Source organism: Pseudomonas sp., from assembly GCF_030690725.1.
GTDB lineage: Bacteria > Pseudomonadota > Gammaproteobacteria > Pseudomonadales > Pseudomonadaceae > Aquipseudomonas.
In genome coordinates, this window is the sequence record NZ_JAUYGD010000062.1 from 1 (window position 1) to 57671 (window position 57671).

General features: G+C 61.1%; 53 protein-coding genes, 1 tRNA gene and 2 riboswitches (1 of these 56 running past the window's edge). Of the genes, 48 read left to right on the plus strand and 6 right to left on the minus strand.

The genetic code is table 11. The annotated features are described in order from the left end of the window. Positions 1–25 precede the first annotated feature (25 nt). Both Q8O69_RS14810 and Q8O69_RS14815 read left to right on the plus strand, forming a co-directional pair. Positions 26–3118, plus strand: coding sequence for a tandem-95 repeat protein (locus tag Q8O69_RS14810; protein WP_305593058.1), 3093 nt, complete (start codon positions 26–28; stop codon positions 3116–3118). Positions 3119–3190: 72 nt separating this feature from the next. Beyond that, entirely contained in the window at positions 3191–3529 is a 339-nt protein-coding gene (locus Q8O69_RS14815; RefSeq protein ID WP_305593059.1) for a tryptophan synthase subunit beta, read from the plus strand. 81 nt (positions 3530–3610) lie between these two features. Here Q8O69_RS14815 and lapD read toward each other — a convergent pair whose 3' ends face one another. From lapD to Q8O69_RS14830, 3 genes are all read right to left on the minus strand, one after another. Next, a complete protein-coding gene (lapD, locus tag Q8O69_RS14820; RefSeq protein ID WP_305593060.1) occupies positions 3611–5545 on the minus strand; it encodes a cyclic di-GMP receptor LapD in 1935 nt (644 codons plus the stop codon). Between the two features lie 314 nt (positions 5546–5859). After that, the gene (locus Q8O69_RS14825) at positions 5860–6111 is read right to left on the minus strand and encodes a DUF1145 domain-containing protein (protein ID WP_305593061.1); all 252 of its coding nucleotides are present in this window, start codon (positions 6109–6111) and stop codon (positions 5860–5862) included. Between the two features lie 110 nt (positions 6112–6221). Continuing rightward, a complete protein-coding gene (locus tag Q8O69_RS14830; RefSeq protein WP_305593062.1) occupies positions 6222–8009 on the minus strand; it encodes an alkyl/aryl-sulfatase in 1788 nt (595 codons plus the stop codon). A 97-nt stretch (positions 8010–8106) separates the two neighbouring features. On the opposite strand from Q8O69_RS14830, the gene Q8O69_RS14835 reads away from it, so the two are divergent. Next, the gene (locus tag Q8O69_RS14835) at positions 8107–9030 is read left to right on the plus strand and encodes a LysR family transcriptional regulator (protein ID WP_305593063.1); all 924 of its coding nucleotides are present in this window, start codon (positions 8107–8109) and stop codon (positions 9028–9030) included. Between the two features lie 78 nt (positions 9031–9108). On the opposite strand, the gene Q8O69_RS14840 is transcribed toward Q8O69_RS14835, so the two are convergent. Next, complete coding sequence (locus Q8O69_RS14840) at positions 9109–9576, minus strand: hypothetical protein (protein ID WP_305593064.1); 468 nt, start codon at positions 9574–9576, stop codon at positions 9109–9111. Positions 9577–9826: 250 nt separating this feature from the next. Next, positions 9827–9951: riboswitch (guanidine-I (ykkC/yxkD leader) on the plus strand. A 54-nt stretch (positions 9952–10005) separates the two neighbouring features. Here Q8O69_RS14840 and Q8O69_RS14845 point away from each other — a divergent pair. From Q8O69_RS14845 to uca, 7 genes are all read left to right on the plus strand, one after another. Next, positions 10006–11082 carry a putative urea ABC transporter substrate-binding protein gene (locus tag Q8O69_RS14845; RefSeq protein WP_305593065.1) on the plus strand — a complete coding sequence of 359 codons (1077 nt, stop codon included), beginning with the start codon at positions 10006–10008 and terminating at the stop codon, positions 11080–11082. Between the two features lie 176 nt (positions 11083–11258). Further along, a riboswitch (guanidine-I (ykkC/yxkD leader) is annotated at positions 11259–11367 on the plus strand. 66 nt (positions 11368–11433) lie between these two features. After that, a complete protein-coding gene (locus tag Q8O69_RS14850; protein WP_305593066.1) occupies positions 11434–12501 on the plus strand; it encodes a putative urea ABC transporter substrate-binding protein in 1068 nt (355 codons plus the stop codon). A gap of 72 nt (positions 12502–12573) precedes the next feature. Continuing rightward, positions 12574–13389: an ABC transporter permease gene (locus Q8O69_RS14855; protein WP_305593067.1), complete on the plus strand. Its 816-nt coding sequence runs from the start codon at positions 12574–12576 to the stop codon at positions 13387–13389. Continuing rightward, complete coding sequence (locus Q8O69_RS14860; RefSeq protein ID WP_305593068.1) at positions 13386–14180, plus strand: ABC transporter ATP-binding protein; 795 nt, start codon at positions 13386–13388, stop codon at positions 14178–14180. The genes Q8O69_RS14855 and Q8O69_RS14860 overlap by 4 nt, the downstream gene beginning before the upstream one ends. 9 nt (positions 14181–14189) lie before the next feature. After that, complete coding sequence (locus Q8O69_RS14865) at positions 14190–14918, plus strand: urea amidolyase associated protein UAAP1 (RefSeq protein WP_305593069.1); 729 nt, start codon at positions 14190–14192, stop codon at positions 14916–14918. 11 nt (positions 14919–14929) lie between these two features. Next, positions 14930–15565: an urea amidolyase associated protein UAAP2 gene (locus tag Q8O69_RS14870; protein WP_170048079.1), complete on the plus strand. Its 636-nt coding sequence runs from the start codon at positions 14930–14932 to the stop codon at positions 15563–15565. A gap of 113 nt (positions 15566–15678) precedes the next feature. Beyond that, positions 15679–19302: an urea carboxylase gene (uca, locus tag Q8O69_RS14875; RefSeq protein WP_305593070.1), complete on the plus strand. Its 3624-nt coding sequence runs from the start codon at positions 15679–15681 to the stop codon at positions 19300–19302. A gap of 4 nt (positions 19303–19306) precedes the next feature. Here the strand turns inward: uca and Q8O69_RS14880 are convergent, their stop codons facing one another. Continuing rightward, on the minus strand, positions 19307–19969 hold the full coding sequence (locus Q8O69_RS14880) for a methyltransferase (protein ID WP_305593071.1): 663 nt from the start codon (positions 19967–19969) through the stop codon (positions 19307–19309). A gap of 231 nt (positions 19970–20200) precedes the next feature. Here Q8O69_RS14880 and Q8O69_RS14885 point away from each other — a divergent pair, with 231 nt between their 5' ends. The 16 genes from Q8O69_RS14885 to Q8O69_RS14960 all read left to right on the plus strand — a co-directional run bounded on the left by Q8O69_RS14885 (position 20201) and on the right by Q8O69_RS14960 (position 34623). Then, entirely contained in the window at positions 20201–21673 is a 1473-nt protein-coding gene (locus tag Q8O69_RS14885) for a sensor domain-containing diguanylate cyclase (protein ID WP_305593072.1), read from the plus strand. Beyond that, positions 21670–21885, plus strand: coding sequence for a cysteine-rich CWC family protein (locus tag Q8O69_RS14890; protein ID WP_305593073.1), 216 nt, complete (start codon positions 21670–21672; stop codon positions 21883–21885). The genes Q8O69_RS14885 and Q8O69_RS14890 overlap by 4 nt, the downstream gene beginning before the upstream one ends. A gap of 2 nt (positions 21886–21887) precedes the next feature. Then, a complete protein-coding gene (locus tag Q8O69_RS14895; protein ID WP_305593074.1) occupies positions 21888–22580 on the plus strand; it encodes a pseudouridine synthase in 693 nt (230 codons plus the stop codon). A gap of 401 nt (positions 22581–22981) precedes the next feature. After that, the gene (locus Q8O69_RS14900; protein ID WP_305593075.1) at positions 22982–23866 is read left to right on the plus strand and encodes an alpha/beta fold hydrolase; all 885 of its coding nucleotides are present in this window, start codon (positions 22982–22984) and stop codon (positions 23864–23866) included. 94 nt (positions 23867–23960) lie between these two features. Further along, positions 23961–24034 (plus strand) — tRNA-Gly (locus Q8O69_RS14905). Between the two features lie 240 nt (positions 24035–24274). Then, on the plus strand, positions 24275–26140 hold the full coding sequence (locus Q8O69_RS14910) for an integrase arm-type DNA-binding domain-containing protein (RefSeq protein WP_305593076.1): 1866 nt from the start codon (positions 24275–24277) through the stop codon (positions 26138–26140). A gap of 346 nt (positions 26141–26486) precedes the next feature. Next, positions 26487–27386, plus strand: a complete 900-nt coding sequence (locus tag Q8O69_RS14915) for a LysR family transcriptional regulator (protein WP_305593077.1) — start codon at positions 26487–26489, stop codon at positions 27384–27386. A gap of 485 nt (positions 27387–27871) precedes the next feature. Then, a complete protein-coding gene (locus Q8O69_RS14920; protein WP_305593078.1) occupies positions 27872–28081 on the plus strand; it encodes an AlpA family transcriptional regulator in 210 nt (69 codons plus the stop codon). 30 nt (positions 28082–28111) lie between these two features. Beyond that, positions 28112–28975, plus strand: a complete 864-nt coding sequence (locus Q8O69_RS14925; RefSeq protein ID WP_305593079.1) for a ParA family protein — start codon at positions 28112–28114, stop codon at positions 28973–28975. Beyond that, positions 28959–29195 (plus strand): type II toxin-antitoxin system HicA family toxin, encoded by a 237-nt coding sequence (locus Q8O69_RS14930; protein ID WP_305593080.1) that lies wholly within the window; start codon positions 28959–28961, stop codon positions 29193–29195. Before Q8O69_RS14925 ends, Q8O69_RS14930 begins: the two co-directional genes overlap by 17 nt. Further along, positions 29188–30864 carry a ParB family protein gene (locus Q8O69_RS14935; RefSeq protein WP_305593081.1) on the plus strand — a complete coding sequence of 559 codons (1677 nt, stop codon included), beginning with the start codon at positions 29188–29190 and terminating at the stop codon, positions 30862–30864. The genes Q8O69_RS14930 and Q8O69_RS14935 overlap by 8 nt, the downstream gene beginning before the upstream one ends. 18 nt (positions 30865–30882) lie before the next feature. Next, positions 30883–31443: a DUF2857 domain-containing protein gene (locus Q8O69_RS14940; protein ID WP_305593082.1), complete on the plus strand. Its 561-nt coding sequence runs from the start codon at positions 30883–30885 to the stop codon at positions 31441–31443. A gap of 3 nt (positions 31444–31446) precedes the next feature. Beyond that, entirely contained in the window at positions 31447–32616 is a 1170-nt protein-coding gene (locus Q8O69_RS14945; RefSeq protein ID WP_305593083.1) for an STY4528 family pathogenicity island replication protein, read from the plus strand. Between the two features lie 269 nt (positions 32617–32885). Next, positions 32886–33677 carry a PFL_4669 family integrating conjugative element protein gene (locus Q8O69_RS14950; protein WP_305593084.1) on the plus strand — a complete coding sequence of 264 codons (792 nt, stop codon included), beginning with the start codon at positions 32886–32888 and terminating at the stop codon, positions 33675–33677. Continuing rightward, on the plus strand, positions 33674–34231 hold the full coding sequence (locus tag Q8O69_RS14955) for a DUF3158 family protein (protein WP_305593085.1): 558 nt from the start codon (positions 33674–33676) through the stop codon (positions 34229–34231). The genes Q8O69_RS14950 and Q8O69_RS14955 overlap by 4 nt, the downstream gene beginning before the upstream one ends. Next, entirely contained in the window at positions 34228–34623 is a 396-nt protein-coding gene (locus Q8O69_RS14960; protein WP_305593086.1) for a single-stranded DNA-binding protein, read from the plus strand. Before Q8O69_RS14955 ends, Q8O69_RS14960 begins: the two co-directional genes overlap by 4 nt. Before the next feature lie 260 nt (positions 34624–34883). Here Q8O69_RS14960 and Q8O69_RS14965 read toward each other — a convergent pair whose 3' ends face one another. Beyond that, positions 34884–36269 carry a HEPN domain-containing protein gene (locus tag Q8O69_RS14965; RefSeq protein WP_305593087.1) on the minus strand — a complete coding sequence of 462 codons (1386 nt, stop codon included), beginning with the start codon at positions 36267–36269 and terminating at the stop codon, positions 34884–34886. 223 nt (positions 36270–36492) lie between these two features. On the opposite strand from Q8O69_RS14965, the gene Q8O69_RS14970 reads away from it, so the two are divergent. The 22 genes from Q8O69_RS14970 to Q8O69_RS15075 all read left to right on the plus strand — a co-directional run. Beyond that, a complete protein-coding gene (locus tag Q8O69_RS14970; RefSeq protein WP_305593088.1) occupies positions 36493–38502 on the plus strand; it encodes a DNA topoisomerase III in 2010 nt (669 codons plus the stop codon). Between the two features lie 526 nt (positions 38503–39028). Then, a complete protein-coding gene (locus Q8O69_RS14975; protein WP_305593089.1) occupies positions 39029–40510 on the plus strand; it encodes a DNA cytosine methyltransferase in 1482 nt (493 codons plus the stop codon). A gap of 284 nt (positions 40511–40794) precedes the next feature. Further along, positions 40795–42357, plus strand: coding sequence for an ATP-binding protein (locus tag Q8O69_RS14980; RefSeq protein WP_305593090.1), 1563 nt, complete (start codon positions 40795–40797; stop codon positions 42355–42357). 301 nt (positions 42358–42658) lie between these two features. Further along, positions 42659–42910: a hypothetical protein gene (locus Q8O69_RS14985; RefSeq protein WP_305593091.1), complete on the plus strand. Its 252-nt coding sequence runs from the start codon at positions 42659–42661 to the stop codon at positions 42908–42910. Between the two features lie 23 nt (positions 42911–42933). Then, positions 42934–43326, plus strand: a complete 393-nt coding sequence (locus Q8O69_RS14990) for a hypothetical protein (protein ID WP_305593092.1) — start codon at positions 42934–42936, stop codon at positions 43324–43326. Positions 43327–43418: 92 nt separating this feature from the next. Next, complete coding sequence (locus Q8O69_RS14995; protein ID WP_305593093.1) at positions 43419–44132, plus strand: ABC transporter substrate-binding protein; 714 nt, start codon at positions 43419–43421, stop codon at positions 44130–44132. A 314-nt stretch (positions 44133–44446) separates the two neighbouring features. Continuing rightward, the gene (locus tag Q8O69_RS15000; protein WP_124084261.1) at positions 44447–45244 is read left to right on the plus strand and encodes a GTPase; all 798 of its coding nucleotides are present in this window, start codon (positions 44447–44449) and stop codon (positions 45242–45244) included. 62 nt (positions 45245–45306) lie between these two features. Next, positions 45307–45672, plus strand: coding sequence for a DUF3085 domain-containing protein (locus Q8O69_RS15005; RefSeq protein WP_124084262.1), 366 nt, complete (start codon positions 45307–45309; stop codon positions 45670–45672). Between the two features lie 128 nt (positions 45673–45800). Then, positions 45801–46643, plus strand: coding sequence for a phosphoadenosine phosphosulfate reductase family protein (locus Q8O69_RS15010; RefSeq protein WP_305593094.1), 843 nt, complete (start codon positions 45801–45803; stop codon positions 46641–46643). Positions 46644–46939: 296 nt separating this feature from the next. Further along, positions 46940–47851: a DUF3577 domain-containing protein gene (locus Q8O69_RS15015; RefSeq protein WP_305593095.1), complete on the plus strand. Its 912-nt coding sequence runs from the start codon at positions 46940–46942 to the stop codon at positions 47849–47851. 99 nt (positions 47852–47950) lie between these two features. Further along, positions 47951–48592, plus strand: coding sequence for a DUF3275 family protein (locus Q8O69_RS15020; protein ID WP_305593096.1), 642 nt, complete (start codon positions 47951–47953; stop codon positions 48590–48592). A 91-nt stretch (positions 48593–48683) separates the two neighbouring features. Then, on the plus strand, positions 48684–49355 hold the full coding sequence (locus Q8O69_RS15025) for a hypothetical protein (protein WP_305593097.1): 672 nt from the start codon (positions 48684–48686) through the stop codon (positions 49353–49355). A 67-nt stretch (positions 49356–49422) separates the two neighbouring features. Then, complete coding sequence (locus Q8O69_RS15030; protein WP_305593098.1) at positions 49423–50532, plus strand: DUF6094 domain-containing protein; 1110 nt, start codon at positions 49423–49425, stop codon at positions 50530–50532. Between the two features lie 56 nt (positions 50533–50588). Further along, complete coding sequence (locus Q8O69_RS15035; RefSeq protein ID WP_305593099.1) at positions 50589–50909, plus strand: methyltransferase; 321 nt, start codon at positions 50589–50591, stop codon at positions 50907–50909. 86 nt (positions 50910–50995) lie between these two features. Then, entirely contained in the window at positions 50996–51301 is a 306-nt protein-coding gene (locus Q8O69_RS15040; protein ID WP_305593100.1) for a hypothetical protein, read from the plus strand. Positions 51302–51389: 88 nt separating this feature from the next. Then, complete coding sequence (locus tag Q8O69_RS15045; RefSeq protein WP_305593101.1) at positions 51390–53663, plus strand: helicase-related protein; 2274 nt, start codon at positions 51390–51392, stop codon at positions 53661–53663. 291 nt (positions 53664–53954) lie between these two features. Next, the gene (locus tag Q8O69_RS15050; protein ID WP_124084299.1) at positions 53955–54536 is read left to right on the plus strand and encodes a TetR/AcrR family transcriptional regulator; all 582 of its coding nucleotides are present in this window, start codon (positions 53955–53957) and stop codon (positions 54534–54536) included. Positions 54537–54939: 403 nt separating this feature from the next. Further along, positions 54940–55458: a PilL N-terminal domain-containing protein gene (locus Q8O69_RS15055; RefSeq protein ID WP_125874575.1), complete on the plus strand. Its 519-nt coding sequence runs from the start codon at positions 54940–54942 to the stop codon at positions 55456–55458. Next, entirely contained in the window at positions 55455–56108 is a 654-nt protein-coding gene (locus Q8O69_RS15060; protein ID WP_305593102.1) for a hypothetical protein, read from the plus strand. Before Q8O69_RS15055 ends, Q8O69_RS15060 begins: the two co-directional genes overlap by 4 nt. Before the next feature lie 9 nt (positions 56109–56117). Beyond that, the gene (locus tag Q8O69_RS15065; protein ID WP_305593103.1) at positions 56118–56843 is read left to right on the plus strand and encodes a TIGR03759 family integrating conjugative element protein; all 726 of its coding nucleotides are present in this window, start codon (positions 56118–56120) and stop codon (positions 56841–56843) included. Next, positions 56825–57406 carry a lytic transglycosylase domain-containing protein gene (locus Q8O69_RS15070; protein ID WP_371136151.1) on the plus strand — a complete coding sequence of 194 codons (582 nt, stop codon included), beginning with the start codon at positions 56825–56827 and terminating at the stop codon, positions 57404–57406. Before Q8O69_RS15065 ends, Q8O69_RS15070 begins: the two co-directional genes overlap by 19 nt. After that, positions 57403–57671, plus strand: partial view of an integrating conjugative element protein gene (locus Q8O69_RS15075; RefSeq protein WP_305593105.1) — the 5' portion only. The gene runs 259 nt beyond the window's last position; only the first 269 of its 528 coding nucleotides appear in the window; the start codon lies at positions 57403–57405; its stop codon lies beyond the right edge, outside the window. The genes Q8O69_RS15070 and Q8O69_RS15075 overlap by 4 nt, the downstream gene beginning before the upstream one ends.

The following is a 57671-nucleotide window of genomic DNA, read 5'->3' on the forward strand; positions in this document are numbered from 1 at the left end:
CAATGGCGTGGCCCAGGCCCCGATCGTGCTGACCCAGGCGCAGATCACCAATGGCGTGACCTTTGATGTGGCCCGTCCGGCCGATGGCCAGAGCGTCAGCGCCTCGGCCACCGTCACCGATGCCGCCGGCAACACCTCGGCACCGGGTGCTGACAGCGCGGTGGTCGGCGACACCACCGGCCCAAGCGTTGTCATCAGCACCACCGACAGCAACCTGTCAGTCGGAGAAGCCACGACACTGACCTTCACTTTCAGCGAGTCAGTCACCGAATTTACTGCAAACGACATCGTTCCAACGGGCGGCACGATCAGCAATCTGGTGCAGTCGGCAGGTAACCCAGCGGTCTGGACAGCTACCTTCACCTCAACGGGTGGTGGCTCACCGAGCGTCAGCCTGCCTGCAGGTAGCTATACCGACCTGGCCGGCAACGCAGGCAGTGCGGGCAGCTTGAACCTCAACAGCGACCCAATCGCCACTAATGACAGCTACCTGATTTCCGGGCTGGTTGGTCAGTACTTTGGCTACAGCGAAGGAGTCAATGGTGCCAATCTGACCAACCTCGGCCAGGTAGAAACCTTTATCAATGGCCGTGCTCCCACGGCAACCTTCACAGCCACAAGTTTGAACTATGGCCCTATTGGTAATGGAGGTTTGGGCAATGGCACGAACCTGCAGACTTTCCTGGGTGGTGATGCCTCAAGCCTTTCGAGCGACCCAGCGAATACCTCTGACGCCATTCTCAAACTCAGCGGTTTGATTAATCTGGCCGCTGGTAACTACCAATTCCGCGTAACAGCAGATGACGGCTTCAGTATCCGTATCAATGGCCAAACGGTCGCAGAGTACAACGGCAACCAGGGCCCAACAGCGCGCGAATCTGTGGTTTTCACGGTGCCAGAAGGCGGTGCACAGCAGTTCGAAATTGTCTATTGGGATCAGGATGGCAATGCTCAGCTGACCGTTGAACTTCGCCCACAAGGCGGTAGCTACAGCGTTGTGGGTGGCAGTTCGTTACAGCATGAGAACCCGGCGCTGGTGACCAACGAAGATCAGGCACTGACAATTACTCCAGCCACACTGCTGGGTAACGACAGCGACCCGGATGGCAATGCACTAAGCATCCTTAGCGTGCAGGGAGCGACCCACGGTACGGTCGCATTGGTCGGCGGGAATGTCGTTTTCACCCCCGATGCCAACTACAACGGTTCGGCAACCTTCACTTACACCGTGAGTGACGGCCTGGGCGGACTTTCTACGGCAACGGTAACGCTCGGTATCAAAGCGGTTAACGACGCACCTGTGGCAGTTGCTGATAGCGCCATAACCAATGAAGACACGTCGGTCATCATTAACGTGCTGGCCAACGACACAGATGTTGATGGCGACACTCTGACGGTTACCGGTGCCACTGCCAGCAATGGCACTGTGGTGGTCAACGCCAATAACACCCTGAGCTTTACGCCGACCAGCAACTTCAGTGGCACGGCACTGATTCAGTACAGCATTAGTGATGGCAAGGGCGGCACCTCCAGCGCCCAAGTAAGCGTGACGGTCACACCGCAAGCCGATGCGCCATTGATCTCGCCAGTGTCCAACATTTTTGTGCTCAACCCTGGAGCCACGGTCATTTCAACTGGCAGCGCCGACACCCCCATCAACACAGCTGCTGTAAACGCTGGTGATGGTATCTCGCAAGCCAATCTGGAAGCAGAACTTGGCTTGACTGCGGGCTACCTTGATGGCCGCTTCAACCCGACCGGGCCGAATGTAAACCACACTGGCAACGTTGACGTGCTAGACGGTAAGGTTACCTATGCTGACTACAATCTGGTCAACGGCACAACAGTTAGCTGGAACTACGCATTCACTAATGGCGAGAACATCGCCAGCGAAGTGCAGGGTGGTTACAACGACTTGGTCGTGCTGATCGTGACAGACCCCGCAGGCAACCGTAATGCCTTCCTGGTGGACTCGTCAGAGTCTAAGTTTCCGAGCCTCACCAGTAACGGCACATTCAGCTATACCGCGACGCAGAGCGGTAACTACAGCTTCAGCTGGCTGGTACTCAATGGCCGCGACGGTCTCAAAGACTCGTCTCTGTCGTTAACAAATACCAACTTCACCCAGGCTGGTAGCACCACGCTATACGGCGCACCGATAGCGTTATCACTGGCAGCACAACTGGTCGACAAGGATGGTTCAGAATCCCTGAGCCTCGTACTTTCAGGATTACCGACTGGCGCAAGCCTGAGCGCTGGTACCAACAATGGCAATGGCAGCTGGACGCTGACCGCCAGCGACCTGAGCAACCTGCATCTGCTGCCGCCTGCGGGCTACACCGGCACACTGAACCTGACGCTGACCGGCACTGCCACAGAAGCAGCCAATGGCCACAGCACCAGTAGTGCGCAATCGTTCAGCGTCACCATCAGTGAAACCACTAACACATTGACCAACGCCACCGCCGGCAACGACACGCTTACCGGTACTGCGAACAATGACCTGATTCGTGGTTACAACGGCGATGACACCCTCAGCGGCGGTAGTGGTAATGACCTGATCTACGGCGGCGCCGGTAATGACACTATCAACGGCGGTGCTGGGAACGATCATCTTTACGGCGGGATTGGCAACGACACATTGAATGGCGATGCCGGCAACGACTTCCTCAACGGCGAAGCTGGTAACGATATCCTTAATGGCGGTGCCGGAGACGACATTCTGCGCGGCGGCCTCGGTAACGACACGCTGACTGGCGGTGCAGGCAAGGACCTATTCCTCTGGCAGCGCGGCGACCTAAACACCGCGGGCGGTCGAGATATTGTCCGAGACTTCAACACCAGCGAAGGTGACCGCATCGATCTGCACGATCTGCTGCAAGGTGAGAATGACGGCAATATCCTCAACTACCTACGCGTAGACACTGCCACTTCCACCCTGTTGATCAGCAGTACCGGAGTGCTCAACGCCAACGGCAGTAATGCCGACGTGACCATCAAGCTGGAGAATGGCAGCGGTGGTAACTTCAATATCAACCCAGGTAACCTCAGCCAGGCTGATCTGGTCAACTCGCTGATTGCCGGTGCCGACCCACTGATCAAAATCGACCATAACTGATGGCCACAACCCCGCTACCATAAGGAAGCGGGGTTGTTTATTCAGGGCGGCCAACAAGGCAAGGAGCGGTCGATGTTGTATGTAAAGCGCGATGCCTGGGGTAATTTGCAGCAGGTCGAGGCGGCGCCTTTCGAAGGTATGGATGGCGAGCTACTGGCTGACAGCCAGGAAGCAGAGGCCTGGTACGCCAATCAGACAGTAGAAAGCAGCCTGCTGCAGCTCAAGCAGAGCGACCTGGACATGATCCGGGTACTGGAAGATTTGATTACCGTGCTGATCCGCAACGGCGTGGTACGGATTACCGATTTACCGGAAGCGGCGCAGAGCAAGCTGGTCGGCCGTAGCAAGGCGCGGGATGCCTTGGGTGGCCTGCATCGACTGATCAACGACGACGAATCGAAACTGATCTGACCCCAGACCAGCGATACGTCAGGCTAGCAACAGCTCGCGGGCATGGCCTAGGCGTCCCCGCCGCTCCTACAAAAGCGGCTCTCAGCGCCAAGGTCCCGGCTCACCGAATAGACGCCCCTGCACGCCGTTGATGCCCATGGCGCGCAGTACCTGCCACTCCCCTTCACTTTCCACACGCTCGGCAATCAGCGGCAGATCGATGCTGTTGGCTGCGCGCTGCATGGCTTCGATAAACAGGCGCTTATCGTTTTCCTGATCAATATCGCGGATATAGCTGCCATCAACCTTGAGGTAACCAAGGCCAAGCTTGGCCAGGTTGCCGATCATGCTGAAGCGTCCACCAAAGTGCTGCAAGCCGAGGCCAAAGCCCAGGCTACGCAACCGTAAGGTCAGGTTTTCCAGCGCGGCCTGATCGGGTAATTGATCTTCATCCAGCTCCAGGGTCAGACGCGGCCCCAGTTGCCGGTGTTGCTGCAACTGGGCATACAACGCCGCCAGCGCTTGGGGATCGCGAATGCTAGTGCCGGACAGGCTCAGCGCCACGGCAGCTGAATGACTGTGCAGCTGCGTCAACACCAGATTGAGCATGACTCGATCCAGTCGCGCCGCCCAGCCGAAACGCTCCACCCAAGGCAGAAAGCGCCCAGCGGGAATCACCTCGCCCTGCTCGTCAATCACCCGTGCCAGCACCTTGTGGTGCAGCACGCGTGCAGGTTCATCAGCAGCCACCACCGGCTGGAAGAACAATTGAATACGGCCCTGTTCCAGCGCTTGATCCAGCAGGTTGTACCAACTTTGCCCCTCGTCCACGGCCAGCGATTGCTCGGCCAACTCATTGAACGCCCAGCTCGGCTGCGCCTGGCTGGCGGCCAGCGCCAAGGCGGCATCCAGTGCGCGGTACAGCTCGTCCTCCGCCGCGCCGGGAGCAAAGCTGGTCAAGCCGATATGCGCTACCGGTAAGCAGTCACTGGCGCCGGTCTGCTGCAGGCTATGCAGGCTCTGCTCAAGCTGCTCGGCCAGTTGCAGTGCCTCGCTGCGTTCAAGGCCCGGCGCCAGCAGAGCGAACTCACCGCCACGATTACGCGCCAGAACAAAACGGCCCTGACTGAGCTGCTGCAACTGTTCGGCAATGCTGATCAGCAGTTGATCAGTACGCTGACCACCCAAGCGCTGGTTGAGGCCGCTTAGGTCATTAACCCGCAGCAACAGCAGGTAACCGCTGCAGGCCTGCTCCTCAACGTTGAGCCGCGCGTGCAGCTGTAAATCGAAATAGCGTCGGTTGGCCAGCCCGGTCAGGCTGTCCTGGTAGGCTTCGGCGCGCAGCACTTCACTGCGCGCGGCTTCTTCGGCAAACAGCGCCTTGAGCTTGCCAACCATCTGGTTCATGGCGTTGACCACCCGGCGAAACTCGGGGGTTTTCGGCAACTCCGGCAAGCTTAGGAACTCACGGCGGGCGATGGCATTGGACTGTTCGACCATATAGTCCAACGGGCGCAGCTGACGCTTGAGCAGCAACACACCCAGAGCAATACACAGCACGCCGCTGAGGGTCAGCCACAGCAGATTGCCCAGGGTGCTCTGCCAGAGTTTGCTAACGGCAAACAGCGGATGGCTGATCACCTGCACCTGCGCCGCTTGCCGCCAGCCATCACTGACAATTGCATCGCCCTGCGCGGCTTCCAGATCGACCAGTTGGGCAAACCATTGCGGCGCTTCGCCGCTGACCGGCACGCCGCTGCGCTCGACCAGTAGCTCGCCAGTGGCAGGATCGGTCACCCGAATGCTTTCAAAATAGCCACTGTCGAAAATCGAGCTGACCATCAGTTCGATCATCGCGGTGTCGTTGACATGTGGGCTGAGCGACAAGCCCAGCGCCGTGGCGGCATCCTGGGCATGGGCGCGGAGCTGGTTGACCTGTTGCTCGCGCGAGCTCTCGACGCTGACCAGAAAACTGCCGGTGAAATTCACCAGCATCAGCACGCAGATGGCGATAAACAACTGCTTGAACAACGACATCAACCACTCCTGTCGAGCCAACTGCAGAAAAATCCGGGCTCGATTACGCTTCAACAATACAGATAGGTGCAGGCTCAAGCACTTGGCTGATAAGGGTCGATACCCGGCAGCATCAGGCGCTTGGCAGACTTAGGCACGGCACTGGAAAAGTGCCGGCGGCACGACGGCCGTCATGGTGCGGGGCACGGGGACAAAACACAATATCCACAACAGCCGCGGGGGCAATTCGCCGATGGGGAGCAGGCTGTTTGCGATAACGGTCGCATTACCCATTGCAGGTAAGCGACCGTTGATCGGGTGGCAAAAGCAACAACTTAGGCGCGGGCCAAACCCTGCAAATGCACAAAGCCAAACAACAGCACCAGCACCCGCTGCAACCAGGGCTGTGGCTGACCAACCAGGCGCGCCTTGAACAGCAGCAGCTCGCCGAGATGCGCCAGCAGCATGCCGCCGGCAATCAGGTTGACCGCCAGGTACCAGCCCTCGCCCATGGGGTAGAGCAGGTTGAGCAGCGCCAGTAGCCAGAACGCGGCCAGTGCGCCTTTGGCGAATATCAGAACAGGCATACATCACTCCTTAATCAGCTAAGTCAGCCAGGTGAAAAACCTGATCAGTCTGCCCTGATAGCGCCTCAAGTACGTCCGCACTTTGGTCGGGTCGAGTGACTCGGCGGCACTCAGCGCAGCGTCAGAGCAATCGGCTCATCGCTGAAATCGAAGCAGCCGAGGAAGGTCTTGATCTCCAGCAGGCTGCCATCGACCTTTACATCACCCAGTAGCGCGCCCTTGAGCAGGCCGTTCTCGCCACTCATCACGGTGTCCAGATAGGTCTTGTCGAGGGTCAGCTTGAGGGTGGTGCCCTCGGGAATGCCCTGATGCAACTGCACAACACCGCGGCGCACTTCCAGCGCCCACTCCTCGCCGATATCTGGGAAGCTGAAGCCCAGGGTCAGCTCTACATCATTGGCCTTGTCCGGATCGACCCGGGTAATCCAGTTTTGCAGAAATATTTTCGCCGGGAAGGCCTTGAGCATGTCCGCCGAGAGAAACACGCTGCGTATGCTTTGCGCCATCTGCTGCACTTTACCGCCGGCAAACTGGCCCTCCAGCTCCATGGCGCTCATCAGGTACCAGTTGCGCCAATTGATATTCATGCTGGCGTAACCCAGTTTGCGAAAGCTGCGCGCCTTAATATCGCGCGCTAGCTTGTCCTCGTTGTCCACCTGAATGGCGTAGCTGGAAAGCTCGGCGGCCCATTGGTAATCACCCTTGAGATAGGCTTCTCCGGCGGCCAGCAGCAGTTTTCCCCGACCACCCATCAAGGCAATCAGACGCTCGGCCTTGTCTTTCGGCGGCAACGGGTCAAGCGCCACCGGGTCGCCCTGGAACCAGCCCATATAACCGTTATAGATCTGCCGCACGCTGTGTTTCACCGTGCCGTAGTACTCGCGCAGATAAGGTGTGTAGCCCGCCAGGTGTGGCGGCAGTTTGACCTTCTCGACCAGCTCGTCCGGGGTGAGGCCCTTGTTCATCCAGCGCACGCTCTGGTCGTGGATATAGGCAATACCATCGCGGGTCATGCGCAATACTTCCTCGACCTTATCCTGGCCGCTGACCGGGCGGCCATGCAGCGGCACCATATGCTCGGCCTTATAGGCGCGCAGCTTGTCCAGGCTCTCGACCCACACCACCGGGTCGCGGAACTTGGTGCCGCGCAGGGTGTGGATATTTGGCAGGGTCGGGCCCTGCTCCACTTCGGCACTGATCAGCACGCGGTTATCCGGCAGGTAAATGATGATCTCGTCCGGCGCTTCGCTGGGCACATGCAGAAACTGCAGGTCCAGGCCGGCGATGCGGGTGTCGAGCTTGTCCTTGAAGGTCAGAGTCGGCGCAATAAAAGTTGCGGCCTCGACCTTGGCAATGGGCCCGATACCGGCATTCATCTGTTCGTGATCACCCTCGGGGAGCATGGCGCCGAAGCTGTAGCCGGAGCGCACCGACAGAATCGGCCCGACCAGCGCGCCCTGGGCCACCACATTGGCCAGCAGGGTTTCATGGGCAATGATCTGCACTTCACCGCTGCGCACCTGCTCTTCAGTGACGAAAGCTTTTACGCCGTTGATATGGTCGGAGTGGAAGTGGGTGTAGACCACCGCCTTGACCGGCTTGTCGCTGATCTTGCGGAACTCGGCCATGATCTTGCGCGATTCGCTGACCGATTCGCCGGTGTCGATGATGATCAGCCCTTCCGGCGCCTCAATCATCGCCACGTTGCCCAGCTGCCAGCCGACCGCCGAATAGACGTTGCCGGCCACCTGGTAGACCTTCTGCGCGAAGTGTTTACTGTGTTCGGCCAGTTCCGGGTGGATCGAGGCTTTGATCTGCTCTTCCGGCAAAGCTGCGTGGCCGGCCATGGGTAACGCCAGGCTCAGCAGCACGGCGGCAATTCGATTGAGTGAAAACATGCGAAGGCGCTCATTGTTATTGGCAGTGCTGGAAGATTGGCCAAACCAAGTCAATAATTCCAATGCATTCCAAACTCAATAGCGATGCACAGCACGCATGAATGATCTACGCCAGCTCCGCCACTTTGTCGCCCTCGCCGAGCACGGCCATTTCGCCCGCGCCGCCGAAGCCGTGCACCTTAGCCAACCTGCCCTAAGCCGCAGTATTCAGGCACTGGAGTCCAGCCTCGGATGCAACCTGGTCGACCGGCACAGCCGCGGTATCAGCCTGACCACCCACGGCCAACTGGTACTGGAACATGCTCAACGCCTGCTGGCCGGCAGCCGCGCGCTGAAGAATGCCGTTAGCCAGCTGGGTAATCTGCAAACCGGTGAACTGCGTCTGGGCACCGGCCCCTACCCGGCCGCGCGTCTGGTGCCACGAGCGCTGGGACGCATGGCGCAGCGTTACCCACGGGTGCGGATCAATCTGCAGATTGGCAACTGGCTGGAACTGCGCAGCAGCCTGCTGGATGACGCCCTGGAATTGTTTGTCGCCGACAGCCGCGAGCTGCTTGACGACCCCGCGCTGTGCATCGAACCGCTGCAGCGCCACAGCGGCGTACTGTTCTGCCGCCCCGGGCACCCACTGCTGGAGCAACCGACGCTGCGTATGCACGATCTGCTCGACTACCCCATTGCCGGCACCCAGCTACCGCAGGCGGTCGAGCAGAACCTGCGCGCACTCAGCGGCCGCGAACAGCCGCTGAGTATTCAGTGCGATAACTTTATGGTGCTCAAAGCCCTGGTGGCCGATAGCGACGTGCTAAGCATGGCGCCCTGGGATGTGGTGGCCGAGGATATCCAGACAGGTCGCCTGGCGCGGTTGCCGCTGGAAGCAGGTGCGTTGACCGAGCAATCCGCCTACGCCCTGATCAGCCGCGCCGGGCACAGCCTGTCACCGGCGGCGCAAGCTATACGGGAAGAGATACTGGCCGAAGATCAGCTCTTCGGCCGTAAGTTTGAAGGCGCGCCGGATTAATAGAGCGCCTAAAAATAGTTGGTTAGAGCCTGTTTTTAACGCAGCAGAGCCGACGCGCAGCAGATCGTAAATAGGTTCTTAGTTGCGCTGGCGCTCCCGGCCCTTCTGCTCATCACGCCGGCCCTCGCGTCGATCATCACCACGGCGCTCACCACCCCGTTGTGCATCGTGGCGTTGCGGGCGCTGCTGCTGATGGTTGCGAGAGTGGTCACGATCACGGCGGCCATCCCAGCCAGCATGCGGTTGCGTCACGCGGTAGTCATGACGGTTCTGGTACTTGTGCGTTTGGTAATGACGCGGCTGCGGGGCCGGCACGTAATAACGCGGTGGCTGACGGTGATCATCGTAACGTCGCCCATCATGGTGATAGGCCTTGTAGCGCTGCGGCTGCGGCACCACGTAAACCGGGTAACGTTGCACCTGATAATAGGTATTCGAATGGCCGCGATCATAACCGCGATGGCCATAACCACTGCCGCCGCCATAGACCGCACAACCGCTTAAAGACAAAACCAACAACGCCAGCAGCGTGGATTTGTATGACATAGCGGCCTCCTTCGACCGCGGGTGCGGCAGCGACCGTTGTCGCTGCCAGGGATTGCTCCCAATGAATAGACAACGGGGTATGCCATCCAGTGCGTAGCACTTGATCCGCAGATTTCATGACAAATTATTTCAAGGTGAGTCCACCACCCTCAATTCGGTCACCCCTACGCAACCTGGCACAGTCCTCGCTTAGCGTTTTGCGCATAAAGGAAATGCGTACGGCGGCAAGCAGCTTGCAGCCAGACAATCTGCAATGGTCGACTAGGGTTCCGGTTCGCTGAGCAAGCCTGCAGCGAATGACTGGTCCGAGAGTCGACGACCTCACGCAGTGGCCACGGCCATGGGGTTACACGGCGGGATAAAAGCCCGGGAGAACGCACAGCACTGCTGTTCGCTTTCCTGTTCCCGCTGACTGACCCGAGGTTACCCATGCCGCTATCCACCCTGCTCGCCCGCCTGACTGCCACCTGCCTGCTCGCCGCCCTGCTGCTGCAACCGGCCACTGCTGCGAATGAGCCGAAAACCTTCAAGCTGTGCTGGTCGATCTTCGCCGGCTGGATGCCCTGGGGCTATGCCGCCACTGAAGGCATCGTCAACAAGTGGGCCGAGCAGTACGGCATCCGTATCGAAGTCAGCGAAGTGCCGGATTACGTCGGCTCCATCGAGCGTTACAGCGCCGGGGAGTTCGATGCCTGCTCGATGACCAATATGGACGCGCTGACCATCCCAGCTGCCGCAGGCGTCGACTCTACCGCGCTGATCATCGGCGACTTCTCCAACGGTGCGGATGCCATTCTGCTGCGCGGCCCGGGCCTGACGCTGAAAGACCTCAAGGGCAAGACCGTGCTGCTGGTGGAGAACTCGGTGTCGCATTACCTGCTCAGCCGCGCCTTGGAATGGGCCCTGCTCAAGCCTGAGGATGTGACCATCCAGCACGTCTCAGACACGCAGATTGCCGAGGCCTTTCTCGCTGGCCAGGGTGATGCGGTGATTACCTGGAACCCGATCCTGGCCAAGATCAAGCAGCAGACCCAGGTCAGCCAGGTATTCAGCTCCAACCTGATTCCCGGCGAGATCGTCGACCTCACCGTGGTCAACAGCAAGGTCCTCGCCGCCCACCCGGAGCTGGGTAAAGCGCTGACCGGCGCCTGGTTCGAAACCCAGCGTCTGATGGGTATGCCCACCGATGCAGGGCGCGCGGCACGAGCGAAGATGGCCAGCGCCGCCGGCACTACGCCGGAGGATTTCAGCCAGCAACTCGACACCCTGCGCTCGTTCTACTCACCGCGTTACGCCCTGGCCTTTGCCCGCGCCAACAAGATGCCCGAGCTGATGCAACGGGTCGCCCAGTTCGCCGACCAGCAGAAACTGCTCGGCAACGACGGCAAGGGCCTGGACAAGCTGGGTATCGCCTTCAGCGGTGAGCGCAGCCTGGGCAATGCCGAGAACATCCTGCTGCGCTTCGATGGAAGCTATATGCAGATGGCCGCAGAAAAGAATCTTTGATCAGACGCCCCGCAATGCAGCACGCGAGCACCGCCACGCACCGCCGGGGCGCATAACCCTGGCCTGGCACCAGCAGAAACCGCGTGCCAGCGGGCTAGATCAAGCTGGCACGATGTTCGCAGTACCTACCTCGTGCAGGAACAACCCGCTGCGGCGGGATCGCGGCACCACAATTTGCAATAGCTGACTAGGGTTCCGATCCGCAGATCACAGATCTGCGGGTGACTGGTCCGAGAGTTGGCGACCTCCTTCGAGGTTACACGGCGGGATAAAAGCCCGGGAGAACGCGCCCCACCCGTGGGGAACCGCCGCGCACTCCTGCCCGTACTTTCTCGAACTGGAGGCTCCACCATGCGTAAGACCCGTCTGTGTTCAGTACTCGCCGCCGGCCTGGCCGCTGCCATCAGCGTCAACAGCCACGCCGCGCCGAAATCCGACTTCAGCGTCTGCTGGACCATCTACGCCGGCTGGATGCCGTGGGAATACGGCGCCGCAGAAGGCATCGTCGACAAGTGGGCGAAAAAGTACGACATCAATATCGATGTGGTGCAGATCAACGATTACGTCGAGTCGATCAACCAGTACAGCGCCGGCCAGTTCGACGGCTGCACCATGACCAATATGGATGCCCTGACCATCCCGGCAGCTGGCGGCGTGGACAGCACCGCGCTGATCATCGGCGACTTCTCCAACGGCAACGACGGCGTCGTGCTCAAAGGCGAGAAGAAGACCCTGGGCGACCTCAAGGGCCAGAACGTCAACCTGGTCGAGCTGTCCGTTTCCCACTACCTGCTGGCCCGCGGCCTGGAAAAAGCCGGCCTCAGCGAGAAAGACCTGAAAGTGGTCAACACTTCCGACGCCGACATGGTTGCCGCCTTCTCCACCAGCGACGTCACCGCCGTGACCACCTGGAACCCGCTGCTGGCCGAGATCGAAGCCACACCGAGCGTGACCAAGGTCTTCGATTCCAGCCAGATCCCCGGGGAAATCATCGACCTGATGGTGGTCAACAGCGACACCCTCAAGGACAACCCGGCCTTCGGCAAAGCGCTGACCGGCGCCTGGTACGAAATCATGGCCACCATGAGTGCCGACACCCCGGCCGGCAAGGCCGCCCGCGAGCATATGGCCAAAGCCTCCGGTACTGACCTGGCTGGCTACGAAGCACAGCTTGCAGCGACCAAGATGTTCTATTCGGCCAAGGACGCCGTGGCCTTCGCCACCAGCCCGAAACTGCCGGCCACCATGACCAAGGTCGCCGAGTTCTCCTTCGGCCACGGCCTGCTCGGTGAAGGCGCGCAAAGTGCCGATGCCATCGGTATGGGCTTCGCCAAGGGCGTGACCACCGGCGACACCGGCAATCTCAAGCTGCGCTTCGACCCCAGCTATATGCAGATGGCGGCTGACGGCACGCTGTAACGCCTTCCCTACCCTCTCCCGCTTGCGGGAGAGGCTTCGGGGGAGTGGGCCCAAGCCACACGAGAACACTCTATGCGCCTGATCAACCGCCACCCGGATCGCAGCGGTCGCCTGCTGCTGATCCTGCTGCCCTTCGCCCTGCTGCTGTTCGCCTATTTCGCAGGCTCGGCGCAGCGGCTGACGGAAAACCCCAACGACAAACTGCTGCCCAGCGCCAGCCAGATGGTGGCGGCGGTTGATCGCCTGGCCTTTACCGAGGACAAGCGCAGCGGCAACTACCTGTTCTGGCAGGACAGCGCCGCCAGCCTGTCACGCCTGGCCATGGGCATCGGCATCGCCGCCATCGCCGGGCTGTGCCTGGGTATCGCAGCCGGCATCATTCCGCTGTTTGGCGCGCCGTTGTCGCCTCTGCTCACAGTGCTGTCGATGGTGCCGCCGCTGGCAATTCTGCCCATCCTGTTTATCGTTTTTGGCCTCGGCGAGCTGTCCAAGGTGATGTTGATCGTCATCGGCATCACCCCCTGCATCGCCCGCGACCTGGAACAACGTGCCCGCGAGATTCCCCAGGAAATCCTGATCAAGGCGCAGACCCTGGGTGCCAGCACCTGGACCCTGATTCTGCGTGTGGTGCTGCCGCAATTGCTGCCGCGCCTGCTGATCTCCCTGCGTCTGATGCTCGGCTCGGCCTGGCTGTTTCTGATTGCCGCCGAGGCCATCGCCAGCACCGACGGCCTGGGCTACCGGATCTTCCTGGTGCGCCGCTATATGGCCATGGACGTGATCCTGCCCTACGTGGTGTGGATCACCCTGCTCGCCTGGCTAATGGACCTGGGCCTGCGCCAGACCATCCGCGTGTGCTTCCCCTGGTACGAGGGGGCCAAGGCATGAGCGCCTTTATCGAAGTGAAGAATGTCTGGCAGGAGTATGGAGACCAGGTTGTTCTGGAGCGCCTGAACCTGAGCATCAACGAAGGCGAGTTCTGCACCCTGGTCGGTGCATCCGGCTGCGGTAAATCGACCTTTCTGCGCCTGCTGCTCGGTCAGGAGCGCGCCAGCCGGGGCGAAATCCTGCTCGGCGGTGAGCCGCTGGCTGCCGAACCCGATAGCAGCCGTGGCGTGGTATTTCAGCGCTACTCGGTGTTCCCACACCTGAGTGTGCTGGACAACGTCGCCATCGGCCTGGAGTTACCGCGCTCGAAACTGCTCGGCCGACTGTTTGGCGCCGCCAAGCGCGAAGCCCGCGAGCAAGCGGCGGTGATTCTGCACAAGGTCGGCCTCGGCCACGCCCTGGACAAATACCCCAGCCAGCTCTCCGGCGGCATGCAGCAACGCCTGGCGATTGCCCAGGCGCTGATCATGCAACCGCGCGTGCTGCTGCTCGACGAACCCTTCGGCGCCCTCGATCCCGGCATCCGCAAGGACATGCACGGCCTGCTGCTGGAGCTGTGGCACGAAACCAAGCTCACCGTATTTATGGTCACCCACGACCTGAGCGAGGGCTTCAGCCTCGGCACCCGTCTGCTGGTGTTCGACAAGACCCGCATTGACCCACACGCGCCGAACGCCTTCGGCGCGCGCATTACCTACGACATCCCCCTCAACAGTGACCGCCGCGCCACCCGCGCCGCCGTCGAAGCGTTGCCCGCGCATATCGCCGGCAATCTGCAACCGGCCCTGTAGGAGCACCCAATGACTGCCTCATTAAGCCTGCGCCCCACGCTCTACGAAGAGCTCGTTCCCGGCGGCGGCCATACCTCCTTTGTGCTCAAGCGCGGCCAACTGCTGCGCATTACCGACCTGCAAGGCGGCGCCAATGCCAGCCTGCTACTACTCAATGCTGCGGAGAAAAGCGAACGGCTAAACCTGCCCGACAGCCTCAAATGCCAGCACACCGCCAAGCTCACCGCCGGCCACTGCCTGTATTCGGATATGGGTCGCGTGCTCGCTGCCATCACCGCCGATACCTGCGGCTGGCATGACAGCTTCGGCGGCGTACTGAACGCCACCGAGGTGCAAGAAAAGTACGGCAACGGCAACTATCAGCAACTGCGCAACGGCTTCTTCCGCAACGGCGTGGACAACCTGCTGGTGGAAATGGGCAAGTGGAACCTCAATCTGCAAGACCTGCTGATGTGCCTCAACCTGTTCAGCAAGGTCACGGTCGACAGCGACGGCTGCTTCCACTTCCAGCCGGGCAACTCCAAGGCCGGCGAATACATCGAGCTGTACGCGCCGATGGACACCCTGGTGGTACTCACCGCCCTGCAGCACCCCATGGACCCCAGCCCCGACTACGCGCCCAAGCCGCTGCAACTGAGCTGGCACAAGGTCGAAAGCGACGGCATCAGCGTGCTGTGCCGCACCTCGCGCCCGGAAAACGCCCGTGGCTTCCATAACACCGAACGTCTGTATATCTGAGGCCGGCCAGCATGACTCTTATCTCAAGCGACAAGCACCCGGAAGCTGCGGTGTACCGCGCCACCATCGCCGCTGGCGAACCCTTTCTCTGCGAAGTAAAAGCCGGCCAGACCCTGCGCCTGCTCGACCTGGAAGGCAATCAGGCGGTCGATACGCTGTTCTATTCGGCGCGCAACCCGCGCGAGCGCTATGACGTGCAACGCACCCTGCGCAAACAGAACCGCGTGTACCTAACCACCGGCAGCGTGCTGTATTCCAACCTGGGCCAGCCGATGCTGACCATCAGCGCCGACACCTGCGGCCGCCACGACACCCTCGGCGGCGCCTGCGCCCAGGAGAGCAACACCGTGCGCTACGCCCTGGACAAGCGCTATATGCACAGCTGCCGCGACAACTTTTTGCGCGCCAGCCTGCATGACGGCCGCCTGAACAAGGCCGACATCAGCGCCAATATCAACTTCTTTATGAACGTGCCAGTCACCCCCGAAGGCGGCCTGACCTTTGAAGACGGCATCTCCGCCGCCGGCAAATACGTCGAGCTCAAGGCGCATATGGACGTGATCGTGCTGATCTCCAACTGCCCGCAACTGAACAACCCGTGCAACGGCTACAACCCGACTCCGGCTGAAGTGCTGGTGTGGGATTGATGGCCGCCCTTCGCCGCAGAGCGAAGAGCGAGTAAACGCCTTTCAACCACGGACGACCGTGGTGCAGACCGAATACCGCGGGACGGCCCGCCCACCCTTTCGAGGGCATCGCCATGTTCAACAAACTGCTGATCGCCAACCGTGGCGCCATCGCCTGCCGCATCCTGCGCACGCTACGCACCCTTGATGTACAGGGCGTAGCCGTCTACTCCGAAGCCGACGCAGCCAGCCTGCATATTCAACAGGCCGACGAAGCGCACAGCCTGGGCGAAGGCCCGGCTGCGGGCACCTACCTGGTGGTCGAGAAGATTCTCGCCGTGGCCAAGCAGAGCGGCGCCACGGCCATCCACCCCGGTTACGGTTTTCTCTCGGAAAACGCCGCCTTTGCCGAAGCCTGCGAAGCCGCCGGTATTGCCTTTGTCGGCCCAACGCCAGAACAGCTGCGCGTTTTCGGCCTCAAGCACACCGCCCGCGCCCTGGCCAAACAGCATGGCGTGCCGATGCTCGAAGGCACCGAACTACTGGAAGACCTCGACGCCGCGTTGGTCGCAGGCGAACAGGTCGGCTACCCGGTGATGCTGAAAAGCACTGCCGGCGGCGGCGGTATCGGCATGCGCGTATGCAACAGCGCCGCCGAGCTGAGTGACGCCTTCGAGGCCGTCAAACGCCTGGGGCAGAACAACTTCAGCGACAGCGGCGTATTTATCGAAAAATACATCCAGCGCGCCCGCCATCTGGAAGTACAGGTATTTGGCGATGGTCGCGGCGAAGTGCTGGCCCTCGGCGTACGCGACTGCTCGGTGCAGCGGCGCAACCAGAAGGTACTGGAAGAAACCCCGGCACCCAACCTGCCAGCCGGCATGGCCGAGGAACTCTGCGCGGCGGCGATCAAGCTGGCCAAGGCGGTCAGCTACCGCAGCGCCGGCACCGTGGAATTCGTTTACGACAGCGAGGCGGCACGCTTCTATTTCCTTGAGGTGAACACCCGCCTGCAAGTCGAGCACGGCGTTACCGAACAGGTGTGGGGCGTCGACCTGGTGCGCTGGATGATCGAACTGGCGGCTGGCGATCTGGCTCCGCTGAGCGAGCTTGCGAAAGATCTGAAACCCAACGGCCACGCCATTCAAGCGCGCCTGTATGCCGAAGACCCGGGTCGCGACTTCCAGCCGAGCCCCGGCCTGCTTACCGCCGTGCAATTCCCTGCGGCCGACGGTAAGAGCCTCCGCATCGACACCTGGGTCGAAGCCGGCTGCGAAATCCCGCCCTACTTCGACCCGATGATCGCCAAGGTCATCACCTGGGCCGATAGCCGCGAAGCGGCCAGCGCCGCCCTAGGCCAGGCCCTGGCCGATACCCTGCTGTATGGCGTGGAAACCAATAGCCAGTACCTGCGGCAGATCCTCACTGACGCACCGTTCGCCAGCGGCAACCCCTGGACCCGTTGCCTGGAAGGCCTGATTTATCAGGCCAACACCTTCGAAGTGCTAAGCGCCGGCACCCAAACCACCGTGCAGGACTTCCCCGGCCGCCTCGGCTACTGGGCAGTCGGCGTGCCGCCCTCCGGGCCAATGGACAGCCGCGCTTTGCGCCTGGGCAACCGCCTGCTGGGCAACGAGACAGATGCCGCCGGCCTGGAAATCACCATGAGCGGCCCGACCCTGCGCTTTAACACCGACGCAGTGGTGGCGGTCACTGGTGCGCCAATCCCACTGAGCGTCGATGGCATTGAGCAGCCACTGAATACCGCACTGCTGATCAAAGCCGGCAGCACCCTGAGCCTCGGCACCATTGCCGGCGCGGGCGCACGCAGCTATCTAAGCCTGCGTGGCGGTGTGCAGGTGCCGGATTATCTCGGCAGCAAAAGCACCTTTACCCTCGGCCAGTTCGGCGGCCACGGCGGCCGCGCCCTGCGCGCCGGTGACGTGCTGCATATCCCCGCGATGACCGACCTTCAAGCCGGCGCACAACTGCCAGCCGCACTGTGCACCGCCCTGCCCGCCGTGCGCGAAATCCGCGTGATCTACGGCCCGCACGGCGCGCCGGAATACTTCACGCCGGCCTATATCGACACCTTCCTCGCCACCGACTGGGAAGTGCACTTCAACTCCAGCCGCACCGGCGTGCGCCTGATCGGCCCGAAACCGGAGTGGGTGCGCGACAGCGGCGGCGAAGCCGGCCTGCACCCGTCGAATATCCACGACAACCCGTATGCGATTGGCGCGGTGGACTTCACCGGCGATATGCCGGTAATCCTCGGCCCGGACGGCCCGAGCCTGGGCGGCTTCGTCTGCCCGGTGACCATCATCGAAGCCGACCTGTGGCAGCTGGGCCAGCTTAAGGCCGGCGACAAGGTGCGCTTTGCGCCGGTGGATATCGCCAGCGCGCGGAAATTGGCCAAGGCCAGCAATGCAGAAACAAGTGACCTGGTAGCCCGGCTGCAATCCGGGGCCGATATGCCGCCGAGTTCCCCGAGTGCATCCGAGCTACAAAGCCCCATCGTTCTCGATATCGGCGAAGCCGATAAACGTCTGGTCGCGCGCCTGTCTGGCGACACCCATCTGCTGCTGGAAATCGGTGCAGCGGAGCTGGATCTGGTGCTGCGCTTCCGCGGCCATGCGCTGATGCAGGCGCTGGAAGCCAAGCAGCTGGTTGGGGTGATCGACCTCACTCCGGGCATTCGCTCGCTGCAGGTGCATTACCAACCGGAAACCCTGGCCCTTAGCGATCTGCTCGGCATAGTCGCCGGCGAATGGGACGCCGTGTGCGCCGCGCAGGACCTGCGCGTGCCGTCGCGCATCGTCCATCTGCCGCTGTCCTGGGATGACCCGGCCTGCCAGCTGGCGATCGAGAAATACATGACCACGGTGCGCAAGGACGCGCCCTGGTGCCCGAGCAACCTGGAATTTATCCGCCGGATCAACGACCTGCCCAATCTCGATGAGGTGTACAGAACGGTCTTTGAAGCCAGCTATCTGGTGATGGGCCTGGGCGACGTCTATCTCGGCGCGCCGGTGGCCACGCCGCTCGATCCGCGCCATCGTCTGGTCACCACCAAGTACAACCCGGCGCGCACCTGGACCGCCGAGAACTCGGTGGGCATCGGCGGCGCTTATATGTGCGTGTACGGCATGGAAGGCCCCGGCGGTTATCAGTTCGTCGGCCGCACCCTGCAGATGTGGAACCGCTACCGCGAAGTGGCCGCGTTCGACGGCAAGCCCTGGCTGCTGCGCTTCTTCGACCAGATCCGCTTCTACCCGGTCTCGGCAGACGAACTGCTGCGTATCCGCCGTGACTTCCCCCTAGGCCGCTATGACTTGCGCATCGAGCACAGCGAACTGGCCCTGGCTGATTACCAGACCTTTCTCGACCGCGAGGCTGAGGGCATCGACGCCTTCCGCAACCAGCAGCGCGCCGCCTTCGACGCCGAACGCCAGCGCTGGATCGCCTCCGGCCAGGCGCACTACGAGAGCGAGGAGGTCGCCGCCGACCTCGGCGAAGACGCCCCGCTCGGCGCCGGCCTGCACAGCATCGACAGCCATATCGCCGGCAACCTCTGGCAGGTGCAGGTAGAAGCCGGCAGCACGGTCAAAGCCGGCGATGTGCTGGTGATTCTGGAGTCGATGAAGATGGAAATCCCCCTGCTCGCCCCGCGTGACGGCGTGGTACGCGAGGTGCGCGTGCAACCCGGCTCGCCAGTGCGTGCGGGCCAACGCGTAGTGGTATTAGAAGAAGTCTGAGGGACTAACGCCGATAACTAAGGATGCGCCCTTTAAACGGTGTATCCGGGTTATCCAGCAGATTCAGGCTATCGGCCAGCTGCAAGTAGCCGTGCTCCAACATATAGCGGGAGAACCGCCCGCTATGGCCACGACCGGGGTCGACAATCAGCACCGCCGCGTGGCGATTGCAATGACGGGAGATAAACCCGGCCAGCAGGCTGGGGTGGTCGCGCTCGTAAAGCAGATCGCTGCCGATCACCAGATCAAACAGGCCCAGCTGCTGATAGTCCTCGGCCCAGTCGCAGCTCTGATAAGGCACCGGTTCCAGTTGATTAAGCGCGGCATTGCGCAGCAGAAACTCGCCGGCCAGCGGGTGGTAGTCGCTGGCGGTGATATCCGCCCCCAGGCGCTGCAGCACCAGGCTGGTCAATCCCAGGCCGCAGCCCAGCTCAAGAATGCGCAGCCCCTCCACCGCCATGCCGCTCAGGGTTTGCGCCAGCACTTCACCGGCTGGCCACAGCTGACCGAACAGCGACCAGGTGGCCGAGGATATCCCGGCTTTTTCCGCCAGGCCGTCGAGGTCGGCGAACTGCTGTTTGTCGCGCAGGGAACACAGGTGAAAATCCTCCAACCCGATGCTCAGGGTGGAATATTTGATGCGATAGCTGGCAGGCGCGCTGGGCATGGGGGCTCGGTGTGCTGAAAGGACTGCGGTCAGGGGCAGATCAGCAAGGCGCACGCCGGGCGGCGGTACGGGTCACCAAGGAGACTCTTCGTGTAGCCGCACCTTAGTCCTCAGGGCCTGGCGCAGCAAGCGCCATGCGCGCCCGTAAATCGGCCAAGGTCCCATGTTTCAGCAGCGCCGGCCGGTGCCGGGCGCTACAATGCGGCGATTATTTAACCAGCAGAGCCTTGCATGCCTCATCCATCCCCGCTGCCCCGTCAATGGTCCTTGATTGCGCTGCTGCTGGTTCTGCTCGGTTGTGGCTTCCTCGCCACCTCCCTGGCCAGTTACTACACCGCTCTGGACTCGATCCGCGCCGGCATCATCAATACCGAGCTGCCGCTGACCTCGGACAACGTTTACTCGGAAATCCAGAAGGACCTGGTTCGGCCCATCCTGATTTCCTCGATGATGTCTCGCGACACCTACGTGCGCGACTGGGTGCTGGGCGGCGAGAAAGACCCCGAGCAGATCACCCGCTACCTGCGCGAGGTGCAGGAGCATTACGCCACGGTCACCAGCTTCTTCGTCTCGGAGAAAACCCACACCTACTACCAGGCCAAGGGCGTGCTCAAGCGGGTGCAGGAAGATGAGCCGCGCGATGACTGGTATTTCCGCGTGCGCGACATGCAGGCCCCTTACGAAATCAATGTCGACGTCGACATGGCCAACGACGACCGCATGACCGTGTTTATCAACTACAAGGTGTTCGACTACCAGCAGCGCTTTATCGGCGCGACCGGTGTGGGCCTGACCGTGGATGCGGTGGTCAAGCTGATCGACACCTACCAGCAGCGCTATGAGCGCAGCGTGTTCTTTGTCGACACCAATGGCCTGCTGGTACTCACTGGCGCCAGCGGCGGGCCGATGGGCGCGCGGGTTGGCCAGTCGCTCAGTGAAATTCCTGGCCTGGAAGAGCTGCAGGCCAAGCTGCCGCATCCGCAAAGCGGCGACTTCGAGTATCAGGAACACGGCCGCGACCACTTCCTCAATGTGCGTTTTATCCCCGAGCTGAACTGGTACCTGTTTGTCGACAAGCATGAAGACGGCGCGGTCGCCGGCATCCGCAAATCGTTGTACCTCAATCTGCTGATCTGCCTGGTGGTCACCGTTATCGTCATCAGCCTGGTGAGCCTGGTGCTGCGCCGCTATCAACGACGCATCAGCGCCCTGGCTACCACCGACCTGCTGACCGAACTGCCCAACCGCCGTGGCTTCGATCTACTGGCCAATCAGGCCGTGCAGGAAGCCCGGCGCAGCCCAAGCGCGCTGTGCGCCCTGATGCTCGACCTGGACAACTTCAAGCAACTCAATGACAGCCATGGCCATATGGCCGGTGACGAAGTGCTGCGCCGCTTTGCCAGCGACCTGCGCAGCACCCTGCGCCAGTCCGACATCATCTGCCGCTGGGGTGGCGAGGAATTTATCCTGCTGCTCAAGGACACCACGCCCGAACAGGCCCGCGAGCTGGGCGAGAAAATCCGCCAGCAAACCGAGCAAAGCAGCATCAGTTTCAACGGCGCGCAGCTGCGCATCACCACCAGCATCGGCCTGGCGCAACTGCATGCCGATGAGTCGCTGGAGCAGCTGATCACCCGCGCCGACCGCGCCCTGTACCGGGCCAAACAGGGCGGCCGCAACCGCCTGTGTGAAGAAACCACGTGAGTGATGACAGCAGCCACTGCCCCTGCTGCGGGCAGCTCAACCAGTGCGCCCAGGCTGGCGCCGACGCACCGGTAAGCGAATGCTGGTGTTTTAGCGTGCCGGTCGATTCCGCGCAGCTGGTCAAGCTGCCGCCCGAGCAGCGCAACCGCAGCTGCCTGTGCCCACGCTGCGCTCAGGGCTTGCCACCTGAAACCCCGCCAGCAAACAGCTAGCCATGCGCCTCGATCGTTTTCTCAGCAACCTGCCCCAGCTCAATCGCCAAGCCGCCCGCCAACTGCTGGCCAGCGGCCGCGTGCGAGTAGACAGTGCGGTGGTTTGCGATGGCCTGTGCGAAGTCAGCCAGTTCAGCCGCATCGAGGTTGATAGCGAGCTGCTGCAGGCCGGCAAAGCCGCACGCTACTTTATGCTGCACAAACCCATCGGCGTGGTCAGCGCCACCGAGCATGAGCAACACCGCACCGTGCTGGATTTGCTCGATGAGCCGGACAAAGCCGACCTGCACCTGGCCGGCCGCCTGGACCTGAATACCAGCGGCCTGCTGCTGATCACCAACGATGGCCAGTGGTCACGCCGCCTCACCGAGCCGCGCAGCCGCCTGGGCAAGGTCTACCGCGTTGAGACCGAACAGCCGATTACTCCTGAGTACATTGAAGTGTTCGCCCGCGGCCTGTACTTCGCCTATGAAGACCTCACCACCCTGCCCGCCGAGCTGGTCATTCTCGATAGCCACAGCGCCCTGCTGACCCTGCACGAAGGCCGTTACCACCAGGTCAAGCGCATGTTTGGCCACTTCCAGAACAAGGTCATCGGCCTGCATCGCCTGAGCATGGGCGCCATCCAACTCGACCCGCAGCTGGCCCCCGGGCAATACCGCGCCCTGACAGAAGCGGAAATCGCCTGCGTCTAAGACAGTTCGTGCTCAAGTCACATACTTAGCTAGCTAACCGACAAACGGTTGTTCGATATCCCAATATTCACTTGCGCCAGCAGGAACACGGCTGCTTAAATCAAACCATAAGGTCTTATCGTGACTGAACAGTCACGCAAGCCATCTAAGCGTTCCATCGGTTACTTGCGCACTGCGCGAAATGGGTTCCTGCCTGGTCAAAGACGCCACTCCACACCTGCCAAAAGGTCGTGGATGGATGCTCTATTTCAGCCCTAACTGATTGAAAATAAATAACTTATAAAATCCTCCAGCCTGACATCTTGCTGTCACGTCCAGGCGCTTTCCTGATTGTCCTGCTTAGCCCGGTTTAACGGCACCGCCGTTTTGCCATGCCCACTTTTGCGCCAGGAGGAAACGACATGAAGCCAGCCACCGCTGTCGTCGATGTTCACGGAATCTACAAGATCTACACGGAGTTCTACGCCAATCCGAGCGCGCGCAAGACCATCATCCTGGTTAACGGCTCACTCTCCACCACCGCAGCCTTCGCGCAAACGGTCAAATACCTGCGTACCCAGTTCAATGTGGTGCTCTACGACCAGCCCTATGCCGGCCAGTCGAAGCCGCACAACCATCACCACCAGCCGATCACCAAGGAAGACGAGGCCAGCATCCTGCTTGAACTGATCGAACAGTTCCGCGCCGACCACCTGATGTCGTTCTCTTGGGGGGGCGTCGCCGCCATGCTCGCCCTGGCCCAGCGCCCGGCGCGTATTGAAAAGGCGGTGATCACCTCCTTCTCACCGTTGCTCAACGAGCCGATGGTCGACTACCTGGAACAAGGCCTGACCCATCTGCACGCCCTCGACGGCGACCAACTCGGTCACCTGGTCAACGGCACCATCGGGCGCTACCTGCCGTCGCTATTCAAACGCTATAACCATCGCCATATCAGCAGCCTGGACAGCCACGAATACCAGCAAATGCATGCCCATGTGCACCAGGTACTGCACCTCGACGCCCATTGCCAGATGCAGTGCCTGGCAGGCATCGAGATCCCGCTGCTATTCGTCAACGGCGAACACGACGCCTACACCTCGCCAGCCGATGTGCGCCTGTTCGCCAAGCACCTGAACGACTGCCAGTTCGTCACCATCGACAACGCCGGGCACTTCCTCGACATGGAGCACAAAGCCGCATGGCTGCAGAGCCAGGCCGCACTGCTGGGCTTCCTGCAGAGCAAGCCACTGCGCCAGACCCACTACCGCCCACAGATGGACGTGCTGCACGCGCTGGCCGTATGAAGCCTGCACACACCCGCGCCCGCACCGCGTTATTGCAGATAACCGGGGCGCGGACTTCATTTCAACCAAGACTTCCGGTATAAAGGCACCCGCTGCGGGCGTCGTATAGTGGTAATACCCTAGCTTCCCAAGCTAGAGCTGTGGGTTCGATTCCCATCGCCCGCTCCACTTCAACTTTCCATGGGGTTCCAGAGACCTCCATGGAGTGTTGCAAGTCATTGTCACGGTTGAGATTTTTTAAAAATCTTGACCCAGTGACTTCCAGCGAAATCCACTGACAGCCGCCCCAAAGCGGTACATTAAGTGGTACATCGCAATGCGGCGGTTCCCGATTCCGCATTGTTGCTGGGGAGAGGCAGGGCCTCACAGAGAACATCGCATCCAACTCGCTACCCAGGAGTTGGACTCATGCTCTCAGACCTCATGGTTCGCCAGGCCAAAGCGACAGGCAAGCCTTACACGCTGGCCGATTTCGACGGCCTTTCTCTCTACGTTTCAGCCAATGGTTCCAAGGCGTGGCACTTCCGCTTCTCGTGGGGTGGCAAGCGTGACCGCATGTCTTTCGGCAGCTATCCGGCACTCTCCCTGAAGGACGCTCGCGCACTTCGTGATGAAGCCCATTCGCTGCTCGCCAAGGGCGTCAATCCGCATTCCGAACGCAAGCGCAAACGCCACGCCATCGTCCTGGCGGGCGAGCACACCTTCAAGGCCGTCTACGAGCAGTGGCTGGCCCACCGCCAGCTTTCACTGGAGGCCGGACGGCAGACCAGCCTGGAGCAGATCGGGCGCGTCTTCAAAAAGGACGTGTTCCCGGTGCTACGCCACCTGACCATCTACGACATCACCCGCGCACACCTGCTGGACATCATCGCCAAGGTGGAAAAGCGCGGCTCGCTGTCGGTGGCCGAAAAGCTCAGGACCTGGTTCACCCAACTGTTCACCTATGCCACGGTGGCGATCCCCAACATGAGCGACAACCCCTCCAAGGATCTCGATGTGGTGGCGATACCGTTGCCGCCAGTCGAACACAACCCGTTCCTGCGCATGCACGAGCTGCCGGTGATGCTGCAGACGCTGCGCAAGTACCGTGGACGCCTCAACACGCAACTGGGCCTGCGCTTGCTGCTGCTCACCGGTGTGCGCACCGGCGAATTACGCTTTACCACCCCCGACCAATTCGACCTCGACCGTGGCCTGTGGATCATCCCGGTGGCCAGGCTCAAGCAGCGCAAGCTGCTCACCAAGAAGAAACGCAAGCGTCTCATCGACATTCCGCCCTACATCGTGCCGCTGTCGGTGCAAGCGCAAGAGATCGTTCGTCACCTGCTGGACAACTTCAAGACAGCGCAGGTGTATCTCATCCCAGGGGACTGGTGCCTGAAAAAAGCAATCAGCGAGAACACGCTCAACGGCGCGCTCAAACGCATGGGATACGAGGACCAGCTCACGGGACACGGTATCCGCGCCACGATCTCGACCGCGCTCAACGAACTGGGCTATCCGAAGAAGTGGGTGGACTCCCAGCTCTCACATGCCGATCCGGATAAAGTCAGCGCGACCTACAACCATGCCGAGTACGTCGAGCAGCGCCGGGTCATGATGCAGGACTGGGCGGATCGCCTCGATCTGTTCGAGCAGAACCAGGTGGCGGTCGCCAGCATGCACCTGACCATCACGCTGCAAGGGCTGCCGACTATCGCCGGCCAAGCGGCCACCCAGCCGCCGATGGTCGACCTCGCCGCGCCGCAGTTGATCGTGACCCCGCCGACCGCGGAGATGCCCGCAGCGCCAGCATCGGTACAGCGGCTACCCGCCGTAGGCCTGCCCGAGTACGCGCGCCCCAGACTCTCTGAGGTGCAGCGTGAACGCTTGCAGTTACTGGAGATGTTCGAAGCCCCCCACAACCTGTCGGTAGCCGACTACGCCAAGCTGGCGGGCAAGTCCCGCCGCTGGATCACCTATGAGATCCAGGCGGGCAACCTCCTGTCGATCCACATGGGCAACCGCGGGCAACGGGTGCCGGACTGGCAGCTCGACCCGCTCAAACGCAGGCTGGTCCAGTCCGTGCTGAAACAGGTGCCACGGGGCATCGACACGTGGGACATCTACCATGCCCTCTTGCGCGCCTACGACACCCTGGGAGCACCTGCCGCCATTGACGCAGTCTCCCCGACGAACCTGCACCTGGCTGCACGGCTAGTGGCCGCGCAGTGTATGGATGCGGACGATCTTGCGGTGCCCTCCGAATTCCCGGCGCAGGTGAGGCAAGCGTGAAGCGACACGCCAACCCAATCAACTTTCCTACCGTTGCCCGCCTCTAGGGGAGCGACCGAGATTGCGCACCTTTGAATCTTGAACGGAGCTTCGGACCGGCCACCCCATACCCGCACAACTGCGACACAGCGCTCAATTCTGAAAGATAGTGCCTAGACTCGCGAATTATCATCCGTAGTCGTAGTCGTCTCCAATGTCTGGTTCAGTAGTGGCCAGGCAAAGGCTAGAAATCACCGGAAACCTATGAACGATTCTCAAATGACAGACCATACGGCTCTCCCTCGGGAGCAAATGAAAGCATTCTGTCACTACGGAAAACACCACAGCACAGTAAGGAGGCTACTGTATGAGGATACGTCACCTGCACTACTTTCTGGTCGTCGCTGAAGAGCTGAGTTTCTCGCGGGCGGCTGCCAGAGTCCATATCGAACCGTCCCCCCTCTCTCGGACTATCAAGGAACTGGAAGCAGAGCTAGGGGTTCGCCTGTTCCAACGTGCCAGCGGACGCATCCGGCTGACCTGGGCCGGTGAAGTTTTCCGTGAGGAGGCGCATCGCATGCTCACCTTCATGGAAGGAGCCCGTACCCGCGTGCATGCTGCAGCACGCGGATATCGGGGCCGGCTGCGTATCGGTCTAACCGACAGTCTTGCACAACCCCAACTTACCAAGTTACTGGCGCGCTGCCGCGAGGAAGAGCCTCTCACAGAGGTAAGGATCATCGAAATGACCACGAAGGAGATGACCAGAGCTCTGGGCAACGATCAGATCGACGCTGCCTTTACTATACAGACTGAACTCAGCGCCGGATTCGTCAACGAAGTTGTCTGGACCGACCGCCCCGTCACCGCCATCCCCAAGAACCATCCCCTTCTTTCCTTTGAAAAAATCACGCCTCATGAAGTCGCCCGACACGCATTGATTCTTTATCATCCCGAGCTGTGCCCAAGTTTACACGATGCCATTCGTCGTGGTTTTTGCGAGTTCACATTGCCTTTACCGGCGATCGCCGAATACGTTTCGGGACATGAGTCTATGATGATGCTGGTAGCCGCAGGCTACGGTATCGGCTTGGGGCTGGAGTCTCAAACTGCGCTGTACAATCATCCTGACGTCATCATCCGCCCCTTCACCGACGATGTACCCAGTACACCAACGTTCATTGCTAGGCTCGATAAGCCGCCATCGGAAGAGTTGAGCAGGTTCATCGCTCGCGCCCAGCAAGTTGGTGAAGTGATCACCACCTAACAATTTTTCAAAACGAGCAGTATGGCTCTGAATTTGATTGCTAGGGTCATGTTGTTTTCGTCACTGCTCTGACCTTAAAAGTCGCCCCAACACAGGGTAAACACCGGACCGCAATACACTCGAGGCCGGATGGCGATCGCCATTGACGCCCAATTCCAGAAATAGGCACTCTCAACTCCGCGTGACTTTTTTCGTCAACTGGATGACAAAAAGATTCGAACTTATCAATCCGCTATCCCGGCAGGACAGTTCTGTTCATTTTAAATCTTGATTGTCCCCAGGGCGCTCTCAATAGTTGAACCCCTGTGGGTCGGCTTGACGATGTACTCCATCAAATCAATAAAACTCGGTACAGCCGAATATCACGGCTATCCAATAAATCCGGTGGTCAGCACGATCCGTTTGTTTGATGCACTCATGGAATGACGCACCTCTACTACGTGTCACGCCTTACGAGTGCTGCCAAGCATAAAGGAGTGACCACCATGTCCACTGAGCACACCCCAGTTGCGGAGCGCCGTATTCTCCGCCGCGCCGAGGTTGAAGCCAAAACCGGATTTAAACGCGCACATATTTACAATTTGATGAAAGAAGGCAAATTCCCCAAAGCCTTACGCCTGGGGATTCGAGCCGTTGGCTGGGACTCTGCCGAAATCGACAACTGGATCACCGAACGCCTCAAAGAGCGCGTTTGACGCCGCTCCACTACGGACAAGGAGCGAGCCATGCAGGTGATCGCCATCATTTCGACGAAGGGCGGAGTCGGTAAAACCACCGTCGCTGCCAACCTCGGAGGCTTCATCGCTGACGCAGGCCTGCGGGTGCTGCTGATCGACCTCGACGTGCAGCCCACGTTGTCGTCCTACTACGAACTCACCCACCGCGCCGCCGGCGGCATCTACGAGCTGCTGGCATTCAACGAGCAAACACTGCCGCAGCTGGTATCACACACAAATGTCACGGGGCTGGATGTGGTGCTGTCCAACGATGAGCACCAGCAACTGGGCACACTGCTTCTGCATGCTGCCGACGGCCGCTTGCGCCTGCGCAACCTGCTGCCGCTGTTCCGACCGCACTACGACCTGGTGCTGATCGATACACAGGGCGCACGCAGCGTCATGCTGGAAATGGCCATGCTCGCCGCAGACATGGCCGTATCCCCGATCACCCCTGAAATTCTGGCTGCCCGCGAACTCCAGCGCGGCACGCTGCAAATGATCGACGCGATCGCGCCCTACCGCTACCTAGGTATCCAGCCTCCACCACTGCATTTACTGCTCAATCGCGTACCAGCCATCTCGTCGAACGCCAAGCTGGTTCAGCAGACGCTACGGCTGATCTTTCGTGAGCACCATGAGGTCCAGATACTGCGCTCCGAGATCCCCGCCATCGAGGCCTTCCCTCGCGCCGCCACGTCGAGCCAACCAGTACACAGGGTTGAATACCGACGCCCGTCTGGGCGTCAGGCACCGGCGGCCCTGGAAACCATGCGCGCCCTTGCCAGCGAGCTTTGCCCGCAATGGCAGGAGCAGTTTGACCGCGTGACCGGCCGAACTGGCAGGAGGCATTCAAATGTCGAGCGCTCATGAACTCTGCCGCGGTCACAAGCGATTACTGCCACTGATCGAATTCGCCTTGAGTGAGGGCTGGGAAGTCCGCCGCACACAGGGAGGGCACCTGAAATTCGTGAAGTCTGGCCTGCCGCCGATCTTCACCAGCTCAACAGCGAGTGATCACCGGGCAAGCCAAAATGCCTGGGCGCGCCTTCGCCGGGCCGCACGGTGCCTGTCGGGAGACCTGAATGGCTGATGTCACTCCCCAGGAAATGGCCGGCAAGCTGATGGCTGAGGGGTTCTCCCGTTCCGGCCCTGTCGCACAGGTGTTGAGCGACCCCGTTACCGACACCCCGATGGTTGTCACACTCGATGATCTGCGTCCCTATGAGCTTGATCCACGCCTGACGCGCAATCCGCTCTATGACGACATAAAAGCGTCCATTCGTGAACGTGGCCTTGATGCTCCGCCGCCGATCACCCGGCGTCCCGGAGCAGACCACCTCATCATTCGTAACGGCGGCAATACCCGGCTCGCCATCCTGCGAGAGTTGTGGTCAGAAACGAAGGAGGAGCAATTCTTCCGAATCTACTGTTTGTTCCGTCCCTGGCCGGAACGCGGCGAAATCATCGCGCTTACAGGCCACCTTGCCGAAGGTGAGTTGCACGGTGGACTGACATTCATCGAGCGCGCGCTCGGCGTTGAAAAAGCCCGCGAACTGTACGAACTCGAAAGTGGCAAGTCGCTGTCACAGTCAGAACTCGCCCGCCGCCTCAGCGCCGACGGCTACCCAGTTCCGCAGTCCCACATCAGTCGCATGCAAGACACCGTGCGCTACCTGCTGCCCACCATTCCCAACGTGTTGTACAAAGGGCTGGGCAGGCATCAAGTTGAACGGTTGGCGGTATTGCGCAAAGCGGCCGAACTCACCTGGGAAAAATATGCGTGCGGAAAGGCCTTGACCACCGACTTCGAGACGCTGTTCCACGATGTCCTCGCACCATTTGATGGACAGCCAGACTCCTTTTCTGGCGGTCGCGTTCAAGACGAACTGATCGGTCAGATGTCCGAGCTGCTCGGTATCGACTACAACGTGCTGGAGCTTGATGTCGACAGCACCGGAAACCGCCAGCGTGCGGTAAGCACTCCACCACCGCTGCCAGTCGAAGCCACGACCGTCGTAACCGCCATCAAAACTGACAAGGTGCCCACTACCCCACCAGCTTCAGCTCGGAACGATAGCGCTGCAGCAGACGCTTCAGGAGCAGCCCCTAACGACACAACCGCCCCACCACTTCAGGTGCAGTCAGCGGAGACACATCCGGCCCAAGGAGCAGGTGACACCGAAGCCCGCCTGCAGGGCCACATCATTTCCCCCGCCGACAGCACGGAGCGGTTACAGGCCATCCAGCAACTGGTTGCCGAACACACCGGCGAGCCTCTATCCGCCTTCACAGACAATGTACTGCAGGCGATTCCCGTACAAGCCGGTGGACTGTTCCCGATCAGCGACGTCTGGTACATCGAACCGGGACTTGATTCGCCAGATCGCCTGCGCGTCCACATTGCTCAATTCGCGCAGGAGATCGCCGGGGAAGCCCAACTGGTCGACCGCATCGAAGCGGTCATGGCCGGCATAGGTTTCACCTGCACCCCGCCCCTCCAGGACACGCCTATATCCGCCTTCGGCCACATGGTGTTGGCGTTGTTGCACGCATTGAGTATCCACTACGCCACCGAGCCCGATCAGGGTGGTCTTCGCCTGGACGACAGCCTCGGGGCACTGTTGCTGGGAACCGACATCAGGGACGCAGAAGCCCTACCCCGCCTGAGCGATAACGGCTTGGTCAAGTTGTTCCGTCTGATCCGGCTGGCACGCCGGCTGTTGGATCTGGAGGCCAATCCAGATGGGACCAACCACTGAAACAGGCCGGAGGGAACCATGTCGACACCTCATCCGCTTAATCAAGCTGTCGTCGCACAAGCTCTGCACGATCTGCGCAACGGCCAACTTCGCCGCTGCCAATCGATGGGCTTCAGCGAGCGGGAACTGGACGTACTGAAGCAACCCGCGCTGGTGAGCCTGCTGGCCAATGCCCAGGTGCCGTGGTGCTCTGTGACAGTGAATACGGACGTCCTCTGGCGCTTGGTCAGCCAGATGAATGACATCGAGCACGAGATCGCCACTGTCGATCGCATGCTGCGTTTGGGGGCCAGTACTGAAATGGTCAGCAAGTTCTACGGACTGACCCATCAGGAAGTCGCTCTGCGCCGCGACATCATTAAACTGCCTAAGCGCCGGGGGCGACACCCGGTTCTGAATGAAGAACAAGAGATCACTCTGTGGAAGCAATGGAAATCCGGCTTTACGGAACGCGGCATCGCGCTGGATGACGACAGCACAATGCTGGAACTGACGATGGATCTGGCCGAGGCCTTATCGTTGCCCATGTCCGTGATATGGGCTGCGATAGGAAGCTGGATCGACCAAGGCCTGGTGTAGGCCATGGTCCCGCCGACAGGCCCCGTCCCTCTCTCAGCGCTGCTCGACGACGCTCTACGGCACCTGCCCCCCAGCAAGGACAGCAATCCAGTCGGCGACGGATTCCTCTACAGCGGCAATCGCCATGAAAGCGTACCCCGTGCGCTGTTTCTTGATAGGCGTTTGACGCCGCTGGAACGCAACGCCTGGCAAGTGTTCCGGCTCCTGCTCAACGATGATGGAGTCACTGCATTCCCCACCTACGATCAATTGCGCCCCTACCTGGCATCGACACCTTGCGCGGAGCAGGCATCGCACGAAACGGTGGCACGCGCATTGACGCTGCTGCGCCTGACGCGCTGGCTCAGCCTCGTGCGCCGCCGGCGTGATCCGAAGACCGGCCGCATCAAAGGCAACTTATACGTCCTGCACGATGAACCGCTCACGCCCTACGAGGCCATGCAGCTTGACCCGGAATACCTGGGGCTGGTGAGCCACGCGCTCGACCACGCCAGCAAAGCGATTCAGCGGGTGGGCTACCACGCCATCCAGGAACTCACCGAAGACCCAATGCTCAGCGGCCGTATACTGCCAACACGCCTGCAGGTACTGACCCAGCGCATGGCCCAGGGCGGTATATCCTTACGCGAAAGTTATCCACAGGCGCAGACTTCCCACGAATCCGAAGAAGGCTACGAGGCCCTTCTTCGGAATGGCGAGCCGCCGTCTTCGGATTCCGAAGCAGGAATGAACACCAGCAAAACCGCCCCTCTTCGGAATCCGAAGCAGGACCGTACTGAAGTACTTAGTACTCGTATAAATAAATCAGTACGTACGGTACCGCGTGCGCGAGAACTCCAGGGCCTGCAACTGCCTGAGCGCTTCCTGGCGTTGAAGGATGAACAACAGGCCGGCGCTCTAGTGGCCCTGCAACAGGTCGAATCTGAGCAGCGCCAGGCCGTGCTCGACGAATGGGCCGTGCGCTGTCGCAACAGCGAGGTGCGCAAACCTGCCGGCTACCTGTTCGGCATCATCCAGGCCGCCATTCGCGGCGAATTCAAAGCGTGGGCTGGACAAGGGCAGAGCAATGCCGTTGCCAACACCCCACCTCCCGAGCCCCCTTCTCGACCGGCGAACCCCGAAGTCGTCCAGGCACACCTCGCCCATCTGCACGCCCTGCTGAACCAGAAATGACGGTATAGGAAACCTCCCTGGATCACCTTGGCACTATCCCCAGGGGATAGTTGTAACAGACAGCCTTCCCAGCCCGCACCCGGCTGGCACCTCCCATCGCTGCGCCAGCCCGACCGACTGGAACTCCATGGAACTATCCCCTGGGGATAGTTGCAACAGACAGCCTTCCGCTCGCAAAACCCGGCTGGCATCGAGTGCGGTTTGTTGACTGACCGCCTTCCGTCCGCTGCCCAAGCTGGCGACTCGTTCCGCTACCGCGAGTCGTCCCCATGGCCACCGACAACACCTTGCAACTGAATCTCGGATCGCTACGCAGTGCAATGTCGCTGACGCTGCACACCCATCACGCCTCACGCATCTGGCACGGTCGGACGGCCAGCGACGGAAAACCCGGCATCGTCGGCTTGAACGGTTTCATCGCCATTGCCAACAAGATCAAGCGCGGCTCCGAGCAGGACGACCCTTACTCCGACTGGTGGATGCTGAGGGTTGAGGAAAAGCTGACGCAGACCAAGGACACGTTGCAGGCCTTGCGCGAACAGGTCGACCAGGCCTTGGCCGACGTGCCGCCAGCGCTATCGCTGGGTGAGAACATGAACGTGCAGCCGGTGAAGCTGCCGCTGTTCGTGAACGCGCAGCTCGGCTTCCTCGCGGTGTACCTGCTGGCCGACTATGACGACCTGGCGCGCAAGCTGATCCTGGCCCACCACACCGCGCTGATTGATCGCAGCACGCTCGAACGCTGGCTCAACGAAGGGGCTCACGCACTGCGCAGCCTGTTCTCGCTGGCACAGCAGTTTCGCTACTCGGGCTGCACCAGGGACGATTTCGCTGCCAAGAATGCCGCAGCCAGGGCGGCCATCGAGAAACTCGGCGAACTACCGCAGGACGTGCTCGAAGGCACCCTGCGCTCCCGCTACGCACCTCCCATCATCCGGCGCTCGGCGCTGGCCGCCTCTGCAAGCCAGGAAGCAGAGGATGCCAGCGCCGACGACTTCCCGGTGGAAGACGCCGATAACCCGGAGGCTGCAGCAGGTGAAAATGAGGATGCGCCAGTATGACGACCACCTCGACTTCTGCGGCAGCTCGTCGCTTTCACCCCCTGGAACAGGCTGACTTCCAGAAACTGGAACAGGCGGCCTATCTAAAAGGCCTTTTACGTCCCTTTCCTTTTAAAGGTAAGGGGACTCTTACCGAGTGGGCCAGCCAGTGCTACGCGTTGCGCGACGGCTTGATCGAACTGGCGCAGCGGCGCGTTCTGGCGCAAGCGGTCGACTATCCCTTCCGTCTGCTGCCCGTTGAACTGGCCCAGCAAACCACTGGCGCAGGCACCGTGTTTCTGCGCTGGCGCAGGCCAGACCGCTCTGCCATGGGCGTGGCGTTGTGGCAGGCGCTGATCACCAGCCCCGCCACTCCCGACACGCTGATCGACGACCTCTACGCCATGGAGGTCCAGCGCATCGTGCTGAACATGCAGATCAGCCTCCTGCACACGCTGGGCCGCCAGGCTCACGAATGCGCCAGCAAGGTGGCCCAGGCCGAATCGACTTACCTGCAGCGCTTCCCCGGAAACGCTGCGTCCATCCGCACCACAAGTTCCAAGGAGTCACTATGAGCACGCACTTTGTTGGCGAAGGCAACATCGGTTCTGCGCCGGAATTCAAGGAGTTTCCGAACGGCAATGACGAACCACGACGGTTGTTGCGTTTGAACGTGTATTTCGACAACCCCGTTCCTACCAAGGATGGCTATGAAGATCGCGGTGGGTACTGGGCACCCGTAGAGCTGTGGCACCGCGAGGCTGAACACTGGCAAATGCTGTATCAGAAAGGCATGCGTGTGCTGGTGGAAGGTCGCACGGTGCGCGATGAATGGGAGGACGCCGACGAGAACGAGCGCGTGACGTTCAAGATCGAGGCTCGACGCGTCGGCATCCTGCCGTACCGCATTGAATCAGTGATGCTGAGCCCGAAACAGGCCAGCGATCCAGCCCACCCTGCGGAGTGATGCCTGCAGCACACCTCAGTGGAACTATCCCCAGGGGATAGCTCCACTGAGTTCCACTGAATTCCAGCGCCCCTGTGAAACGAAGCTTCTGGTGATTGAGCAACTGTCACCTTGTCTCCTCCTCTAAAACACGGATTCAGACCATGCTGTAGCGGAGAGTGCACTGCTGCGGACCACTGCCTATCCGACTCAACCAATACACGTTGAAGAACGTGACCGGCAGAAAGCGGCCAGGAGCAGGGCCATTACTGCCGAAAACACTAGCCGTCTTCATCAATGTTGATTGCAGTTCTTAGGAGGCGAGCAAGGGCATCGACTTTCGCTAGATTCAGGGCCTCATCAACTGTAAAACCTAAACGAACCACGACACAAAGCGTAAATAAGACCTGCAGTCTATAGGTGAGTGCTACCAGCGCAGCTCCTTTCACTGCCTTTTTGGCACCGTTGGCATCATAGTGTGCGTGGTAGTTCCTAGTGTTCTTGGTTCCTTTAATGATATCAGCCACCGCTTGCTCTCCTCCGAAGACAGCCACATAAGGGGAGAACATGCGCGCCAGCCGCTCTGCTAGAGTGATTTCGTTTCCAAAGTTCAGCTTCTGCTTCAGCCATTCTTTATCGGCCTCCGGGCATCCTTCGAGGATCGCCGCAACCTTCGCCTTATATTCAGGCTTTGGCAACCTCGTGATATTTGAAGTGCGCCGATGAAATGCCTCCAGTGCTTGGGCCATGGAAATGAACTTGGTATCTATGTAGGAGTGAAAGTTATCTTGAACCAGGTAGTAGTGGTGTAGTGCAGGCCCTAAGTTATCGCACTCCCTGAGCCAGTTGGACAACATAGATTGCAGGCGCGGGCCAACGCTTGCGTAGCTTAGAAGCATATCGTGGGCACGATGCGGTTTGCCCTCTCGTTGGCTTGGGTAGTTCAAGCTGCGAAAATAGACTGATAGCCATTTGTGAAGAGGCTCAAGCGTTGAATCATCGATCTCTGCCATAAGCGAGTGAATGGCCACCGGCCGCCCAACAGCAAATGCAAAGAATCTCGTTATTCGGTGAGACAGGCCAATAAAGTAGTCAAATGGCTTAGGTTCTGACGGAGTTATCTGGATGTAAGCTTGATGAAAAAATTCCAAGGTGGGAAATTTTCTCCCCCCTGGAATTTTGGCATTTAGGAATAGCTTAAACTTAGTGCCATCTTGGAACGTAAACTCCACCGGAGGGGGGATGTCAACAGAGAGAGTGAAATCCTCGAACTTATTTCCAACATCTAGTTTAAAAGCAGACTTGTTCCACCATTCGCTTAGGCCCTCCACGCCAAACCGCATCGAAAGAAACTTTCCCGCTTCTTCCATTCCAACACCAATAAAAGCCAAGCGCGCTTCGATACGTGATGTAGCTGGCAACCCAGGAAAGGAAACGCTTTTGGTTCGATAACCACACTCCTCAAGGGTTACGTACCCCCCTTCGACTATACCTATCAAGCGACCGATCTCCATTTCTTCAAAGGAAGTGAAGGCCGAGTCATCGGCAGTGAGTTCCAACTCAACTTTCCCCCCATCGGAGATAGTCAAAACACCAGGGTGTTTCCTTTCACTGTCTGCAGGGCTGAAGAAGAAGCCGCGTTTAACGATCGGCTCTGCAACGTACATGGCAAGCTCCCTTTGAATGATTGTGCCGGCACTCTGCCCGCTACATTTTCGCCTGTCGAGATAATGCACTCCCAGCCAACAACACCATCCTAGGCTGCTTGCTCCCAACTAAACATGCAGTAGGACAACTCGGTATCTGCCGCGTCCACGTTGTTTGCTGCCACATACGCGCCTGACGGGAATGCTGAGGATCATTCGATGACCATCACGCCCCGGAGACTCTATGCGCGTATTCCTCTGCGAGAAACCATCCCAGGGCAAAGATATCGCCCGAGTCCTGGGTACCGGCCAACGCGGCAGCGGTTGCTACAGCGGAACGGGCACCGTCGTGACCTGGTGCATTGGTCACCTGATCGAAGCGGCCCAACCGGAAGCCTACGGCGAGCAGTACAAACGCTGGTCCATCGAGCAGCTTCCCATCATTCCCGAGCGCTGGCGCGTCGAGCCGAAGGCCGCAACCGCTGCGCAGTTCAAGATCGTCAAGCAGCTCGTCGGCCAGGCAAGCGAACTGGTGATCGCAACCGATGCGGATCGCGAAGGCGAGATGATCGCTCGCGAGATCATCGACCTGTGCGGCTATCGCGGGCCGATTCAACGGCTGTGGCTGTCGGCACTCAACGACGCGAGCATCCGCAAGGCGCTGAGCGCACTGAAACCGTCGAACGAGACGCTGCCGCTGTACTACTCGGCACTCGCTCGCAGTCGGGCCGACTGGCTGATCGGCATGAACCTGAGCCGCCTGTTCACGCTGCTCGGGCGTCAAGCCGGCTACGACGGCGTACTGTCGGTCGGGCGGGTGCAAACACCGACGTTGGCGCTGGTGGTAGCCCGCGACCGCGAGATCGCGCGCTTCGTTTCGGTGCCGTTCTGGACCGTTGAGATCGCGTTGTCGGCGGGTGGGCAGTCCTTCCGCGCCAATTGGATCGCACCGGATGGCTGCACCGATGACACAGGCCGCTGCCTGCAGCAGGCGGTAGCGCAACAAGCCGCCGATCGTATGCGCGTTGCCGGCAGCGCCCAGGTGGTCTCAGTCGAAACCGAGCGTGTACGCGAAGGCCCACCGCAGCCATTCGATCTCGGCACCCTGCAGGAAGTGTGCTCTCGCCAACTCGCTCTGGACGTGCAGGAAACGCTCGACATTGCGCAGGCGCTCTACGAGACGCACAAGGCGACGACCTATCCGCGCTCTGACTCCGGCTACCTGCCCGAAAGCATGCTCGCCGAGGTGCCAGCCGTACTCTCCGCTGTTCTCGCCACAGATCCCAGCCTGCGCCCATTGCTCGATCAGATCGACCGTACTCAACGCTCACGCGCCTGGAACGACGGCAAGGTGTCGGCCCACCACGGCATCATTCCAACCCTGGAGCCGGCCAACCTGTCAGCAATGAGCGACAAGGAGCTGGCAGTCTATAAGCTGATCCGCGCGCACTACCTCGCGCAGTTCCTGCCGCATCACGAGTTCGACCGCACCACTGCACAGTTGCTGTGCGGTGGCCAGAATCTGCAGGCCATCGGCAAGCAGGTGATCATCTCCGGCTGGCACCAGGTGCTGGCCGTACCGGAAGCGGATGACGCGGACGGCGAATCGACGCCCCGCAGCCAGGTGTTGCCAACCATGCGCGAAGGTCTGTTCTGCCAGGTCAGCCACGTCGATCTGAAAGCACTCAAGACGCTACCGCCCAAGCCCTTTACGCAGGGCGATCTAGTCAAGGCCATGAAGGGCGTCGCCAAGCTGGTCACTGATCCGCGGTTGAAGCAGAAGCTGAAAGAAACCACGGGCATTGGCACCGAGGCCACGCGCGCCAGCATCATCAAAGGCCTGCTCGATCGCGGCTATCTGGTCAAAAAAGGCCGTGCTGTACGCGCATCAGAAGCGGCTTACACGCTCATCGATGCGGTGCCAGCAGCCATTACCGACCCCGGCACCACCGCCGTCTGGGAACAGGCCCTGGACATGATCGAATCTGGCAGCATGACGTTGGATACCTTCGTCGAGAAGCAATCCATGTGGATCACCCAGCTCGTGCAGCAATATCGCGGCGCCACCCTGTCCATCAAGTTACCCGAGTGCCCCGCCTGCCCACTGTGTGGCAGCGCCACCCGTCAACGCACCGGCAAGACTGGCCCCTTCTGGTCCTGCCGCAACTATCCCGATTGCAAAGGCACCCTGCCCATCCAGCAAGCCAGCGCAAAACGCAACGCGACACGCAAGCCGCGACAGATCCAAAATTAGGTCGCAGTCCCCATCTCCCCATCGTATCGACCACGGTCGATGCGCATACCTCGTGCCCACGAGGAACCCAGCACGCACCATCCTTCTGCAACGTGTGCCCGTCGCCGGCGTTTCGCTGGTTTGACGAGAAGGCGGACTCATCCGCAGTCCGTATTTCACGGACGTTCTGATCGGCTGATTTTTCGTTCCGAAGGGTCCCCTGGTGCCTTGTCTCGATAGCAGGGCGAGCCCCCAGGAGACCCTTCGGGTCGAACGGTGTTCAGTGCCGGTGCCCGCCGGCGAAACAACGGGTTCCTTTTGTACGCAGATGCGTGCCAAAGGATTTCGACCCCAGCCACGACACGGGTCGAGTGCAATCGCTGCAACAGCGGATGGCTTCGACGACGGCCACTCCCTGCATCAGTTCACAGGTGGTTTCTTCCTCGACAGCCGAAGGTCCAGTCCCTCGGCACCTTTCTCCTGCCTACCCGAAACCGCCGGTTCAGCGAGCGCATCGCCGCCGAGCCCATGAACAGGAGATAACCCAATGCACCCTCAACCCCACACGCCTCCACTGCAGTACGGCAGCGTCTGCAGCGGCATCGAGGCCGTCAGCCTCGCCTGGCAACCACTCGGTCTGGAGCCAGCCTGGTTCGCCGAGATCGAAGCGTTTCCCTGTGCAGTCCTCGCCCACCACTACCCCGACGTCCCCAATCTCGGAGACATGCAGCAGATCGCCGCCCAGGTACTCGCCGGCACCGTACCGGCACCGGACATCCTGGTCGGTGGAACCCCGTGCCAATCGTTCAGCATCGCCGGTACCCGCCATGGGCTGGACGATCCGCGCGGAGCCCTGACCCTCAGCTATGTGGAGCTCGCCAATGCCATCGATCAAGCCCGCCTCGAAACCCGCCGCCCGCCGGCAGCACTCGTCTGGGAAAACGTACCAGGTGTCCTTAGCGACCGAGGCAATGCCTTTGGATGTCTCTTGGGCGCACTGGCCGGCGAAAGCAGTCCGCTCGAACCGCCAGGGACCAGGTGGTCGCACGCAGGTTGTGTGTCTGGACCCCGCCGTCGCGTTGCGTGGCGGCTGCTCGACGCCCAACATTTCGGCGTCGCCCAACGCAGGCGTCGCGTGTTTCTTGTGGCAAGTGGTCGAAACGACCTTGATCCCGTCCAGGTACTTTTTGAGTCAGAAGGCCTGCACGGGCATTCTGCGTCGTGCTACGCGCCGTGGAAAAACGCTGCCACCGCTGTTGCACCTAGCGCTGCAGCAGCAGGCGACTATGCCAGCCTGAACCAGGCCTATGGCGAGATCGCGATGACGGTCTGCTTCGGCGGAGGAAAAACCCTTGGCCCGATCGATGTGGCGGCCTGCCTGACGGCCGCCTCCGGCCCCAAGAACGACTTCGACGTCGAAACCTTCATGGTGCAATCGGTGGCTGGAGCCATCAGCCACACCCTAGATACCGCCAACGGCGGCAAGGGTTGCGGAGAAGATGGCACCGGCAAGGGCGTCCCCGTCGTCGCGGTTTATTCACCACAAGCAGTGGCCTTCGCGCAGAACTCCCGTGGCGAGCTGCGCTTGGAATCAGGTCACGGCCAACTCTGCGGAGCGCTGTCGACCGGAGGTGGCAAACCCGGCCAGGGCCTGCCCATGATCGCCAGTGTGTCGCTGCGTGGCCGTGAGCATGGTCTGGCCGCCGAGTTGGGTAACAGCATCTCGCCGGCGCTGCGCGCGTGCAGTGGTGGCGGCGACAAAGGGCACGTATTGGCACCAGCCTACGACGACGCCCACTTTCTCTACACGCAGACAGCAGCAGATGCCGCAGATTGGTCGCCTTGGCGCGTGCGGCGGCTGATGCCTGTTGAGTGCGAACGCCTGCAGGGAATGCCCGACAACTACACCCAGGTACCGTATCGCGGCAAACCCGCCGCCGATGGTCCTCGCTACAAAGCCATTGGCAATTCGATGGCGGTGCCTTGCGTCGCCTGGGTCGGGCAACGGCTGCTGCAGGCGCTGGCATAAACGTGGCGACCACCGTTTTCCCATAGTCTCGTGACCACACCGATGTGCGCCACGATCCTTTTCACAGGTATCGCTGCCTTGGTAGCGCTCCCCGACAGCCCCGGTCTTCAAGGCTGTACTGCACGCCCTGCAGCGACCGAACCAGTCCGCTCAGCATCGCCTCTTGCGGACGTGCGCCCGCCTTGGGCGTCGATGCCTTTTTGCCTCGCCATCGCCTGCGCTCGTCCTGCACGAGCGCTTTTCGTTCATGTGCCCTCGGCACACCCTCTATCAGGAGTCATCCCATGAGCACCATTTGTCTCAAGACCAACCAAAACCGCTTGATCGCCAACCTGCGGCACGCGTTCACCCCGCATTCCATGCTCGGTGAGCTGCTGCAGAACGCGCGCCGCGCGCAGGCCAGCCACATCCAGGTCGTTGCCGATGGCAACACCCTTATCGTCAGCGACGACGGCTGCGGTATCGCCGATCTTCAAACCCTGATCTTCATCGCCGAGTCCGGTTGGGACCCGGCGCTGAAAGAGCGGGAGAACGCATTCGGTCTCGGTGTCCTGTCGACCCTGTACTTCGCCGAGCATCTATCGGTGCATTCAGGCAGCCAGGCCTTCAACGCCGCCACGGCGACCATCATCCGCGGCGACACCATCGAGGTATATCCTGAGCCTTCGCGCGTCGGCACCGAGATCCGATTGGACGGTGTGCAATCACCGCAAACCAACCTCACCTTGCCGCAATGGGTCGAGCATCAGCTCAAGACACTGTGCGAGGCTTTTCCGGTACGGGTATCGCTCAACAATGTCGACATCGACCGCCCGCTTGCGGATGCGAGCCTGCCATGGCGGCAGACGCCAATAGGCAGGGTTCTGCTCGACCTCGACGCATCACCGACACAATGGCGGTGCTTTCTCCAGGGCTTGCCCATCGGCAGGATTCCAGCCCTCTCCAAGCATCAGATCGTGCTGTTGCGCGACGACATGATCGCCCGCCTGCCGGATCGTCAGCACTTGCTCAACGAAGCGGAAGATCACCGACGCATTCAGGCGGAGATCAGCGAGTCTTACCGGCAAGCGCTACTCGAAGCCAAGGAACGACTGGCTGCCAGCGAGTTCGTGGAGCTGTACGCAGAAACCTGCCTGTCTTCGTCGAATGCTGACCTGCTCAACGATGTGCCATTCGCTCCGCGCGCCTGGTTCCGCAACTGGGAAGACAACCCAGCGGGATACCACCGCTACTGGGAACGCTATCCGCTGAATGGAATATCAGCCCGTGTTGCGCTGGAGGAAACAGGCATCTGGTCCATCGACAGCGACGGGGAAAATGACCTCGCCGTGGAAACCTATCTGGAGGCGCGTCAAGCCTTTCTGCTGGAGGAGCATCGTCTCGATGCGAATCACTGGCTGAGGCACATGGTCAAGACCGTCACGCCGGATCAGGTAGGCGTCCGGCACAGCACAATTCTCCACAGCGAGAGCTGCCCACCTCTGGCGGAGTGCATCGAGCTAATCCTGGTCGACACCCTGATCGTCAGCCTGGAAGGCGAGCCTGGTGAGTATCCAGTGGATGCGTTGCGCAAGGACGACACGCTCTACCTGACGCCGAAGTCTGGCAACGTCACAGAACTCGTTTCCGACTATATCTTCGATGACCGCTATGACGAGGGTCGAGAGGATGAGGACGCGCAAACGCTCGCCACGTTCGTCGCCGTAGGCTGCTCGCAAGACCCCGCCCAGGTTGTCAGGGCACTGCTGCCAGATGCGCTGTGCCAGCGTTCTCTGCCGAAGCTGGCCGGGACGGTCGTACAGCTGATCTTCGACGGCAACGGCAAACTGCAGGAGGTCACGGCCTGACCTGTCCCATAAACGCTCCTTCGGGAGCGTTCTTTTTCCCGCCAGAACACACCAGCATGCGCCGCTCGCTTCCTCCTTCAATCAGGGGGCTGCCGGTTTCCCATTTCCCGCTGACGCACTCCCCTCGCCGCTCGAAGCTGCTCCCCATGTGTCGTCGACCTCGGTCGACACCATGCCCGCAGCACGGGTCCTCGGCTGCACCGTGGAATCCTCCGCGCCGACCCGACCAGTCCGCTTCGCACCGTGCCTACGGATGAGCGCCCACGGGTGCAGGTGCTTCCACTTCAACCGGGAGGTTTTCATGCCCCATACGTCTTCATCCACCCCACTCAGCGTCGATCAGGCCCGCGCCGAATCCGTCGGTTACCTGGCCTTGGCCCACCTTGGCGAACGCCGGCCCCTTCAGGTGCTACGCAGTGGTGCCGGTTACTACATCGGCACCGCCGACGAGGACGGTCCGGTATCGCGCGAGTCCGTCGAGTACTTCCGTTCGTTTCACGCAGCCAACCAGACCCTGACAACAGGGGATTGGCAACAGCGCCTCCAGTCCTGACCCCTACCCATCGGGAGAACATCATGAACCCGTCCTTACCCCAAGACGTACTTGATCAGATCGCGCGGGAAATCCTGCACTTCGACCATGCACCAGCAGCCTTTTTGGACGCATGGAAGCGAGGCATCCAAATCGCCGGTGTCGAGTGGTTCGGCGACGGCACCCACGAAGGAATGCGGCAAGCCGAGACCAAGTGGGAGTTACGACCGAATGTGCTGAGGCTCAACGACGCCCTGGGCGTTCTGAGCGGCGGCCAGCGGATGTTCCTCTCCGCCATGGTGAGTTTCTACAACGCCCAAGAAGGCGGTGCCATGCTCAAACGCTGCCAGTTCGAGGGACTTGCCGATCTCGGCGGTCTCGATCTGGAGCGCCGCAAGGTCATCGCCGATCTGGTACTCCATTACGACGGCTGGTGAGCCTGCTCTCCGCCTCCATTTTTCCCAAGCCCCCGAGGGACATGCGTCCCTTGGGGCCATGTCCCTCCGTCTTTTCCGGCAGGAGCGACAACATGAACATCCCGATCAACCCTTTTATTCGTGGTTACCACAGCTTTCATATTCAGAGAGTCGCCGTCATCAGCTACGACGACCGCTGTCCAGTGACGTATCTGCCGTTGCATCTTTCACAAAACCACTTGCTGGATGAACAGGCGATGTACCGTCGTTGCATCTTCAACGACAGTTTCGCGCTCATCACCGAAGGACAGGATATTGCACCGGAGCTCGACGCGCTGTGCGGCGGAGCCGGCACGATCCAGGCAGTGCTCTACAGCATTCACGGCGACGACAACGGCGTATCCACCCACATCGGTGATACCTACTCCGAGGAAAGCGCGCGTGAGGTCGTGCGGCGACTGACCTTCCAGACCGGGCATTACAGCCGCTGCTGGGAGATCAGCACCGCGCATGTCACCGAGGATGCGATGCGCTACCTGTGTGAAATGGCGGATACCCAAACGCCGACCGGCCTGCTGTTCGTCGCCTTTCACATTCCCTGCTGCCCGGCCATCGGGGTGAAGCTGATCGCCACGCCCTGGACAACCGACAACCTGTTGCACGTCGAAGGCATCACTGCTGAGCAGCTGCGTCAAGAGCACTTGGACGAGGACGTTCCAGCGTCACTGATGGGCGTCCTGCATCAAGCTGCCGAGGCCGACGTTCGCATCCTGATTCTGGATGCCGATGCCTCCGCGCTCGACGGGCTCGCGTTGTATCAGGCGTAAGTCCGGACGGCTGGAGCGCGCCCAGGCCTTTCCTATCAGCCCCTCGTCGAGGGGCTTTTTCTTGCTTGGAGAATGGCCAATACGGTGACCTACGGATTCGCTTTGCCACGCGCAAAGCGACAGCCTGCGTACCATCGTTCCCGCATGTTCGCTGGCGTTGCCGGCAACATCCCAGGCAGTCGAGACCTTAAAGACTGCGGTGCGGCTCACCGCACTGGTTGCACTGTTATCCAGCGCATGTCGCGCCATCCACCCCTCAAGGGACATCCTCCCTTGCGGGCGGGAGTCCCTTGTTTTCCATCAAGGAGTCTCCAATGGATACCCAAGCCATCCGCGCACAAATGCCCGTACTGGTCTCCGGTCATGTTCCCCGTAATGTCCGCACCTTCAAGTTCAACATCTTCGACGGACAACCCAAGGTCTCGACACTGGGCTTCCACATCGATCCCAAACCCTTCGAGGGCAAGGTAATCGCCGACACCGGCGACGCCATCGTCGTCAAGATCGGTCGTGCCGAGTTCGCTGTGCTCGATCGCACATTGCTGACCGAAGTGCCAGGCGAAGGCACCAAGGTGCAGGTCCAGCCGTATGTCCGCCGCCGTTTCGATGGTCTGCGCGCGGACACGCCGGAAGAACGCACCGAGTACACCGAAGATGGCACGCCCTACACGGTGAAAACGCACATCCTCGGTTCCGCGCCGGCCAAACTGCCGATCTCGCAACCACGTTGCCCAGAGCTGCAGGAGCTCATCAACCAGCTCGAACAGTTGCCTGCTCCCGATGGCTTCCGCTGCATCACCCACTTGCTGGTGGATGCCGGAGCACGGGACTTCTCCGTCGTCGACCCGCTGCCCAACGACATCATCAGGACGCCGCCGGCGATCAGCTTCACCGTTGCCACAGCAAAGTTCCAGGGGCAGGTCACCGTGCTGTACGAGCGTGCCGACGATCTCTACGCGATCGAGCTGACACGCGCCGGGGAACTCGTCGAACGCATCGATCAAGTGTTCTTCGACTCGCTAGGGGAAACGCTGGAGCAACTGATCGACGATGGAAGTTGGCGGCGCATCCGCGTGCAGCACCTGTCGGGAAGCAAGCCCACCCGACACTGACCGCACAGCTTCTCGTCCTTGCGGCAAGAAGCCCCTCATCCATAAATCAGGAGATCACATCCATGTCTCTACGATTCAAAGGCGCAGACCTGCGCCCAGTGCTTGCCGAGGCGGTTGCCAATCAGTGCCGCGTGATCCTGGTCAAAGACCAGGGCGTGTACTTCCTTGCCGAGCGGGGCGAACGTCGGCCCGATGGACGTCAGACGTTGCTAGCCTATGCCGTCGGCTGCAACCCGGACATTGACCCATTCGATGACTGGTGGGAGTTGGCAAGAACCGAACTCGGCGGCGATGACTTTGGCGAGCATTTCGACCCGAAAGCCAAGGTCTTCACGCACATCCTGAACAGCGAGGACGACCTGGAGTTGTCTGCCACCGCCACCCACTTATCCCTCAAGCCAGTGCCACCAACACCAGGCGGCAACTGACCTCCCCCCCACAGCCCCCGTTCGCGGGGGCTTCTTCTGTTCGCAGCGCCCCCTCGCGCACTCCCCGTCTCCAGGCCGCACCGGCCTCCCTCGCCGGTTGACGCCGGCCCGCCCCAGGAGACGTCCGCATGCGCGACCCATTCAAAATCAACCAGCCCACTTGCATCAGTTTCAGTGGCGGCCGCACCAGTGCCTACATGCTCTGGCGTGTGCTGCAGGCCAATGGCGGATTGCCTGCGAATACCGTGGTCTGCTTCGCCAACACCGGAAAGGAAGTCGAGGCTACGCTGCGCTTCGTGCGCGAATGCACCGAGCGCTGGAAAGTGCCTATCCATTGGCTCGAATACCGAACCACGGAAGCTGGATTTGCAGTGGTAGATCTCGCCAGCGCCAGCCGAGAGGGCGAGCCGTTCGAGGCGTTGATCCGCCACCGCCAGTATCTACCGAACCCTGTGGCCCGCGCCTGCACCACCAGCTTGAAGATCCGCCCGATGCACAAATTCGTGCGCAGCCTCGGCTGGACAGAGTGGGATCAATTCATCGGCATCCGCGCCGATGAGCAGCGCAGGGTCGCCAAAATCCGCGCGCGAGGTCATTCCACCGAGTCGGCCAGCGAGAGCATGTGCATGCCGCTGGCTGAGGCCGGCATCACGGTGCATGACGTGATCGACTTCTGGCAGTCCCAGCCCTTCGACCTGCGGCTGCTGAGCGTCAACGGCCGCACGCTGGAAGGGAACTGCGACCTGTGCTTCCTCAAGCCCCAACGCCAGCGCCTGGCTCTGATCAAGGCCAGGCCCGAGTCGGCGGAATGGTGGATTCGCATGGAGTCGCTGAATCTCGCCAGCAAACCCAGCGGCGCGCGCTTTCGCGTCGACGGTCCCAGCTACGCCGACCTGGCGCGCTTTGCTGCGAGCCAAGGTGATCTGTTCGATCCCACCGACGAGCCCATCTCCTGCTATTGCGGCGACTGACCAAATAAGGTCACTGGCAGTTGCCGATTCCCCCTGGCCGAGGAATTCGCGTAGCGCCAGGCTCCCCTCATGTTCCGCTGACGTCGTCAGCGACATGCCAGGCAGCTCCGGTCTTCAAGGCTGCCCACGGTTCCCCCGTGTGACCGACCCCGTTCGCACCGCATCCCTCGCGCGAACGACTACCGGGCTTGCCGGTGGTGGATGCAGATGTTCCTCAACCCATCGCGGGGTTACGCACCTCCCCGCATTGGGCCGGTGTGTCTCCGTGTTCTTGCTCCCAAGTCAGGAGATCCACCATGACCAGCACTACTTCCAGCCAGAAGTCGTACTTTGACATCCACACCTCAGGTATCGGCTACATCCAACGTGTCCGTGAGGTTCAAGGAAAGGCAGGCCGCAAAGGCCCACCATCTCTTTGGTGTACCGTCGCGGCGCTCGTCGGGCCTGCAACAACCCCGTTCAAGCGCTACTTCGATGTGCGGGTTTCCGGTGCCGAAGCCAAGAAACTCGTCCAGCCCTACGTCGACATCGATGATCACCAGCAACGGCCGCTGGTTCGCTTCCGCCTCGGCGATCTCTGGGTCGACCCGTTCATCCGTCCCAGTGGCGAGCATAAAGGCAAGGCCGCTGCCAGTCTCAAGGCACGCCTGCTGATCGCCGAATTGATCGACCGCGCCGAGCTGGATCAGATCGAGCAGCATGAGCTGATCACCCACGGTATCGGCTACCTGCGAGATCCCAAGGACGTTCCACGGACGGCTGGAGGTTCGCTCCTGTCGTGCTGCATCGCAGCGCTGACCGGCCCGGTCGACGTTCCCACTGGAGAGCGGGAATACCGCTACATCAACACCATCGTCACCAATGCGGCTGCCCAGGATCTGGTACGCCTCTGCGTCATGCCCGTCGAAGCCAAACAGAAGGTGCTGATTGCCTTCCGACTCAACGATATGCGGGCTGAACCGTACATCCGTACCCAAGGCGAGAAGGCAGGCCAAGCAGCGGCCTCGCTGGAGTCCGAGCTCATCCATATCGGTCTTATCAAGGTCGATGGCAAGCAGGTCCACCCGCAGGAGTCTGAGGCTCCCGTCACCGAAGGCGCACCTGCGCCCGAAGAAACGGTTATCGCCGAAGACGACAGCGCGCATCCGCAACCCAGTGTCCCCGTGCAAACGCCTGTCGAGGAGCCCGCTCGGGCGGCTTCGTTCTAGTCCCTCAAGGTCCAGGACTTTTCCATCCGCTCAGGCAGCCATCTGGTTCACGACCAGGTGGCTGCCTCTCGTCATCCTATCCGTACAAGGAGAAACACCATGGACTCCACAGCCGCCCCCAAGGCAGCTTCCCCCATCATCGTTCCCGGGCAACTCACACTGCGTACAATCCGCGGCCGCAACGGCCCGTTTACGGTCGGTCGCCTCACTACGCACCTTGGTGTGTTCGAGGTGAAGGACGCGGAGCTGGAGCAATACCCCGAAGGCAAGTACGACGGGGAATTCGTCATCCGGTACATCTACCCGAAGGCCTATCCCACTGGCGGCGGCATGCGCTTCGAAATTCGCGCCAGCCTGGATGGCATGACTCTTTCGGGCATCGACAAGCTGAGTCGCGACGAAGCACGCGGCTTTGCCTCCCAGGACGTCGATCCGCTCGATGAGGAACTGGGCACGCAACCGCTAGCCACACCCACTGCGGCACCGAACCCAGTACCTGCCCCCGTGCAGGCAGTTGATACCACAGTGCCCGCCGCTACGGTCGCTACCCCCAGCACTCCCGACAGTGACGATGCCGCATTGTTCGGCCTGCTGTGGCCACTGGGCGAGTCGGTAAAACTGGACTCGACCATCGACCGCCGCACGCTACGCCTGCAGATCGCGCGCCTTGGTGTACTGGGCTATGCGCTCGACTTCAAGTCACAGCAATGGAACCAGCAGCCTGACCAACAGGCTGCGTGATCGTCATCGCCGCATCTGCGGTGTTTCATCCACCCGCCGGGGTTCCTTCCCCTACGCGGGGAGGACTCTGGTTTCTCTGGAGGACTCCAGCATGTCAACAACCACCTGCAATACACCTTCATCGCCTGCAACGCTGTATCGCATCGACGAGTGCGCCGACCTAATGGCCGACGCCTGCATCCGCGACGAACAGGGAAACCTGATCTTTATCTCGGTCTGGGCGCGGGATACCGCTATCCAGCAGTTCCTGGCCCGGTTGACCCTGGCCCGCGACGAGGATGGACTGGACCACTTCCACCTCATCACTGAGCAAGGTGGCTCCGTCCCTATCTTCATTGGCACAGTCGAGCGTTTGGAAAAACGCCTGACCCGCTCCTATCGCCGCACGCTGTTCGGCTCGATGGTCAACCTCTGGCTGTTCGACCGACGCTGCATACGGCCTGACAAGAGCACGGCCAGCGCCCTGGCGCTGCTACCGCGCTCGGTAACCGATCCAACGCCACGCCTGTGGCAACTGGTCAGGGAGACCTGCCCATTGCCATTGCTGGATCACTGGCAAGCGCCGGTACTGGCGCTGCTGCACGATCACAACATGCTCCAGGACCTGCCGGTGGCTCTCGGGCCGCTACGCGGACTACGCCTGGGACTGGACGTTCCAGCGCTGACCGAAGCGCTGGGTGAACTGATCCGCCACGGCGTACTCACCGCCTACGCACCACGACAGCCGGCAACCACCGACCTGCCGCTGGAAGCAGTGGCCTGATGCACCTACAACGGACGCGCCCCGCGCGCGCCCTCCTTCCTTCATCCACGCCAATCAGGAGACTCCCATGGCTCTTATGTTCCCCAGGCTTGCGAGGAATTTCGCCAAGAACGGCTACTACCCGACCGACGAGCCCACCCTTGAAAGAGCGCTCAGCGCACTGACTCCCAGCAATGGGCCGATGTGCATTCTCGATCCTTGCGCTGGCGAAGGCGTTGCCATTGCGGAAGCCGCGCATGCCCTCGGCCGTGATCAGATCACCGCCTATGCGGTGGAGTACGACCAGGAACGCGCCAACCATGCGCGGCTGCTGGTCGATCACTGCATCCAAGGTGATTTGATGGACGCGTTTATCGCCCGACAGAGCTTCGGCCTGCTGTGGCTCAACCCGCCCTACGGCGATCTCGCCAGAGACGCCAACGGCAACATGGGCTACGAGGGCAGAGGCCGCGCCAGGCTGGAAAAACTGTTCTACCAGAAGACCCTGCCGCTGTTGCAGTACGACGGCATCCTCATCTTCATCGTGCCTTCCTACGTGCTCGACCAGGAACTGGTCGGCTGGCTCACGCGGCACTTCGCCGACCTGTGCATCTATCGAGCGGGAGATACGCAGTTCAAGCAGGTTGTCGTGTTCGGCCGCCGAATCCGCCAGCGCGAGCTGGTGGGCGACGACGTGAAATCTATCCGCACCCGGCTGCTGCAAATCGGGCAAGGCGAACTCGACGCGGAAGAACTTCCAGCCGAGTGGCCGCTACTTCCCTATGTCGTCCCCGCGGCACTGAGCGAGCCCGAGCACTTCTATCGCATCAGCATGGAGCCGGCGCAATTCGCCGAGGAAGTGCAGCGCCTGCAGGGCCTGTGGCCGTCGTTGGAGACGCATCTCGGTGCCGCGCAGCAGTCCTTGCGTGCCCCTGCACGCGCCCTGTCCCACTGGCACCTGGCGTTGGCCCTCGCGGCCGGCGCGATCTCAGGTGTCGTGCAGTCCAAGAGCGGTCGAATCCTGGCCGTCAAGGGCGACACCCACAAGCAGAAAAGCACCTGCACGGAATACCGCGAGCGCGACGATGGCTCCATCGCCGAGACGCGCATTCTCACGGACAAGTTCGTGCCGGTGATTCGCGCCTGGGACCTCTCCCCCGGCTCGGCCACGCTGGGCCGAATCATCACCATCCACTGATCCCCATCGGGCGGTTCGCCGTCCCGCCACTTTCATCCCACAGAAGGAGCAACGCCATGTTTCCACGTTTCCGCAAGCGGCCTGCGCCGCAGGCACAACCGTTGTTCGCCCTCGGCTCGTTGCAGCTGAGCGAAAAAGTGTACTGGCTGGCCAGCAAAAGCCTCATCGACCCCCTGCCCTACGTCCAGCGCCATCTGGCTGGCGATTGGGGCGACGCCGGCGAGGCCGAGCAGCAGGCCAACGCAGTGGCTTTCGATCAGGGTGCGCCCATACGTTCTCGCTACCGGATCACGCCACACCTGTTTCTGCTCGTGATCACCAGCGATGACCATCGCACAACCGTCGTTCAACTGCCCGAGGAAAGAGACCTGATCTGACGGCACGCAATCGTCTTCACCCACCCAATCGGGGCATGGCCCCCGACGGGGGCATGTCCTGAGCACCCCACGAAAGGAGCACGCCCATGACACCCCAACCTCCCACCGGCAACCGCCGTTCCTTGCTGTTCGCGATAGGCGCATTGATCTTCAGCCCCGGCATTGACCGCGTGATGCGGGAAGGCCGCCTCAACCCTCTGCCGTATCTCCAACGCCACACCCGCGGCGATTGGGGGGACATCGCCGATACGCAGTGGCAAGCGAACAACGCCGCCCTGCAATCCGGTGATCGGCTCGAATCGTCTTACGCGGTTCATCGTGAACTGAGCATCTGCATCTTCACCGTGGCAGACCGCAGCGCAACCCATATCGTGCTGGCGTCCGAGCGCTGACTCGACCGTCACCGATTTCTCTCATCCCACGGGGCATGTCACCGCCCCCTGGGGAAGGTGCATGCCCCATGTTTTCTGGAGCATCACCATGTCCATCGATCTTGAAACCGTCCCCGATACCGCCGTGCAGGGCGACCTGCTCGAAGCCGCGGAATCTCCCCTTACACTGAGCCTGCAAGACTTCGTGTCCGAGTTCGGCGACGAACTGCTCGACTCTCTCAACCGCGCCAACCCGCCGGTCTACGCCGGCCAGGCGCAGGTGCATCGGCAAATCGTCGTCGCCAGCCTCAAGCGGCAGTTGTTCGCGGCGCAAGCCGATGTGGTTCATGCCGTCGCCGAGCTGTTGATCGACCGTGGCGAGCGCGCGGCGATCGTCAACGGCGAGATGGGCTGCGGCAAGACGACGGTAGGCATTGCCACTGCCGCCGTGCTCAACGCCGAAGGCTATCGCCGCACCCTGGTGCTCTCGCCGCCGCATCTTGTCTACAAGTGGCGTCGAGAAATCCAGGAGACGGTGGCCGGTGCCAAAGTCTGGGTGCTCAACGGCCCGGACACGCTGGTCAAGCTGCTGAAACTGCGCGAGCAGTTGGGCGTATCGCCACAGGGTCTGGAGTTCTTCGTCCTGGGGCGCGTGCGCATGCGGCTGGGTTTTCACTGGAAGCCGGTCTTCACCCGGCACCGCACTCGTCACGGCGAAGTGGGCGCATGTCCTGACTGCGGCCAGGTCATCACCGACCTGGACGGCGAGCCGATCAATCCGATCGAGCTCGAAGCAGAGGAATATCGCCGCAAGTGCAGCCATTGCGCCACGTCGCTGTGGACGCTGATTCGTCCGAGGGGTCTGTCCGCCAGCGACCAGTCCTCTGCCGTGCTCAAAGCGCTGAAGCGTATTCCCACCATTGGTGAAGTCACCGCACAGAAGCTGATGCAGAAATTCGGTGATGCGTTCCTTGCATCGATGCTCGGGGACAACATCCACGAGTTCATCAACCTGATGGATGGAAACGGCGAACTGGTCTTCTCGGATCGGCAAGCCCACCGGATGGAACGCGCGATGGCGAACATGGAGTTCGGCTTCGGCGAGGGCGGCTACCAGCCGTCCGAGTTCATCAAACGCTACCTGCCACAAGGCACGTTCGACCTGCTTATCGCCGATGAGGCGCACGAGTACAAGAACGGCGGCAGCGCCCAGGGCCAGGCCATGGGCGTACTGGCGGCGAAGTCGCGCAAGACACTCTTGCTCACCGGCACGCTGATGGGCGGCTACGGCGACGACTTGTTCTACCTGCTGTTCCGCGCCTTGCCTGGGCGGATGATCGAAGACGGCTACCGGCCCTCCAAGAGCGGCAGCATGACGTCGGCTGCGATGGCGTTCATGCGCGACCACGGTGTCTTGAAGGACATCTACTCCGAGAGCATGGGTACAGCGCACAAGACCGCCAAGGGCAGCAAGATATCGGTGCGCACGGTCAAGGCACCCGGTTTCGGTCCTAAAGGCGTGTTGCGCTGCGTCTTGCCGTTCACCGTGTTCCTCAAACTGAAGGACATCGGTGGCAACGTGCTGCCGCCTTATGACGAGGAGTTCCGCGAGGTCGCCATGGATGACGAACAGGCCTCTGCTTACCACAACCTGTCGTCGCGGCTGAGCCAGGAACTGAAACAGGCCCTGGCGAGACGCGACACGACGTTGTTGGGCGTGGTCCTCAATGTGCTGCTGGCCTGGCCAGATACGTGCTTTCGGTCGGAGACCGTCACGCATCCGCGCACGCGTGAGTTGCTGGCGTTCGTCACCTCCCAGTTCAACGAGCTGGAGGTGATGCCCAAGGAGCGCGAACTGATCGAGATCTGCAGGCAAGAGAAGGCGGAAGGTCGCAAGACCCTGGTCTACAGCGTCTACACCGGAACACGCGATACGACGTCCAGGCTCAAGCTGTTGCTGGAGCAGGAAGGCTTCAAGGTGGCGGTGCTGCGCGCAAGCGTTGATGCCTCACGCCGCGAAGACTGGATCGCTGAGCAACTGGATCGCGGCATCGACGTGCTCATCACCAATCCCGAACTGGTGAAAACCGGCTTGGATTTGCTGGAATTCCCCACGATTGTCTTCATGCAGTCGGGCTACAACGTGTATTCGCTTCAACAAGCCGCACGCCGCTCCTGGCGTATCGGCCAGAAGCTGGCGGTCAAGGTGATCTACCTGGGCTACGCGGCCACCTCGCAGATGGCCTGCCTGGCGCTGATGGCCAGAAAGATCATGGTGTCGCAGAGCACGTCGGGAGACGTGCCAGAATCCGGGCTCGAGGTCCTGAATCAGGACGGAGACTCGGTGGAGGTGGCACTGGCCCGGCAGCTTGTTGCGGCCTAATCCATGTGTGCATGCCGGCAGCCCTTCGGGCTGCCGGTGTTTTCCTTTATCACTAAAGGGAGCCTGCGGCCCAGGCTGGAGAATACTTCTCGCTTATTTCCAAGGCCCGTATTGTTGTGCGAAACATGCAAGCGTTTCCGACCTTTCTGCTCGTTACGGCATGGGATTGTCCTACAGTCTGGCCACCGTACAGAGCATTTGCAGATAGAATGTGTGTCCCCTCTAACGTCGTGGACAAACACTTCCATGCCTCGACGTTTATCCGACTTTCGCAGGACAAGGACTCTTGATATGCCAGTACGCCCTTCCCTCACTGCAGATGACTGGATCCAAGCCGCCCAACGCGCCCTGGTCAAAGGGAATGTAGACGCCGTCCGGATCGACCCCCTTGCCAAGGAGTTGAAGGTCACTCGCGGCAGCTTCTACTATCATTTCAAGAGCCGCAGCGAACTGCTTGACGGCATAGTGAGCAACTGGCGGAAAAGTGCTACCGAAGATATCAATCAACGTCTGAATCAGGCTCAATCATCTCCTCAAGAACAGCTGAAGCGCCTGCTCGAATTACCCCAGCATAGCCATACAACCCAAGAGGCTGCTGCGATCGAACTAAGTATCCGCACATGGGCTCGCCGAGACGACCAAGCCCGGCAAGCCATTGACGAGGTCGACAGCTTCCGCCTGAGCTATATAGAAAGCCTCCTTCTCCAGGCCGGTATCAACCCAGATGAGATCAAAGATCGTGCCTACCTGATCTACACTTATCGGCTGAGCATTGCTCTCATTCAAGTCGAAGCTGGCCCTGAAGAGGTACAAAAACGTAGTAACCGAATGGCTAAGCTGTTGTTCCCCCAACAAGAATCAACGAACGCATAACAACGTGCGCTTCCGGATGTGTAGTGCTCAGAGTCCCGAGTTACTACATTCGCTTTGGTTCCCAGGTCGAACCATCTCGCTCAATGGCCCATTTCCATCTGGCACAGTCTCTCAACCATAAATCCTTTGCGGTACATGGCTAATAATTCAAGCAGATGCTACTTCTCGGTGCTGCTTAACTCAGAAGTTATCCACAAAAACTGTGGATAACTCATTAGATAAAATCCACAAGACGCAGTACCTCGGGTACTACAGAGTAGTGCTGCATTATTGAGCACCCTAACCCTCCAGACACGTGAACCGCTTTCGCCCGGAAATAGGCAGCGTGGCGATTCCCTTTGTTTGCTGATGCGGCCTCGCAGAATGGCGATGGTCTCGGCTCGACCTTGCCGAGAGCCGAGCCATGCACGCCATCCATTCCTACCTCAGTTGCCTGCTGCTGGCCGCGCTGGCGGCCGGCTGCGCAACGCCTCCACCACCCACTCCTGTTCCCGATGAGGTAGAGGCACCAGCACCGGAGTACGTTCCGGTCGTCCGCTACGGCCGCTACACCCTTGTCGAGCTTACCCCGACGGCCGCCCAGCAGGATCTGCTGTTGCAGGTCGTCGACGTGTCCATTCCCGACACCCTCAACGCGAATGTCGCCGACGCGCTACGCCATGTGTTGCAGCGCTCCGGCTACCAGCTCTGCAGCGGACGTGAAACCGATACGCTGGGCAACCTTCCGCTGCCAGCGGCGCATTACCACCTCGGCCCGCTGCAATTGCGCGATGCCCTGCTGACCCTGGCCGGGCCGGCGCGAACGCTGAACGTCGACCACAGCGCACGCCGCGTCTGCTTCATCCAGCCCTTTAACACCCCTGCCGAAGCGCCGCCCGCCACTGCGGATAAAGCTGGTGCCACTGGGGAGCCACAGCCATGACGACGATGCCAGGCAGTAGGCAACACCGACACGGCACGCTGCTGCGCGCCGCCACCATCACCTGGCTGCTGCTCATCAGCGCTGCCGTCGTGATCGATCATGTCGCGCTGTCTGGCCTGGCAGCACAGGTCGAAACCAACGCACCCGGCCTGCAGGTCGCCGTCCTGGAAAAACGCCTGGCCGAACTGGTCCAGCAGGTCGAGCAAGCCCAGCAGCAACCGGACGCCCTGCCCCAGACCCGCTACGAAGTCGAGCACCAGGCGCTGGAGCAGCGCCTGAACGCCATCGAGCAGGCGCTCGGCAGCCGCCCGACAGCAGACAACCTGCTGCCGCTGCAAGCCCGCATTGAGCAGCTGGAAATCCGGCTCAGCACACCTCGCACTGAACCACCAGTCCAACCTCGCCCACGATCTGCCGCCCCGGCCAAACCAAAGATCGCCGAACCACCGTTCCGGGTGATCGGTGCCGAGCTGCGCGCTGGAGAACAGTTCCTCTCGATCCTTCCCTCCACCTCAGGTGCGCTCTCGCAGGTTCGCCTACTGCGCCCCGGCGAGGTCGAAGCCGGCTGGCACCTCGAAACCTTCGAGGGGAACGCCGCTGTGTTCCGCCACGGCGACGACATTCGTCGCCTGCCCGTTCCCGCGCAGTAGGAGGGGCAAATGAAGCCGCGCGATATCGTCCCCGCACTGATCGCCCTACTGATCAGCAGCCTTGCCCAGGGCGCGGAAACCCGCACTGCCGATAACATGCCCAGCCACGAGCGGCCGATGGCCACCGAGCGCACCGATGAGCAGCAGGCACGGGGCTGGGGGCTGAGCACCGAGGAATGGACGCGCTACCGGGCACTGATGCAAGGGCCTCTGGGTGTCTATTCGCCAAACATCGACCCGCTCACTGCGTTGGGCATCGAGGCCCGTTCCGACCAGGAACGGCAGCGCTACGCGGAGCTGCAGGTCCAGGCCGAAGCGCACCGCGTCGAGAAACTGCTCGCGTACCAGAGAGCGTACGACGACGCCTGGCAGCGGCTCCACGCCGATATGCCGCGGGTCATCCTGCCCGATGCCGGCCCGGCGTTCTCGCCGGTCACGCCAGCAGCGAGTGGACGAATCGCCGTGTTCGTCAAGGACGCCTGCGCAGCATGCGATCAGACCACGCTGCGGCTGCAGGCAGCCGGCATGGAGTTCGACATCTACGTCGTCGACAGCCGCGCCGACGACACGCGCATACGCGCCTGGGCACAGCGCATTGGCATCGACCCGAGCAAGGTACGCAGCGGCCAGGTCACGCTCAATCACGACTCGGGCCGCTGGCTATCGCTGGGCCTGCAAGGCGACCTGCCGGCAGTCGTGCGCCAGGTCGGCGGCCAATGGCAGCGGCAGCCGTAATGTTTCCCCGCGCTGCACTCGTGCTGCTGGCCGGCGTGCTGACCGGCACCGCTCAGGCGCGGGAAATCCCGCCACCGGCCTACCAGGTTGCAGCGCAGCGCGCCGGCATTCCATCGACGGTGCTGTACGCCGTGGCGCTGCAGGAGAGCGGCATCCACTTGCGCGGACGCCTGGTGCCATGGCCATGGACGCTCAACGTCGCTGGCCAGCCGCAGCGCTACGCCACCCGTGCTGAGGCTTGCGCAGGGCTGCGCCAAGCACTCAGACGCACACCCGCCACGCGCATCGACGCCGGTCTCGGCCAGGTCAATCTCGGCTACCACACGCAGCGCTACACACAGCCCTGCGACCTGCTCGACCCCTACCGCAACCTCGCCATCGCCGCCGAAATCCTGCACGAGCAGCACACCCCGGGCGACGACTGGCTGCTCGCCATCGGTCGTTACCACCGCCCTGCCGGCGGCGCACCGGCCGCGCGCTACCGCCGCAGCGTCGGCCAGCACCTAGCCCGCGTTCTGGACGAACCCCGACTGGAAATCACCTCCCGAAGGAACCTGCCATGAAATCCATGACCACCCTCGCCACCTGCCTCTTTCTGTCGTCGCTGCCGATGATCGCCCAGGCCGACACGCTGACCGTCGTCGCAGACCATGGCGGTACGTCAGCCCTGCCGTACTACGAAGCGCTGAACCTGCAGCCGCGCGCCGGTGTGGCATCGCCACGCATCGAGATTCCGCGTCCGCCAGCCAAACCCTTCGATGAAACCGACATGCTGCCGGTGCGCTCAATGCGCCTGTCGCCGGGCGATGTGGCGCGTCGGGTGATCGA

What these genes read in the sequence shown, in the direction of transcription:
- Q8O69_RS14815 (WP_305593059.1), top strand. Translation starts at nt 3,191, where the DNA reads ATGTTGTATGTAAAGCGCGATGCCTGGGGTAATTTGCAGCAGGTCGAG.
- lapD (WP_305593060.1), bottom strand. Translation starts at nt 5,545, where the DNA reads ATGTCGTTGTTCAAGCAGTTGTTTATCGCCATCTGCGTGCTGATGCTG.
- Q8O69_RS14825 (WP_305593061.1), bottom strand. Translation starts at nt 6,111, where the DNA reads ATGCCTGTTCTGATATTCGCCAAAGGCGCACTGGCCGCGTTCTGGCTA.
- Q8O69_RS14830 (WP_305593062.1), bottom strand. Translation starts at nt 8,009, where the DNA reads ATGTTTTCACTCAATCGAATTGCCGCCGTGCTGCTGAGCCTGGCGTTA.
- Q8O69_RS14835 (WP_305593063.1), top strand. Translation starts at nt 8,107, where the DNA reads ATGAATGATCTACGCCAGCTCCGCCACTTTGTCGCCCTCGCCGAGCAC.
- Q8O69_RS14840 (WP_305593064.1), bottom strand. Translation starts at nt 9,576, where the DNA reads ATGTCATACAAATCCACGCTGCTGGCGTTGTTGGTTTTGTCTTTAAGC.
- Q8O69_RS14845 (WP_305593065.1), top strand. Translation starts at nt 10,006, where the DNA reads ATGCCGCTATCCACCCTGCTCGCCCGCCTGACTGCCACCTGCCTGCTC.
- Q8O69_RS14850 (WP_305593066.1), top strand. Translation starts at nt 11,434, where the DNA reads ATGCGTAAGACCCGTCTGTGTTCAGTACTCGCCGCCGGCCTGGCCGCT.
- Q8O69_RS14855 (WP_305593067.1), top strand. Translation starts at nt 12,574, where the DNA reads ATGCGCCTGATCAACCGCCACCCGGATCGCAGCGGTCGCCTGCTGCTG.
- Q8O69_RS14860 (WP_305593068.1), top strand. Translation starts at nt 13,386, where the DNA reads ATGAGCGCCTTTATCGAAGTGAAGAATGTCTGGCAGGAGTATGGAGAC.
- Q8O69_RS14865 (WP_305593069.1), top strand. Translation starts at nt 14,190, where the DNA reads ATGACTGCCTCATTAAGCCTGCGCCCCACGCTCTACGAAGAGCTCGTT.
- Q8O69_RS14870 (WP_170048079.1), top strand. Translation starts at nt 14,930, where the DNA reads ATGACTCTTATCTCAAGCGACAAGCACCCGGAAGCTGCGGTGTACCGC.
- uca (WP_305593070.1), top strand. Translation starts at nt 15,679, where the DNA reads ATGTTCAACAAACTGCTGATCGCCAACCGTGGCGCCATCGCCTGCCGC.
- Q8O69_RS14880 (WP_305593071.1), bottom strand. Translation starts at nt 19,969, where the DNA reads ATGCCCAGCGCGCCTGCCAGCTATCGCATCAAATATTCCACCCTGAGC.
- Q8O69_RS14885 (WP_305593072.1), top strand. Translation starts at nt 20,201, where the DNA reads ATGCCTCATCCATCCCCGCTGCCCCGTCAATGGTCCTTGATTGCGCTG.
- Q8O69_RS14895 (WP_305593074.1), top strand. Translation starts at nt 21,888, where the DNA reads ATGCGCCTCGATCGTTTTCTCAGCAACCTGCCCCAGCTCAATCGCCAA.
- Q8O69_RS14900 (WP_305593075.1), top strand. Translation starts at nt 22,982, where the DNA reads ATGAAGCCAGCCACCGCTGTCGTCGATGTTCACGGAATCTACAAGATC.
- Q8O69_RS14910 (WP_305593076.1), top strand. Translation starts at nt 24,275, where the DNA reads ATGCTCTCAGACCTCATGGTTCGCCAGGCCAAAGCGACAGGCAAGCCT.
- Q8O69_RS14915 (WP_305593077.1), top strand. Translation starts at nt 26,487, where the DNA reads ATGAGGATACGTCACCTGCACTACTTTCTGGTCGTCGCTGAAGAGCTG.
- Q8O69_RS14920 (WP_305593078.1), top strand. Translation starts at nt 27,872, where the DNA reads ATGTCCACTGAGCACACCCCAGTTGCGGAGCGCCGTATTCTCCGCCGC.
- Q8O69_RS14925 (WP_305593079.1), top strand. Translation starts at nt 28,112, where the DNA reads ATGCAGGTGATCGCCATCATTTCGACGAAGGGCGGAGTCGGTAAAACC.
- Q8O69_RS14930 (WP_305593080.1), top strand. Translation starts at nt 28,959, where the DNA reads ATGTCGAGCGCTCATGAACTCTGCCGCGGTCACAAGCGATTACTGCCA.
- Q8O69_RS14935 (WP_305593081.1), top strand. Translation starts at nt 29,188, where the DNA reads ATGGCTGATGTCACTCCCCAGGAAATGGCCGGCAAGCTGATGGCTGAG.
- Q8O69_RS14940 (WP_305593082.1), top strand. Translation starts at nt 30,883, where the DNA reads ATGTCGACACCTCATCCGCTTAATCAAGCTGTCGTCGCACAAGCTCTG.
- Q8O69_RS14945 (WP_305593083.1), top strand. Translation starts at nt 31,447, where the DNA reads ATGGTCCCGCCGACAGGCCCCGTCCCTCTCTCAGCGCTGCTCGACGAC.
- Q8O69_RS14950 (WP_305593084.1), top strand. Translation starts at nt 32,886, where the DNA reads ATGGCCACCGACAACACCTTGCAACTGAATCTCGGATCGCTACGCAGT.
- Q8O69_RS14955 (WP_305593085.1), top strand. Translation starts at nt 33,674, where the DNA reads ATGACGACCACCTCGACTTCTGCGGCAGCTCGTCGCTTTCACCCCCTG.
- Q8O69_RS14960 (WP_305593086.1), top strand. Translation starts at nt 34,228, where the DNA reads ATGAGCACGCACTTTGTTGGCGAAGGCAACATCGGTTCTGCGCCGGAA.
- Q8O69_RS14965 (WP_305593087.1), bottom strand. Translation starts at nt 36,269, where the DNA reads ATGTACGTTGCAGAGCCGATCGTTAAACGCGGCTTCTTCTTCAGCCCT.
- Q8O69_RS14970 (WP_305593088.1), top strand. Translation starts at nt 36,493, where the DNA reads ATGCGCGTATTCCTCTGCGAGAAACCATCCCAGGGCAAAGATATCGCC.
- Q8O69_RS14975 (WP_305593089.1), top strand. Translation starts at nt 39,029, where the DNA reads ATGCACCCTCAACCCCACACGCCTCCACTGCAGTACGGCAGCGTCTGC.
- Q8O69_RS14980 (WP_305593090.1), top strand. Translation starts at nt 40,795, where the DNA reads ATGAGCACCATTTGTCTCAAGACCAACCAAAACCGCTTGATCGCCAAC.
- Q8O69_RS14985 (WP_305593091.1), top strand. Translation starts at nt 42,659, where the DNA reads ATGCCCCATACGTCTTCATCCACCCCACTCAGCGTCGATCAGGCCCGC.
- Q8O69_RS14990 (WP_305593092.1), top strand. Translation starts at nt 42,934, where the DNA reads ATGAACCCGTCCTTACCCCAAGACGTACTTGATCAGATCGCGCGGGAA.
- Q8O69_RS14995 (WP_305593093.1), top strand. Translation starts at nt 43,419, where the DNA reads ATGAACATCCCGATCAACCCTTTTATTCGTGGTTACCACAGCTTTCAT.
- Q8O69_RS15000 (WP_124084261.1), top strand. Translation starts at nt 44,447, where the DNA reads ATGGATACCCAAGCCATCCGCGCACAAATGCCCGTACTGGTCTCCGGT.
- Q8O69_RS15005 (WP_124084262.1), top strand. Translation starts at nt 45,307, where the DNA reads ATGTCTCTACGATTCAAAGGCGCAGACCTGCGCCCAGTGCTTGCCGAG.
- Q8O69_RS15010 (WP_305593094.1), top strand. Translation starts at nt 45,801, where the DNA reads ATGCGCGACCCATTCAAAATCAACCAGCCCACTTGCATCAGTTTCAGT.
- Q8O69_RS15015 (WP_305593095.1), top strand. Translation starts at nt 46,940, where the DNA reads ATGACCAGCACTACTTCCAGCCAGAAGTCGTACTTTGACATCCACACC.
- Q8O69_RS15020 (WP_305593096.1), top strand. Translation starts at nt 47,951, where the DNA reads ATGGACTCCACAGCCGCCCCCAAGGCAGCTTCCCCCATCATCGTTCCC.
- Q8O69_RS15025 (WP_305593097.1), top strand. Translation starts at nt 48,684, where the DNA reads ATGTCAACAACCACCTGCAATACACCTTCATCGCCTGCAACGCTGTAT.
- Q8O69_RS15030 (WP_305593098.1), top strand. Translation starts at nt 49,423, where the DNA reads ATGGCTCTTATGTTCCCCAGGCTTGCGAGGAATTTCGCCAAGAACGGC.
- Q8O69_RS15035 (WP_305593099.1), top strand. Translation starts at nt 50,589, where the DNA reads ATGTTTCCACGTTTCCGCAAGCGGCCTGCGCCGCAGGCACAACCGTTG.
- Q8O69_RS15040 (WP_305593100.1), top strand. Translation starts at nt 50,996, where the DNA reads ATGACACCCCAACCTCCCACCGGCAACCGCCGTTCCTTGCTGTTCGCG.
- Q8O69_RS15045 (WP_305593101.1), top strand. Translation starts at nt 51,390, where the DNA reads ATGTCCATCGATCTTGAAACCGTCCCCGATACCGCCGTGCAGGGCGAC.
- Q8O69_RS15050 (WP_124084299.1), top strand. Translation starts at nt 53,955, where the DNA reads ATGCCAGTACGCCCTTCCCTCACTGCAGATGACTGGATCCAAGCCGCC.
- Q8O69_RS15055 (WP_125874575.1), top strand. Translation starts at nt 54,940, where the DNA reads ATGCACGCCATCCATTCCTACCTCAGTTGCCTGCTGCTGGCCGCGCTG.
- Q8O69_RS15060 (WP_305593102.1), top strand. Translation starts at nt 55,455, where the DNA reads ATGACGACGATGCCAGGCAGTAGGCAACACCGACACGGCACGCTGCTG.
- Q8O69_RS15065 (WP_305593103.1), top strand. Translation starts at nt 56,118, where the DNA reads ATGAAGCCGCGCGATATCGTCCCCGCACTGATCGCCCTACTGATCAGC.
- Q8O69_RS15070 (WP_371136151.1), top strand. Translation starts at nt 56,825, where the DNA reads ATGGCAGCGGCAGCCGTAATGTTTCCCCGCGCTGCACTCGTGCTGCTG.